Here is a 57671-nt window from a genome sequence, read left to right on the forward strand (position 1 = left end):
CAGTTCACTCCATTCCTGAGGGGCTCCAGCCTTTCGCAACAATCCAGGAAGAAGAAGGCATCACCGTTGTCGTCGCTGAAGACGATGCGCGCGAAGCTGGCCTGCCGATGGACGAACGCTATGCTCTGATCACGTTGGGCGTGCATTCCGCACTGGATTCAGTGGGCATGACCGCCACCATCACCCAGACACTCGCATCGCGATCCATCAGCTGCAACGTGATCGCCGGCTACTACCACGACCACCTTTTTGTTCACGTGGATCGAGCAACGGAAGCGGCATCCATCCTCGACAATCTGGCACGTCAGGCACGAGGCTGGCTGCCACCAGCCCAGGCCTAGTACCGCGCGGTGCCACGCAGATACGGATCTGGCCACGCCATCTCGGAGCGAAGACGCACCGCCCATACGTGCGGCAGCATCGGATCAGTCAGAAGCGGGCGCCCCACTTCGATCATGTCGGCGCGACCGTCCACCAAAATCTGTTCCGCCTGTTCAGCTCCCGTAATAAGGCCCGCGGCTGACACCGGCACATCGGTAATTCCTGCATCATGCAGGCCTGTGCGGACAGCCTCCGCGGCGAACACCTGATATCCCACGCCACCGTGGATACGGGCATCCGGCACGTTCCCTCCGGTCGACATATTGATCATGTCGACACCGCGAGCGCCTTCGTGAGCACTGAACTCAGTGCCGGGGCGTGCCAGTTCACGGGCAAGACGTACTGTTTCTTCCAGTGTCCAGCCGTCGCGACCATCCTCGGGGTATTCCTTCGTCCAGTCAGTGCCCGACAGGCGCACGCCCAGGACGACCTCGTCGCCAATACGTGAACGGATTTCCTGTGCTATGCGGCGCAGGAAACGCGTGCGGCCCTCGAAGTCACCGCCCCACTTGTCAGTGCGTGTGTTGGAAAATGGTGAGAGAAACTCGTGAATCAGGTAGCCGTGAGCGCCGTGGATCTGCACGCCGTCGAAACCTGCGCGCATGGCCCGCTCTGCCGCGTCACCAAACGCGCGGATCAGGCCGTCAATTTCCTCACCTGTTAACTCACGAGGCGTCCCCAACCGCTCATTGAACGCCACGGCCGACGGGGCAACGGTTTGCCACTCAAGTTCATGGTCGCGTTGATCCGAGATCGGAAGGTCACGCCCTGCCTGGCGTGCCCAGCGGCGAGAATGTTCCACCGCCCAATCCACCGGATCTGACGCCTTACGTCCGGCGTGGCTGAGTTGGATCAGGGCAGTCGAACCGCCAGCGTGGATCGCGTCAGCTACGCGCGCAAAGGCCGGGATTTGCTCGTCAGAATGCAGGCTCAGGCAGTACGGGGAGATACGCCCCTCTGGCACGACCCCGGTCGCCTCGACAATGACGGCTGCTGCACCGCCGAGCGCCCTCGCACCATAATGCACCACATGCCAGTCGGTCGGCTGCCCCATTGTGGGGCCTGACGGGAGGGCGGAGTATTGACACATCGGAGGCATCCACACGCGGTGTGCAATGCGGCGCGCTCCCACTTCAATCGGTTCAAACAAACGCACACGAGCCATGCGTCCACCCTACCGATGTTCGGCGTCCTCACGATAGCCCGACAGCAGTGCACCACTGAATTCACTGAGCGCATACATAGAATCGGGGGAGCTGCCGCCACGAAGCGGCGTCTGCCTCGTTACCCCTGATGAGAGGGCGAACATACGCCGCAAGAGAACAGGAAATTGCTGCCGAGCCTGTGCCGGGCCCGTCAGATGAGGGCGAGTGCGACTACGCTAGGAGGTATGGCGAAGGAGCAAGAGACCCACGACCGGGCCATTGTGCGGCTAGCTGATGGCACCGTCAAACAGACGAACCTGCTGTCCGGCACTGAAGTGTGGACCGTTCCCGGCCGGGGACACCGCCCTTTATCCGTGCCAGTTGAGACGCCCGAGCAGCTCGACCCAGATCAGCACGGCAAATACTGCGCCTTCTGTGAGCAGCGCTATCTGGAGACTCCACCCGAAAAGGCTCGTCTGATTCGCGACGAGGACGGCAACTGGAAACAGCTCGAAGCACTGCCAGCCGATGAGCTGACGTCGACTGTCGCTGAGTTCCGCCGCATCCCAAACCTCTTCGAAATCGTGTCCTACAACTACTGGCACCTCAACCACGGTCACGTTCCATCTGAAGCTGAGCACCGTCGAATGGCTGAATACCTGGCTTCCTCGACTGGCTATGACCACGTGATGCGGGTTGTGCGCGCGCGGATGATGGCGGGCGGCATGTCCGAGGAGGACTTCGATGCTCTGTCCGATTCAGAAAAGCTCCAACAGGCGAACGGGTTTTTCTCCGGTGGTCACGACGTGATCGTTGCGCGCCGACACTATGTTGATGGCGCGACGGATAATACGCAGCTGGCGGGGTCTGGCACCCTCACCCCGGAGGAGCACTATCAGTACACGGCATTCACTACCCGCGCGATGGCTGACCTGTACGGGTTGGATCCTGCTGTCAAGTACGTGGCAGCGTTCCAGAACTGGCTTAAACCGGCCGGCGCGAGTTTCGATCACCTGCATAAACAGCTGGTCGCAATTGACTCTCACGCGGTTCAGACTGAGGCAGAGCTTTCCCGCCTGCGAGCGCAGCCGGATCTATACGACGACATTTTCTCGGTCGGTGTCACGCGACGCCTGCTGATTGCGCAGAATGAGCACGCCATTGCGCTGGCCGGTTTTGGTCACCGCTACCCCACCATTGCGATCTGGCCGCTGGGCGAGCCGGTCAACCCATGGCACGCCTCCGATGAGCAGGTTCGCGGAGTTTCTGACTTGCTGCATGCTGCGCACGTGGCCACCGGGGTCGACGTGCCATGTAACGAGGAGTGGTATCACCGACCGCCCGGGGTGTCGACGCCGATGCGGTGGAGGATTTTGCTCAAGTGGAGAATCTCCACATTGGCCGGGTTCGAGGGCGGCACTCGCATCTACCTCAACACGATCGACCCGTGGACTGTGCGCGAACGCGTTGTGAAGCGCCTGCTCGAAGAGCGCGGAAAGGGCACGATTGCACCGATGAAGATCGGTGATGAATGTTCGGCTGATCCGAGCCTGCTGCACGGCGAGGGGTGACGTTCTGTCCGCGCGACGCGGTCCGACCTTCCACTCCACAATTCCTGGGCAGCAGAGCACAGCGCCGTGCGCCTCACCCTCGAGCAGTGTGCCGCTGGTGTCTCGCAATTTGGGCATATTCCCCCATTAATCTGAGAATTACCTGAAAACTCTTGAGTATGGATTTGATGCCAGCTACTGTGTGGAGAACGTTATTCCGATCAGGGGTGATCCGGTAATCATCCCACCGAAGGAGATGAAACATCATGGCTTCACGTTCACAGATCGCACGAATCGGAGCTGTTTTGGCCATTGCAGGTCTTGCAGTCGCGGGCTGCTCAGGTGGCGGTGCGTCAGACGGCGGCGACATGTCAGTGCCGGGCCAGTCAGAGGTAACTACGGACACCACGACCCAGAGCTGACCCCATCGCTCTGCGAGTGATCAGCGACTGAGCTATTCGTAACCCCGGTGCCCCTGCTGTTTTTCGAAGCAGCAGGGGCACCTTCTGTCACTATCACCCCATCTCTCGTATCTCCTCCACCCGCTCACGTCCCCTCCCCCACTCACGTTCCCTCTCGCACTCACGATCCGCAAACTGACCGCACCACGCCATCTGCTCGCCTCGCGCCCCCGTTTCGGTTTTCCCGCGCAAGACACTCTCTCAGATCTGTCGACTCGCTCGCCTCGCGCCCCCATTTTCAGCTCTCCGGCAGGCAGTGCTTCCTGGTATCTGCGTGCCTGCGCGCACGATGCCCTGGATTTACCCCTCGCGAGTGCACATTCCCCTAGATCTAACCTCCACGGGTGCACATTCCCCTAGATTCTCACTCCTTTTTGCACAATCCCCTAGATCTAACGCCCGCACATTTCACCGCGTTTGTGAACATGCAGGTCACAGGGCATCCTATTTTTCGAGGGTGGCCCCGCCCGCTGTTGATCTAGGGGCTTGTGCATCTCAGCGCCTTAGATCTAGGGGCTTGTGCACCACAGCGCTTTAGATCTAGGGGTTTGTGCACGATGGAGCCTAAGATTTAGGGGTTTGTGCAGCACACAGGCCATGATCCGATCACTGCTCGACCCCGTGACAGGACCACGACGCAACCGGCCAAGCAAGAATAACCGACTGAGGCAAGAATCAACCGGCCGCGACAAGCGCCGACCGATTGACGACATAACGCATTTCGGGGCGGATCGGCACCGTGGCCGCGCACCGCACCGATATTGCAATGCCGGGAAAGCCGCCAAGCGCTGAAAGCTACAGGGAACCGAAAGCCCCCGAGCTGGAGCCGTCAGGAATCAAAAGCACCCGCCCATTTTGGTTGGAGGGTTGATGAGGCTGACCACTGCTCCTCACTCAGTTCCAACGCGCTATCTACGGGAGCTGCCACCCAACTCAATACGCTGTCGCTTGCCAGAGCGGCCGCCTGGTCACCCGGCCATGCGGCCGGCCAGGCAACAGCGTCAAGCGCCATAATGCGCTGTGCCATTGCGCCTTGCACGAAGTCGATCCACGCCTGCGCCCCGGCAGTAGGCAGGGAGCTGGCGGTGGGAACGGTGTCCGCAGTAGCTTGAGCCCCGGTCGTAGCTTCGTCACCCGGCCAGGACGCGACGAACACGGAGCGCTTCACGCAAGTCCCACCGATCAGCGCACCATATGATTCAACGCCGGTGTTGAGCAGCAGCGGCGCATGCGCCAAGTCAGAGGCGGCGACCACGGAATAGTAGGACGGCGCTGCTGTCGACGAGGCTGCTTGGTTGCTTCGCGACGAGGCTGCTGGGTTGCTTTGAGACGAGGCCGGTTGCTCACCTTGAGACCCGGCCGCCTGGCCGCGCGCGCTTTGAGTTCCCGCCGAGCTGTCTTCCGCCGCACCATCGCCCGTGGCGCTGTCTCCAGTTGCGCGCTGGCCACTCGCCCCCTGGGTGTCCGCGCTCACAGGTGCCCCGTGGTCAAGCGCGCTCCACGAGGAGGTTGCGCCGCTCCCCTTGTCGATTCTCACGCCACGCTTTGCGGCGTCCTTCCACCAGGTCGGAGCTTTGTCACCCTTCACGCTCGCCGTTGCCAGCATGAATGCTCTGCCGGCAGCAGAGGTCACCGGGCCGGGAACAGTAAACAGCACGGCATGCGCGTCATCAATCAGCTCATCAAAGGAGGCGGCAGCTTTCCCGCGATTAGCCTCAATAAACAGTCGGTCGACCGCGGCGCACACATCATCACGGCCATAGACCGTTGCATCTTTCAGTCCCAGATCGGCCAGGTCGGCCGGATCCAGTCCCATCAGCACGTCGGGGGTCCCCTCGTCAATAGCGGACAACAGGCTGCCAGCTTCACCACTGCGGCTGATGGGGAGAATTTCGGCCTTGAAGCCGCTGCGTTCGGTGAATTCCTCAAGTAGACGCGGGGGCAGCGAAACCTTGCTATCTGCCACCACGCCGATGCGCACGGTTCCCGTTCCGCGCGTGACGGCAGGGCCTTCGTCAGGTCCAGGGGCACCCTCGGGCCACGACTGGCGCAGCGAATCAGCGGACTGGCTGGTATCGCCTGCTGCGCCCGACATTGACGAGGGGGACGCGCCATCGGCCAACCCGACTGACTGGCTCGACGCGAACGGGTCGGTCACCGCGGTTGGATCGACTGAGGCGGTGCAAGCGCTCAGTGCAAGGGCGACACTCACGCACGCTGCCGCGCCTAGATACATGGGTCGGCGCGCGGATGGGTGTCGGCGCGCTGTGCTGAAGCGTCCTTGTGGCGCAGTGTTCATCGCGGCAGCCTCCCTTGTCGTTTCTGGTTCCATTGTCGCCTGTGCGCGGGCGGTTGCGGCGCATCCAGAGCGTATTTTGCGAACGCGATATTCTTTTTATCACGCGCCGCGCACGCAAATGGGGCATGATTACATCAGAGCCACGCCGCCACGCGTTGAGCTGGCGCTGCGTTGTTCGCCTTTTTGACAACACGTTGAGGAAACGGAGAACACTATGGATATCGGGTGGAAGATTGCAAGCGCCGGGTCAATGGCTCTGTCGGCAATGGTGGCGAACAAGCTGGTCGAAGGCGGTTGGAAGCTTGTCACCGGCAAGCCGATTCCACGCGAAGACGATGACAATGTCCAGATTGTGCAGCTTCTGGCGTTCGCAGCCCTGTCAGCGGTGTGCGTGTCGGTCATTCAGCGTTACGCCATCAAGGGTGCGAAGAAGTGGTACGGACCTGGTCAGATTGACGACTGATCACCACGACGATGTGTGGGCACGACGAATGGTGAATAATGCGTAGTCCCGCATGGTGATCGGAGTTTTCAGTGAGTGAGTTTCATGAGGGGTCGCCGTGCGTTCACTACGGCACTCCGGTTGTCTCTGGTGTGGCGTGGGCGCCCTCGGCGTGGGCCAGGCGCCCGACGCTGCCCGCGCAGGACGAGGCGGAGCTGACGCCTGATCAGCGGCCAGGCGCAATCGACGCGTACATGACGGCAACTGACGTGGTGGCGCAGCGCCTGTTTGAGCGTGCCGAGCACTCTGAAGGCAGCGCGGCCGAGGTTCTTGCCGTCACCGCGTCAATGGCGACCGACAAATCATGGCGCAAGGAGACGGTCAGGTACATCGAGGCAGGCGTTCCCGCTGTTCAGGCAGTGGTACGTGCTACCGCGAAACTGATTGATTCCTTTGAACGCGCCGGTGGCATTATGGGCGAACGCACTACCGACTTGCGCGATGTGCGTGACCGCGTCATCGCTGAGCTGCGCGGGGAGCCGGAGCCGGGTATTCCGCGCACTGATCACCCGGTAGTGTTACTGGCTGATGATCTCTCTCCTGCTGATACCGCAGGGCTTGACCCCTCGATGTATTCCGCGATCGTCACAGAGTTCGGCGGCCCGACCTCGCACACGTCGATCATTGCTCGCCAGCTCGGCATCCCGTGCATCGTGGCGGCCCGCACCATTGGGCAAATTGCCGAGGGTGTCCATGTCCTTGTCGATGCGCATACCGGAACAATTACGACGGGCGCCCGTCACTGTGACGCTCACGACGCAGTTGCTCATGAAGCTGAACGCCTGGCGGCGATCCGTGCCTGGCACGGGCCGGGACGCACGCGCGACGATGTGCGTGTTGAACTGTTGGCAAATGTGCAGGACGATGTGACGACGAGGTTGGCGGCACACTCTGGCGATGCGGAAGGTATCGGCCTGTTCCGCACAGAGTTGTACTTCCTCAACACTCAGGTCGAACCCAGCGTGGACGATCAGGCTGTGCTGTACGGGAAGGTGATGCAGGAGTTCCCTGAATCAAAGGTTGTGGTGCGCACGTTGGATTCCGGCTCCGATAAGCCTGTCCCATTCGCCCCGCTGCTGGAGGAAGCAAACCCGGCTCTGGGTGTGCGCGGTATCCGCACCACTGGCCACAACCAGGAATTTCTGCCCCGCCAACTCGACGCGATTAGATTGGCAGCTTCTTCTGTTGGGCATGAGCATGTGCTCGTGATGGCACCGATGATTTCCACAGTTGCGGAAACCCAGTGGTTTGCCGGCCTTGTCCATGATCGCGGCCTGAAAGCCGGCATCATGGTGGAGGTTCCCTCCGTTGCCATCATGATTGACAAGTTTGCGCCACTGGTGGATTTCGTGTCGATCGGGACGAATGATCTGACGCAGTATGTGATGGCTGCTGACAGAATGTCGCCCCACCTGGCCGAGTACACCGACCCGTGGCAGCCGTCGGTGCTGCGCCTCATTGCCCACACTGCGAAGGTGTGCCGCGAGACCGGCACAGATGTATGCGTGTGTGGTGAGGCTGCTGCTGACCCCTTGCTTGCGTGTGTCTTGGTCGGCATGGGTGTGCAGTCGCTGTCGATGGCATGCCCGGCTATCCCACCGGTGGGTGCTCGTCTGGCGTCAGTGACACTCGAGCAGTGCCAGGCAGCTTCCGTAGCCATCCGTGAGGCAACCAGCCCAGGAGAGGCGCGTCATTTTGCCCGTACCCAACTCCCCCCGCTCGCATCAGCTCACTGAGCGCGCCCAGGAAATGAACTCGTCGGCCGAGTAGACGGGTTTGCCCCACTTTGCGGCGTTCCTGGCTTTGCCGGACATGCTGGTCACGTCCGCAGCGATCAGAACGTCGCATCGCGTCTTTGACACATTGGGCGCGACAGCCAGGCCGCAGGTGTGTGCGAGGTTTTCCATCTGCTCGCGCGACCACACCTCACCGTCACACACAGCCGTGCCGGTGAAGCACACACGCACGGGTATAGCCGCATCACCGCTGTGTTCCTCAATGAACTGCGCCCACGTGGTCTGCTCGCCCCGAGTGCGGTAGTTGATCGCCACTGCGTACCGCCTGCAAAAATCGTCAATGAGCTGCGCGGCGCTGTCACCGAGCGTAAGCCCAGCGACACGTTCTTCGATCAGTGCGGCCACTTTCACCGGATCCCCGTAGGGCACGATTTGTCGCGGTGAGCGCGGCAGGAGCCATGCGGCTCGAGGCTCGTCGACCGGCGTGTATGCCGGTGCGCGTTCGGGCAGACTCGCATCTGCTGCATGTGCTGCGTCGCGCAGCTTTTCGGCCCGTGTGAGCGCGCTTGCTGTGCTTTGTGGCACCTGAACAGTGAGCACTGATTCGAGGGGTGCGACGATGCCGGTACGTTTGAGCTCATCATCCCAGATTCGCAGCATGTCGTCGTGTGCCTGTGCGACGAGGGTGTGGCCGGAAATGCGTTCTTCAACGGCTGGCCATATATCAGCCAGGCGCGGCGCTACCTGCAGGTCAGCGGCACGAATGTCATAGGTCGCTGCGGCATCTCCGATGTCACGCGTCGGGTTGATCAGTGAGGTGAGTGGGGCACCCTCGTCAAATGTGAAGGCGATTTCGAGGGGGCGTATGAACCCGTCGCCGTGACCGCAGGTGAGCGCGCCGCAGTATGCGCGACGGCCAGTGGGCAGGCCGGTTGTGTCAGCCAGGAATGAGCGGATGCGGTGATCGATTTTCACGTCGCGCGGGTAGATGGGGCGTGTCAGCACGAGGCCGTCGAGGCTGCGGCACCGTGACAGCGCTACGTAGAGTTGGCCGGCGGCGAATGTGCCTCCCGACAGGTCGATGACGGCACGGTCGAGGGTTTGGCCCTGAGATTTGTGGATCGTGATGGCCCACGCCAGTTTGAACGGCATCTGCGTGAAGGAGCCGACGACGCTGTGGCGCAGGACTCCACCTTCGACGGTGGGGTGGGTGATCTCCCATGCGTGTGGTTCAACGCTGACTGTCGAGCCGTCGCGCAGTTCAACGAGCACTTCGATGTCGTCATCGACACTGCATTCGATCGAGTCAGTCGCGGCGGTCGCGGCGGTGGGGTCGAAAGTGGGAACGCGGCCGGGCACCGTAGGGGCAGTATCGGGCACGGTACCTGCAGTGATGGGGTCGGACGCGGCCTGGTCGATCCCGTCGGCTCCTCCGATCCCGTCGATCCCGACGACGCGCCCGAGCGAGCCGTTCACCCACCTGTCAGCCGGGTCGTTGGTCAGCATCATGACCTGGGCGCCAACTTTGAATGACAGCACGGGGTCAGTCGGCGGCTCGAACTTGTCGAGGTTGCCTGATTGCGCTCCGTGGCACTGGATGAGCGGTGTCGGCAAATCATCAAGGTGTCGCCGGTTGCGCGCACCGACGATCCGGTTTGTCGTGGCGAGCGTGAGCCAAAACTCGTCCTCTGGTGGCGTGAAATCGTGGTTGACCTTGCTGTTCAGGACGCTGGTGATCGAGCGTGTCATGCGCCCCGACCTGATCGCGTTGAGCATCTGCGTCATCTGAGAATCACCGAGCTGGCGAAAAACCTTCGTCAGGTTGACGGTCGGGAACCGCTCGGCACTGTACGCGCTGGCAGAGAAGAAATACGGGGTGCCAAAAGCGGACGCGAAGTAGTCTTCTTCTCCCGTGTTGACCACGGGCGGCAGCTGGTAGAGGTCTCCGACCAGGACCAGTTGGACTCCTCCAAGAGGCTCCCCAGGGTGTGGCCCGTATTTTTCGAGGGCGAGGCACACCTTGTCTAACAGGTCGGCTCGCACCATCGACGCTTCATCAATGATGAGTGTGTCGATTGAGGCCAGCGTGCGCGAGAACCGCGAAGGCTTATACGTGCCGTTTCGCACGTCGTCGATCGTGGTATGCGGGGTGAATGAGAACAGGCGGTGCAGGGTGTAGCCGTCGACGTTGAGCGCTGCCACTCCGGTGGGCGCGGCGACCACGACTTTACGCTCAGTTGAGGCCATGAAGTAGCGGATCAGGGTGGATTTGCCCGTGCCGGCGTTGCCGGTCAGGAACAGGGACCTGCCGGCTTCCAGCATGTCGAGTGCCCGACGGAATTCGTCGGTGATCTCGATGGGTGGGGTGCTCACAGGGTCATGGTCTCACAGCCCACCGGCATCTGCGGACTGCGAGTGTACGGCAAGGTCGCGGCCATCGAACAGCGGCAACAGCGCGGCGAGATCTGTTCGCTGGCCGGATGCCTGGATCAGGCCGGCGGCGTCCCCCTCGTCCCACGACAGGTCGCCGGTTGCGAGGCGCAGCCACGTGGGCATCGACATTTCGACAACGGCAGGTGGGGTACCTCGACGGTGAGTGGTACCTTTCAGAATCTGGACGGCTCCGGCAGGAGGGACGCGCACTTCGACCGCGCGACCGGGGTGACGCTGCTCGAGCTCCTCCAGACAGAAACGCACTGCCGTCATCTGCTGACGGCGCGGGGTGTCATCGCCCTGTTCGCGCCACGTGCGCAGTGCATCCATGCCGGCATCGAAGTCGATTTTTCGTCGAGGCGTCATGGCGACCATTCTAGGCGCTGATATACAGCTCAGGCCGTGTCATCAGGTATGCGTTGAAGTATGCGAGCTGTGAGCGCAGGTCTTTTTGTGCCATCGCTGTGCCGTAGGGCGATTCTCTGGCTCCGGCAATGATGGTGGGCTTGTTCCCCAGGGGTTTGATCCGTAGAGTCGCGACATCCAGTCGAGGGCGTTCCTGAGAGCTCCGGGAATGGATCGGTTGTACTCCGGGGTCACGATCAGTACGGCGTCTGCTCTCTCAACATAGGACTTTCTACCTAGACGGCGCTAAAATGAACCTGCACAGCGAGTTTCACAGTTGAGACGCAGGGGCATGAAAGCAAGGATGCATACCTGATTGCACCGTCGCCTCGTCGCTGAGCTGAAAACAACCAGAAAGGTATCAACATGGACGGAACAATGCGCGCCCAGCGCTTCTACGCCGACAGCAAGACCATGAAGGTTGAAGACATCCCGATCCCCTCCCCCGGACCAGGCGAGGTCCTCATTAAAGTTGCCTACTGCGGCATCTGCCACTCTGACCTGTCACTGATCGACGGAAACTTTCCACCACAAGTTGACGTGGTGACGCAGGGCCATGAATGCTCGGGTGAAATCGCAGAGCTGGGCGAAGGTGTCACCGGGTGGAAAGTGGGCGACAAAGTTATTCCCGTGTCCGGCAGGTCGTGCGGCGAGTGCCGTGAATGTCGCCGCGGCAACGAAGGAGCCTGCCAGAATCTTGAGCTGATGGCGTTCGCCTATGACGGCGCCTGGGCGCAGTACACCATCACTCCCGCTGCTGGCCTCACGCGAGTTCCCGAGGGTGTCCCGATGGATCAGGCAGCGATCCTGGCTGACGCTGTTGCTACACCTTTTAGCGCGGTCAAGCGCACAGGGCGGGTGTCGATCGGCAATGCGGTTGCGGTGTGGGGCCTGGGCGGCGTGGGAACGCATATCGTTCAACTCGCCAAGCTCGCCGGCGCTATCCCGGTCATCGGGATTGACATTAACGACGCGGTCTTGGAACGTGCGAAGGAGTTGGGTGCTGACTATACGTTCCGGTCAGATGATCCGGACTTGATGGAGAAGATTACGGAAGCGACGGGCGGGCGAAAAATCGATGTCGCGTTCGACGCCGTTGGTTTGCAGTCCACGTTCAAGCAGGCCATTGCCTCGTTGGATTTCAATGGGCGAGCTGTCCTCGTTGGCCTGTCAGGTCAGGAAATTGACGCTGGCCCCATCTTGTCTTTCGGTTTGCAGCGCAAGCAGGCGTTCGGCCACCTGGGCTACAAACCTGTCGACATTTACCTGTTGGCAGAGCTGTTGAAGGACGGGCGTCTTGACCTGTCGCAATCGATCTCTGGTGTGGTCCCATTGTCTGAGATCGAACGCGGTATTGAAATGATGGAATCGAAGGAGGGCAACCCGATTCGAATCCTCGTCGATCCGTGGAAATAGTTCCCCAATGATCCCGCCTCGGCGGCATGCTGTGTGAAGGAACGCATCGCTGAGAAGTTAGGCCGTCACATCACGAACGCCCAAACGTAGTGAGTCGCTGGAACTGCTTAACCTCGGGTGGGCGTCAGTTCTACGAACTGACGCCCACATTTGGGATCAGTAAGCGCGAGTTGTATGCGCTGATCGCCCTGCTCCTTCACAATAGATAGCGGGGGAATTCGAGATGGATGACGTGGATTTTCAACAAGCAAAGGCGATGTACATAGCCGCTCGCAAGAATGAGCGTGCACGTATCCGAAGCGCTCTGCAGGTTGCGGGATTCCAAGTCAAATCAGGGAACAACGCCGGGCAAGGATTAAGATCCTACACAAGCGGCGGCCGTCTTTTGCCACCTTTTGACCTTTCAAATTGGATGTGGATTGAAGCACAGCGTGATGGCGTGTGCAAGACGCCGGTTCAGCGAATCATCGGAAACAGAACCGATAATCGTCGCCACTGGCAACATCATGAGAGATATTCTTTCATCTGCCGCCAATACCAACCAGCAATGCACGAACGTTCGCACCCGCAGTTATGCGCGAAATTGATCGTCGATACCTGTTCTTGTCGTGCCTACTCGCAGTCCTTTTCACTCGCCAATGCTCAGTCTCTCCATGCCCTTGAATCAAAAGACATTTCGTCCTAAAAACCTCAGCACGAAAGCAACTATAGCCCTATAGAACGGTTCGCACCTCGACAGTTTCACGTTGAAATGTCACTCAACAGCAAGCGTAGCGCTCGTTCAACGCTGTCCTATCGTCGATCGAGCCAATGGGGAGAGTAGCAGTGGGACCCCTAGAACACGTTCAATATCGAGCAGCTCCCTTAGTATCTCCAACTTCGAGATTACTCGCAAAATAACAGCGATGTGACGCCACTTAAATAGTAACAACATCAATCTCAGCGAAAGAATATTGGAACTGTACTCAACAGAACAAAACAAGAGTCGCCAAGACCCCGGTCCCTTTAAGAAGAAACTCTCTCTATACCGCGTATCTCGAACGTCCATTTTCACTAGACGAAAACAAATAGAGGAACCTGACGCACGTTATAAGATAATTGGAAAATCCGGATGGCTGCTCAACTTCAACTCAATCTTATTCTTGAAGTTGAGCAGCCAAAGGAACTTCCATTCAAACCGCCGCAAACACCAAACATCTACCGTGGGCGCCGTTGCTCTTTTTCAGGCAAGACCCAATCGTCGCCGCTTGGATCAGTTTGGTACCAAAAGGCAACGGTAGTGACATCATCACGACGCTCAAAAAGATAATCACCACGATCCCCGATTTGTTGGAGAGTAACTTTAAGCCTTCGAGAAAATCTCACAGGATCCAAAAGATGCCATCTATACATCCCATGTCCTGGTGGCAGATCTTTGGCATAAGGTGAAACTCGGCTGTTATCACGACTAATCTGCTGATGATACCCCAAGTACAGAGAACAATAAGCCACTGGTTTTGGATCTTCATACCCATCCCACTGGTCACGAAAACCCCAAGCGCCACCGACATAGTCTTCCAAGCCAGTTCCGACAATTGTGGCAAAATCTTGGTCATCATCAATATAAAACTTGAGCTCTCCTTCGCCGTACCAAAATCTCTCTAGTTGGCTCAGAAAAATGAAGCTACCAACGTAAGCTCCCGATCCCTGCGTGTCGAGAACGACATGATCTTGTCCGAGCTGGTTAGTGCCATTAGTGCGTCGCCATTGTGAGTGCAAATAACACAGATCATCGGGAAATGATTCCTCAAGCGAATAATCAACCTGATAGAAGAATCCTTCGACCACTTCAGAGTGGTCACTAACTATTTCAACTACAGCTCTTTCTCTAAATGGCATTTGGAGATAGCAGTTAAGCCCCCCAGTTGGCGCTGCGACCATAACTGAGGAAGAATAGTTAACCACCTCGCCGAATCCACATCCAAAGAAGTCTCCAATTGGAACGTCTATAGCTGGGTTTTCCGCCGAATCCCACGTTATTCTTATCCGGATATTTCTCAGAACGAATGGCTCAGACTTAGTTCTCGCTGGCATAGTGAACCACAGGTGACGAATCTGACCGGGTCCCTTAATATCCACAATCTTGACTGTTTCTCCTGGAGGGATAGATATGCAAGGCCTACCCTTCCTGCCAACTCCTAGCTTCGAGGAGGATCTTCCTCCGTTTCCAGGCGAACCGCACGGGTTTTCTGCCGTTATAGAACGTGAAAGGACGGGGAGATTCCTCGCATAATCAGGGAAATTCATATTAGTTTTCAAGTGACTAATCCTTTTCACTTAACTGCTCCAGCAGTGACGCCCCTCGTCAACGTTCTCTGGAAGAACGCGAAGAAAATGAGCGTGGGTAACAACGTGAGCAGAGATGCGGCCGCCATTTGGGTCACGTCAAGCGTGTTCTGTCCCTTTAGATTTGCCAGAGCAATTGGTAAAGTCTGAGAATCCGGTCCAACCAGCATGATCATCGGAATCAGGAATTCATTCCACGTCCAGACGAAGAAAAACACCAGCAAAACAGAGAGCGAAGGACGCATAATCGGGTAAACAATGCTAATTAGGACCCTGAAACGACCAGCACCATCCACCTGGGCCGCCTCAAGCATTTCTCTCGGAAATGTAGACATTACGGAGGACAACAGATAAGTCCCCATCGCTGCCTGCAGAACAGAGAAAATAATAACAACCGACCAGATCGAGTTATGGAGGCCTATTGCTTGAACACCGTAAAATAGAGGATACAAGAGTGCCTCTTGTGGCAACATCGTTGCGATCAAGAGGACAAAAATAACTCCAGTACGCCCCTTGATTCGACCAATACCAAGTGCGTAAGCAGCCAGAAGTGACAAACACGTGCCGACTAGAGAAGTTACACCTGCTGTAACTATGGAATTAAACAGAAGTCTCGGAAAATTAACCGTTTCCAAGTAACGCTGAAACGCACTCACAGTCCACTGCTCTGGTAGAGCTACCGGGCCATTGATGGAATATTCAGCTGGACTCTTGAACGAGTTAATCACCACCAAATACAGGGGAGCAAGCATCAATACGGCTACAAGGGCGGCAATTACTAAGACGCCATATTTAGTCAAAATAAAAGAAAGCGGTTTCCTCGCCTTATAGGCATCGCGAGCATACTGAGATGTTTTTTGCATCGAACTCTTACTCCTCCTCAATTGCCTTCGACTGCCAATAGACAAGCCCACCAGCTATGACGCAGATCGTTACCGCCAAGACAGTCGCAGATGCCGCTCCATAGCCAACCTTCGATAGCTCAAAGAAGTTCCTGTACGAGAAGAAAGAAGGGACGTACGTCGAGAATTCAGGTCCTCCACGGGTCAGCACCATCACAGGCGCGAACAACTTTATCGCGCCGATAGTTGCTGTCAGAACAACAACGAAAATGTCGGCACGGATGTTCGGAATGGTAATATGCCTGAATCGCTTCCACCAGCCCGCTCCATCTAACTGAGCTGCCTCATACAGAGACGGATCAACTCTCTGCAAACCTGACATGAATATCACAACCGGATATCCGATCTGCAGCCATATCATCATCAACATGATTGAGTACAGCGCTAAGTCCGTGTTCCCCAGCCAGTCAGGCGCGAGTCCTGTACCTACACCACGGAGTATCTCATTTAGTGCTCCATCTCTAGTGTTTAAAATCCAACTCCATAAGACGCCCGCCACGGCGACAGGCAAAATCTGCGGAATGTAATATGTGGCCCTCAAAAATGACGCTATCGCACTATTAAAATGCCTGCCGATAAAGTCAAACAGGGTAGCCGCCAGGATCAAACCAATCACAGTCGGTATAATCGCTATCGCGAAAATCATGTATATAGTGTTCACAAAAGATGACCAAAATAGTTTATCATGCATTAGATCTACATAGTTTGACACTCCAACCCATTTCATCTCAGCCTTACCACCCTTCCAGCTATAGAAGCTCAAAAGTGTGTTCACGATGAGAGGAAGTAGGACCACTACACAAAAACCGATAGCCAATGGTGATAAATAGGCCCAATAACTACGTCGCTCTTTATCTCTCCATCTCATAGGTCGCTTCTTTCGATAGAGCATTAACTTATTTAAGTTCACTTGTTACTCTCGTAGTAGTCTTTCATTCCTGCGAGGAATTCTTCGCCACTCTGCGATCCAGACACAAGTCCCTGCAGCCCAGCCATCTGATAATCAAGAAGTCCGGGAACTGGATAGTCAGGGTAGAAAGACAGGCGATCTTCAGATTTTAACAACTGGAACGTCTCATTCATTTCTTTCATGCGTTCATCTTCAATAGTCGACGGATCCACCACGACCGGAATTCCACCAATTCTTGCAATCTCACCTTGAACCGATTCACTCAGAGTCTTTTCTATCCACGCTTTCGCGCATTCCTTGTTCTTAGCGTCGCTCGGAATCGCCCACAAATGTCCCGAGGTTCCCGCCGTTAACTTCGCTTCGGGAAATTCCAACAATCCCCATTCAAACGGAGCCTCTTCGTTGATTCGAGTAAAGGACCAAGTGCCACTTGCCATAAAAGGCATTTCGCCAGCAATAAAGGCTCGCTCCATATCATCACCTTTCAGTCCAGCAAGCTGATGACCCAAGTACCCCTTGCTAATCCACTCTTCGAGGTGCTTCGTCCCCTCTGCAAACGCACCGCCCGTAATGTCTGCGGGGCCGGCGAGCAGAATGAAGTTGTCGACTTCTTCTCGCGAAGCATCTTGCGAGATCAGCTGCCACCATGTCTGCAATACAGCATGCTCGCCCGCATTCGAGGAAATTGGCGTGACCCCAGCCTTTAGCAAATCATCGAACACTGTTTCTAGCTCGGCCATTGAGCTTGGCATTTCAGTGATGCCATGCTCAGCTAACAAGTCTTTATTGTAGTAAAATGTATAGTAACTTGCAGTCGACGGCACGCCATACCATTCACCAGCTCCCGCATTACCATTATCATCGTATTTTGCTAGGGCTGATACAGCCCCATTCAGCTCCTTATCCCAGCCATTCTCCTCCACAAGGTCCGTCAATGGATCAAGAAGTCCCTGGGATGCTAACTGGCCCGCATCCGCATTACCCGTGTTAACGAGCACAACATCAGGCACGTTTCCTCCCGAAAGCAGAACCTTCGCGTTCGAGCGGAAAGACTCAAAATTGGTCGACGACCACTCCACATCAAGTGAGGGATTCTCTTCTTGAAACTCTGCCAGCCCTTTTTGCCACCCCTTGTACTGCGCAGTAGCTGTTGTCTCATACTGTAGAATTGTACATTTCCCTTCCAGCTCCCCGGACGCTTTCGCCTCACCAGACGTTGCATTAGATGACTCACCACCTGCGCTTCCACAAGCAGAAAGCATGATGCTCAGAGCCATAATCCCAGTGCATGCAGTTCGAATTCTCGACATCATCGTCCCTTTCTAAGAATCAATATTACGGAAGCCCATCCGCAGAGGTAACGTTACCTCGCATCGTTGCTATACGCAAATCACGAAAGACTACGCGAAACCTCTGCCCAAGTAAAAGCAGCCTTATTTTTGCTGAGGCCTCTCGGGCTTTCGACCCTCCACCACTCCTCGAGACGAGCCTTCGAAAGCCTTTAATGTTGAGCAAATAGACCATGCTACGATTGAAGAACGATGATTACGATAAAGGATGTTGCCAAAGCCGCAGGGGTTAGTCCAATGACGGTGTCAAGGGTCGTAAATCGAACTGATAACGTTAACTCTACTATGCGGAAGCGTGTACTTCGCGCGGTTGAGCAGCTCGGATACGTGCCGAACCTGTCAGCATCTAAGCTGAGGGGGAAAAAGAGCACCCATTGGACAATTGGGCTAATTCTAAGAGACGTCGCGAACCCATTTTCTGCAGAGCTTCATCGCTCAATCGAAAAATCTCTTCGCGACTCTGGATCTCTAACTCTTACGGCGAGTAATGATGACGATCGGGATTACGCCCGCGAGCTCGTCATGACAATGCGCGCACACCAAATCGATGGTTTGATTATCGCACCTCCACCAGGAAACCAATCGTATCTGGGTGCAGCGGCAGAAACCGGTTTACCGATCGTTATCGTCGACCGTCCATCCGACTTCGAGCAGATTCCCTCCGTTATCTCGGACAACTATGACGGAATGCGACAAGCCACGCGTCACTTGATTTCGTATGGACACCGACGTATAGCGTATTTAGGAGACGAAGCCTCGGTTCCGATGACCGCTCGTCGCGATGGATTCCTAGCAGGGCTTCAGGAGGCAACAATAGACACCACTGAGGCTATTATTCGCCTCGACCAATTTGACCCAATACAGGCGAGAGAGACAGCTGTATCGCTTTTGGAATCCAATAATCCACCCACCGCGTTCATTGGCTCCAGAAACCGAATTAATGTGGCCATTATTCAAGCGCTTCGAGCGACCAAGCGTAGCGAAGAAATAGCAATGGTTGGATTCGACGATATAGAACTTGCCGCAGAACTGGATCCAGGTATGACTGCAGTTGCGCAGAATCCAATTTTGATCGGACAAATTGCTACCGCCATCCTAATGGATATGCTTGAGAACAATCGGGTTCAGGATCAGTCGGTTGTGGTATCGACGCGGCTGATCAAGCGCGGCTCAGGAGAGATTTCACGTACACAACCACTTAACTGAAGCGGGATTCCTTTCACGCTGATACACAAGCAGCTATCTAATTTGAAAGCTACTATCCCTTGCCACAAGCTACGCGATTCTGCTTCAAACACATGCAATCACCTGGCATTTATTCGCTGACACGCACAGAAGCTAGTTTTCGCGAATTGGTCTACAATGCCACTAGGCATCCGCTTGCTCTCGTATGAGGCTTTGTAATCCTGACAACGGTTTCAAACACTACTGTCTCGAAGCCAGTATCACGATCTCTTCCCAGCCATTTTGCGTATGGACTTTTGTAGGGTGCCAGAATTTTTACCGCTAAATTTTAGCCCTTTCACCATGGGCCTAATCTTGGCGGCGGCTGCATGTCTGGGCGTATATCCACCTAGTCCGAATGCGGGCTGAAAGATAAGCGACACACAGGTAGGTGACTACTCTAGGTTTCGCAAGTGTGGTTTCTTTTGATAGTCGCTGTCCAATCTGTTGCATAAGCTGCCTCGACCATAGAAAGGAGGTTTTGAGCGCAGCAGACTCTGTCTTCTCAACAGTGGCTCATCACGCGCATCGGGCGCACTTGACGCAGCATTGGTCACATGTGACCCCGCATGAGGGTGTGCCCGCTCCCCTGCCTCAGCCCGGGAGCAAACCTACAGTGTTACTTCACATCACTGCGCTTGCGGCGCGTTGTCAACGCAACATCTCCCAGCAAGAGCACTCCAGCAAGAACATCCGTGTTGAGCGTGTACACGTGGCTTCCGTGAGACCTAGACACGTCGGTTTTGCACACGAAATTTATTAAAACTGGCGTGAGCTGCATGAAGATTCACGGAGGTGCTAACCTGCGGTGTGCCCGACCGACGCCACAGGGAAAAACCCGCCGTACTGCAATAAGATGACCCTGATGCAAGAAACACACTTGTCCGCCAGGACATGCCAGGAACTGCGATCTCACATCGACCAGCATCTGAAGCCCGGTGACCGTCTTCCCTCGGAAAAAGACCTCGCCACACTGCTGTCGGTGTCGCGTACCACTGTGCGCGCAGCCCTCGAACAGCTCTGGCTTGAAGGCAAAGTGGAACGCCGCTGGGGTGCCGGTACATTCGTGCGCAAATCCGCCGAGCTCCCTCAGCACATTGACCAGGTCTTCGTCGACGTCCAGTCAATCGACACCGTGTTCGGCACATTCGTCCAGCGCGGCCACCAGGTTTCCTACCTGGATACCGCGTGCGAAAAAGTCACGCCACCCACGATTGTGCGCGCGCTTCTGCCACCCACCTCTGAGAAGGAATGCTGGCGCATCACGCGCGTCATCGGTGTGGATGGGGCTCCCGCAATGCTGGTCTACGATCACATTCCGCTCAGCATTGACGGCGTTGACCTGGATCCGAGCCCGATGATCGAGTCAGTGACCACGCTGACCAAACTCACCGACGAATGGGGTATCCGCATCGAACGCAACGACGCGACTGTGGAAGCCATATGCGCTCCGCTGGCAGTTGCCGAAACGCTCGGCATCAAATTGCGCACCCCCATCCTGCGATCCACTCAAACCGCCGAAGTGCGCGACGGCCTGGCCGTTGCCGTCACGCTGATCTATCAGAACCCGGCAGTGATGAGCGCACGCGTCGTCCGCGCGCAGCGATCCAACTGACGCCCGACGATTCGATCAACACACGGCGTCGCCCTCGCCAATTCTCCAAAAAGAGTTATTGACGAGGGCGCCCGACCGCCGCGAACCGGCGACCTAGAAACGCGAACGCAGCGCGCTTTCCTGCATGTCGCGAAGCTCGGTGATGTCAGCCATCCAGCCGTTGCCGTTGCCTGAATCAGTCAGTACGTCACCGCCGGTGATCACCACCATGTCGCCACCGGTCGTGCCGATGCGCGCCGCCTGCACGCCCTCAGCCTCTGCAGCTGCGTACACCGCCGGCAAGGATTCTTCGGCCACGGCCACCATCGCTCGGCCCTGCGACTCAGACAGCAACATGACGAAGTCATCCACGCCTGCGATGCCAGCTGCCTGCGCGATGTCGAAACTGCCGCCGATGCCGAAACGAAGCGCCGAATCCACCAGCGACTGGATCAGACCACCATTCGACAGATCATGTGCCGCGCGGATCAAAGGCTGTCCATCAGGGCCGTCAGCCGCAGACAGTGCTTCCAGGACTCGGCCCAATGCCATCTCGGCTTCCAGATCAACCTTCGGGGGCAGGCCACCGAGGTGATCATGCACGATGCGTGCCCACGCCGACCCGTCCAGCTCATCGCGGGTGGAGCCGAGCAGCACCACAGCCAGCCCTTCAGCGGTCCAGCCAGACGGATTTGCGCGACGCACGTCATCCATCACGCCCAGCAAGCCGACCACCGGGGTGGGGTTGATCGAGGAATCAAACTGACCTTTTTCCGTTCCCGAGGAGTTGTACAGGGAGACGTTTCCGCCGGTCACCGGCACACCCATCTCCACGCAACCGTCAGCCAGGCCTTCCATCGCGGTGACCAGCTGCCACATCGCGTCCGTATCCTCCGGATTACCGAAGTTCAGGCAGTTCGTGATTGCCACGGGGCGAGCACCCACCGTCGCGACATTGCGGTAGGCTTCCGCGAGCGCCTGGCGGGCACCCTCGTACGGGTCAAGTTTGGTGAACCAGCCGTTCGCGTCCGTTGACAGCGCCACGCCCGCACCGGTTTCTTCGTCGACGCGCACCACGCCGGCATCATCGGGCTGCGCGAGCGCCGTGTTGCCCTGCACGTAACGGTCGTACTGATCTGTCACCCACGCTTTCGACCCCTGGTTGACGTCCGACAGCACCGTGCGCAGCGCCTCATCCAACTCGGCGGCAGTCTGCGGGCGCGCCAAGCCGGCTGCCTCCACAGTGTTGTCCTGCAGCTCGTCCTGCCATGCGGGACGCGCGTACGGGCGGTCATAGACCGGTCCTTCATTCGCCACGGTCTTGGGATCCACATCCACGATGCGCTGGCCGAAGTGGTCGATCGTCAGGCGGCCATCACCGGTGACCGTGCCGATCACGGCGGCTTCCACGTCCCACTTGTCGATGATTTCGAAGAAGCGCTCACGATCTTCAGGGGTCACGATCGCCATCATGCGTTCCTGCGATTCGGACATGAGGATCTCACCGGCTGTCAGGGTCGGGTCACGCAGCAGCACGTTCTCAAGATCCACATGCATACCGGAATCGCCGTTGGCAGCCAGTTCCGAGGTGGCGCACGAGATTCCCGCCGCGCCCAGGTCCTGAATGGCCTGCACCACGCCTGCGTCGAACAGCTCGAGGCAGCATTCGATCAGCACTTTTTCCATGAAGGGGTCACCGACCTGCACCGAGGGGCGCTTAGTGGGCATGCCGTCGTCGAAGGTTTCCGACGCCAGAATCGAGGCGCCGCCGATGCCGTCGCCACCGGTGCGTGCACCGAACAGCACCACCAGGTTGCCTTCACCGGACGCGTTCGCCAGGTGGATATCGTCGTGACGCAGCACGCCCAGGCACAGGGCGTTGACCAGCGGGTTGCCCTGGTAGGACGGGTCGAACTCGGTTTCGCCGCCGATGTTCGGCAGGCCCAGGCAGTTGCCGTATCCGCCGACACCGGCCACCACGCCGTGCACGACACGGGCGGTGTCCGGGTGGTCGAGTGCGCCGAAACGCAGCTGGTCCATCACGGCTACCGGGCGTGCACCCATCGACATGATGTCGCGGACGATGCCGCCCACACCCGTGGCAGCACCTTGATAGGGTTCCACGAATGAGGGGTGGTTGTGCGATTCGACTTTGAATGTCACAGCCCAGCCGTTGCCGACGTCGACGACGCCGGCGTTCTGTCCCATGCCGACCAGCAGGTGTTCGCGCATGTCGTCAGTGGTTTTCTTGCCGAACTGTTCGCCCAGGTGTTTCTTCGAGGACTTGTATGAGCAGTGCTCGGACCACATCACCGAGTACATGGCCAGTTCCGCGTTGGTGGGGCGGCGTCCCAGGATCTCGCAGATGCGCTGGTATTCGTCGTCTTTCAGGCCGAGTTCGCGGTAGGGCATCGCTGTGTCGGGCGTGCGCGCGGCGTCCTCAACGGTGTCGGGGGTTTCGACCGGGATAGGCGCGCCTGCCGCGCCGCGGTCAGCGTCATGTGTGGGGGTCATGTCAAGCTCCAGATTCTCAGTTGTCCACAGGCTGTGTCCACATGCTTGTGGACGGTGGCGCCGTCGCGCCTGCTTCCCTGTGGATCAAATTGTGTATGGGTTGTGGATAGCGGGGTCATGGACGAGGGCGAACGCCGCTGCGTCGTCATGCCTCACTTACCCCACCAATGTGGCCAGTGCGGAAGCGAACAGTGTCAGGCCGTCGGTGCCGCCATGTCCGGAAACCTCAACGGAGCCGTCCCCGCCGAATGATTTCGAGCGCTGCGCGCGACGAACCGGTCCGAAACCGCTTTCCACGGCGTGCTCGGGGTGCGGCATGAGGCCAACAACGTTGCCCTGCTTATTCGTGATGCCGGCAATGTCGTGAGCCGACCCGTTCGGATTGACATCCACGTAGCGGAACACGACGCGACCCTCATCCTCAAGCCGCTTGATCGTGTCGGCGTCAGCCTGGAAGCAGCCTTCGCCATTCTTGAGTGGGACTGTGATCGTCTGTCCCTGCGTCAGGCTCGAGGTCCACGCGGTGTCCGCGTTCTCCACACGCAGCGTCTGATCGCGGCAAATGAACTTCTGGTGCGTGTTGCGGATCAGTGCGCCTTCCAGCAGGTGTGACTCACACAGAACCTGGAAACCGTTGCAGATGCCCAGCACCGGCATGCCTGTGCGGGCCGCGTCAACGATCGGCCCCATAATGGCGGACACCGCTGCAATGGCGCCGCACCGCAGGTAGTCACCGTAGGAAAAGCCACCGGGCAGAATTACTGCGCCCACGCCCTGCAGGTCCGTGTCCTTGTGCCACAGGCGCACCGGCTCACCTCCGGCCAGACGCACAGCGCGAGCCGCATCCTGGTCATCGAGCGTGCCCGGGAAAGTCACGACTCCGATTTTCACCTTCGGACTCATTGCGCATCACCGTGAGCGCCCTCGTCAACGAGAAGTTCTTCGACGCGCACGACGTCCTCAATAATCGGGTTTGACAGGACTTCTTCAGCGGCGCGGCGTGCCTGGGCGAGGTGCTCATCCGTGACGGCGCCCTCCACATCCAGGTGGAAGCACTTGCCCTGACGCACAGATGTGAAACTGGAAATTCCCAGTCGCGGCAGTGCGGATCCGACTGCTTTTCCTTGCGGGTCAAGGATTTCTGGTTTCGGCATCACTTCAACAATGATTCGGCCCACTGGGTCCTCCTGGTTTCTTAAGGTGTCGGCGGTTAATGTGGTAGCTCTGTCAAACGGTTCACTGACGTGGCTGGTTGCCCGGTTCCGGTGCCTGACCGGTGAGCAGCGTGTACGCATCGACGTAGCGTTGACGTGTCGCCTCAACGATCCGGTCAGGCAGGCGCGGCGGCTGCTCGCCACTGGCGCGATCCCACCCGGATTCTGCGGAGGTCAGCCAGTCGCGCACATACTGTTTGTCGAAGCTGGGGGTCACCTGGCCTTCAACCCACTGGTCGGCGGGCCAAAAACGCGACGAGTCCGGCGTGAGTGCCTCATCAGCCAGGACCAGCTCGCCACTGTCAGGATCCACACCGAACTCGAACTTGGTGTCAGCGATGATGACGCCGCGCTCGCGAGCGATGCGCGCCGCCTCCGAATACAGCTTGATGGACGTGTCGCGCAGCGCTGCCGCCACGTCGCGCCCCACCATGTCGGCTGCACGCTCGAAGGAGATGTTTTCGTCGTGTTCACCCAGTTCAGCCTTGGCTGCGGGGGTGAAGATCGGTTCAGGCAGTTTCGAAGCTTCGGTCAGGCCTTCCGGCAGGCGGATCTCGCACACTGTGCCGGACTGCTTGTATTCCGCCAGACCGGAGCCGGTCAGGTATCCACGCACCACGCATTCGATGGGATACATGGTGAGCTTCTTGCACACTACTGCGCGCCCTGCGACCTGGGCGGGCACCGGCTCATCAAGCAGGTGGTTCCCCACAATCGAATCGAGCTTGTTCATCCACCACGTCGACAGTCCTGTCAGCACCAGGCCCTTGCCGGGGATTTCGGTGGGCAGAATATAGTCGTAGGCGCTGATACGGTCCGACGTGACCATCAGGAGTACGCGCCCGTCCTCACTTTGGTACAGGTCACGCACCTTGCCAGAATTAACGTGTGTCCACCCGTCCAGTTCGACTGCCTCACTCATTTTCTTCTCCCTCACTCCTTGCGCTGAACTGCTGATATGCGTGCGCCTAGGCGCTGAGTCCGTCTGGCCATTGCGCGATGTCGCGCCGGAATTGACATTCAGGAAAGTCAATGCGCCCGATTGCCTCGTACGCTGCGCGCCGCGCCTCGTCAATGGTTGCTGCACGCGCCACGACGTCCAGTACGCGTCCCCCATCAGCGACGAGGGTGGCGTGCGCTTCACTGTCCTGCGCTGCGCCGACACTTTTCGTGCCGGCGTGGATGAGGTGGACTCCGGGGAGTTCCTCTGCGGCTTCGGCTCCGCGGATCGTTTGGCCGGTGCGCGCACGAACGGGGTATCCAGGTGAGGCCAGGACGACGGTGACTGCCGCATCGTCACTCCAGGTCGGGGCCGCGACTTGGTCAAGGGTACCGCGCGATGCTGCGTCGAGCAGGTCAAGCAGTGGGGATTCGAGGCGCTCCAGGACGACCTGTGTTTCCGGGTCACCGAAGCGGACGTTGAATTCGACGACACGCACTCCGTTCGAGGACATCGCCAGCCCGCAGTACAGCAGACCGGTGAACGGCGTACCGCGCTGCGCCATGCGGCGCACCGTTGGTTCTGCGATGGTGCGAACAACCTCGTCGGCAAGTCCGTCGTGGAGCCACGGCAGCGGCGAGTAGGCACCCATTCCACCGGTGTTCGGCCCTTCATTGGCGTCCTGAAGGCGTTTGAAGTCCTGTGCCGGAACCAGTGGGACGACGTGTGTACCGTCGCTGATGCAGAACAGGGAGACTTCCGGCCCATCGAGGTAGTCCTCGATGACAACGGCACCGTCGGGACGATCCAGACAGTGGCGCGCATGTTCGCGTGCAGCGTCAGAGTCAGCGGTAACCAGCACACCTTTGCCTGCGGCCAGTTGATCGTCTTTGACAACGTGAGGGGTGGTGCATGTGCGGAGCGCCTGGTCGACCTCATCCATTGTTTGACAGGTGAAGGAGCGGGCAGTGGCGACGCCGGCCTCGTCCATGACAGTTTTGGCAAAAGATTTTGATGCTTCGAGGCGGGCGGCTTCCTTGCCTGGGCCGAAGCATGCGATGCCCTGCGCGCGAACCGCGTCAGCCAGTCCGGCGACGAGGGGGGCTTCCGGTCCGATGATGACCAGGTCAGCGTTCAGGTCGCGTGCGCGCTGCGCGATGGCGTCCGAGCTGTTCGGGTCAGCGGGGTTGGCATCACCGAAGTCCACGGGCGTGGCGATGCGGTCGATTCCGGGGTTTCCGGCTTGAGCGAACAGTTCAAGCGGTGTGCCGCGTTCAGCCAGAACACGGGAGTGTGCGCCAGTACGGATCAGTGCGCGCGCGATGGCATGTTCGCGCCCACCATTGCCAATGAGCAGAACCTTCACACCTTCAGCCTACCGAACTGTCAGGCCGTAAACGACGCCTCAGTCCCCTACTTTCGGTTAGACCAGTCACCCCCACAGGCTTTGTCATGTCCTATGTCGAGTACATATGACCGGACAAATACGGCGGAGCCTGTACGCGATCTCTGTCTAAGCCGGTCGCGTCACCACTTGCCATTCGGCCTGGTGTCGCGGCTGCCATCCAACGGGTCGACGTCACTGTTGGTTTCCTTCGAGCGCCGGTTGAGTTCCTCGCGGCGATCCTTCTCCTCCTGGGTTTCATCCGCGTACGGATCTTCGCGCTTTTCTGGAGCAGGCGTGGAGTTCGGATCATTGCCTTGATCGGGCTTCGGCTGGGGCTGACGGGTGCCGCCACCCTGGCCATCAGAATCGTCCTGTTCCCCGTCCTTTCGATCCTTCTGACCGTCAGGCAGCTGGTCATTCGCACGATCGCGCTTAGGTGAAATGCGGTCATTTGTCTGATCCGCCGGCGAGGACTGCTGATCGGACTGCGAATCAGAACCGGAATCAGAGTCGGAATCTGAATCTGAGCCGGAGTCCGAATCCGATCCGCCACCGCTTTGCGACTGGTCGCTGCTTTGCGACTGGTCACTGCTCTGGGACTGATCACCGCTTTGGGAATTATCGCCACTTTGTGACTGATCGCTTTGCGGCTCGTCACCACTTTGAGACTGGTCACCACTTTGCGGCTGACTGGTATCATCGGGCGCCCGGCAGATCTGAATCAGTTCGAGCGCCTCGTCGTAGGTATCACGCGCGCCCAGATGATCACCCTGAGCTTCCAGCCCGTCAGCCATGATCTCTTTTCCAACGGCCAGGTTATTCCTGACCATGCATTCATAGGAGTAAGGCTCGATCGTGCCGTCCTCGTTCTTGACGGCCTTGGGCACCAGCTCGAACGCAGTCGACAACTGAGAAACACCGCCGTCAACCTCGCCTTCAGCCAGGAAAGTCGTGCCCTTGTTGTAGAACGCAAGCCACCGCTCCGGTCCGCGCTGAGTGACCGTCATCTGACCGTCGTAGCCGCCCATCGCTTTGTCGTAATTTCCGGAGCGGTATGCCACCCCAGATGCGTGCGACCACAGTGTCAATCCGATCAGGAATGCCGCTGCCAGCAAGACGATCAGCATGAGCGGCAACGTCCACCACAATAATGCGAGCGACCCGCGGGCACGGGTCTTCGACGCAGCTTTACCGACAGAGCGCCCACCGTGCGACGACGCACCTGCACGCGAAGGATGCGCGCTGGCATCGTCATGTGGAGCCTGCGCACTGGCGCCGCCCGCAGAGGATTGCGGACGAGCAGAGTCGTACGGTGGCTGATCAGATGACATGAGCCCTCCTCATCTTGCGCATGCGGGCCACGATTGCCGAGGCTTCCCATGCCAGCAACACGGCAAACACCAATGCGAACGGCCAGACGTAGTAGCGGTACACCTCAACTGTGTCACGTGACTCCGATATCAGCTTGCCCTCAGAGTTGAACTGAGCAGCATGGTCAATAATCGACCCGTTATCGGGCGAATGGACATAGTCAGCACCGAGCTGACTGGCGACCTCACGCAAGGCACCTTCATCCGCAGATGAGATCCCGTCCCTGGAAGGGTCCTGTGGGTCGGGGATGTAGCCGGACTGGGATTGATCGAGTGAACGCGCCTTCATCCGGCCCCCCTCGGCAGTTCCATACCCGATGACCAGCGCACCGTCACATGCCTCTGCCACTGAACGCCAGTCCCCAACTCCCTGCGAGGCATCCTCGGTGTTCTCCCCATCGCCCATGACGACGACATAGCGCGAGTTTCCGCCGCGCGATTCCTGAGCCTTGGTGAGGTAGCTGCGCAGGTCACTCACAGGGCGCGCCAATGATGAGCCCTGGGACGAGGAGGACAGTTCCTGGCCCATGCTCTGCATGTACGAGTCGATCGCGCCGATGTCGCTGGTGACGGGCAAAACCCGCTCAATGTCACGATCCCACGTGAAGATTGAGAACCTGGCGGCAGGCATGTGGTCAACGATCGTGGCAATATCCGCTTTGACGCCGTCGAGGCGCGGCAAACGGTCAGGACCATAATCTTCGGCCGCCATCGATCCGGTGCGGTCGATAACGAACCACAGTTCAACATCCGAGGTGGTGCTGTGCGACTCCTGCTTGATGGACGGGCCGGCAAGCATGAATGTCATGAGTGAGACGATCAGAAGGCGGCGAACCAGATTCACGCGCGAACTCATCGCACGTCTGCGAGCGCCCCAGACGCACAGTGCCACGCATGCAATAAAGAAGATGGCGAGGACCCACAGGGAGACAATGGGGCGGAAAATCACGCGTCTATCTCCTTCGCCTCAGCTCGGTTGCCTGGTGCGCCGACCCGTTCCCACAAGTGGAAACCTCCTGCGAAGAATGCTCCCCGTGAAGATCGCTTCCGCCACAGGGGACTTCTCGCGCAGAAACTCAGGTCTGCAAGTACCACAGTAGCGGAAATCTGAGAATTGGAACATCCATCACGACCCATGATGCTCAAGTCGTTTTCCATCCGTTACGCTCGTGTCATCACATGTGCCTCACCCTTGCGCGAGTACATTGGGGCGACCCACAAAGAAGCGCCCGACCAGTTTCGACTTACATGCCCCACGTACTGCGAATAGCCTGGGCAAGCATGCGGGTTTCGGTGACCAGGTCCGTGCCGAACACGGTGGCCTTGTCTTTGTCGTGGCACGCTCGGGCCGCCAGCCACTGCACCTGCAGCCCGTCAGAAAGAGCTACCAGACAGCGCGCGAGAGATCGAGACGGCGCATCCGGTCTTACAGTTCCCGCTTTCTTCCCCTCATCAAAAGCGCGGGTCAACATTTCAATCGTTGTGGCGAGGTGACCGGTAAACCATTCATGAGCCGGATGCTCATCGCTCACGGCAGCGCCACTCATCACCGAGTAGAGCGCCACCCCGGTGGGATCCTGCACATTCCGTTCAATCAGGTGCACCCACTGGTCAAGGAGCTTCCACGGGTCGTCGGTCGAATCGAGGAGGAATTCCTCGTGAGTTTTCTGGTCACGCTGGGTCAGAACGGCCGCGAAAAGCGCATCCTTGGACGGGAAGTAATGCAGCAACCCGGCTTTGGAGATCTCCGCTGCCCGCGCGATCTCCGCCAGAGATGTTCCCGCATATCCCTGATGAGCGAAAAGCTCGACCGCCTCGTGCAGGACTCGGGCGCGCTTGTCTTCACTGCCGGCGGGAGGACGTCCCGGCTGACGGCGCTTTCGTGGTTCTTCGCGTGTGGCCATAGTGTGATTGTTCCCCGAGGATGGCTCATTTTCAATCACCATGCGCAGCTCACCGGTTTTCGACATGCTGTCACGCTACAAAACAGCAACAAAGCGACCATATTGCGGGCGCCAATGCCTCCTCACGCTTCGCGCAGCCACCGACCGGTCCTCTGCGTTTCCTCGCCCCACGGTGCCGCTCACCCTGGGAGCAGCCCATCGACGCCACGCGCCCCGGCGCCACTGCGCAGAGGCACGCGCTCCTTGATGTCACCACCATCCCTGAACCGTCAATCGCCGGCGATGACACGCTTCTGGTCAACGTTTTTACGCCTCATCCCGGCCGCACCGATGCGCGCGCACCCGTCATGGTGTGGATCCACGGCGGTGGATACGTCGCAGGGTCTCCCTCGTCCCCCTGGTACGACGGGAACGCCTTCAACCGCGACGGCATCGTGACGGTCAGCGTGTCGTATCGCCTTGGCTTCGACGGTTTCGGCTGGGTCGACGGCTCCGATGCGCCCACGAACAGAGCGCTGCTCGATCTGATCATGGCGCTGACCTGGGTGCGAGACAATATCGCGAGCTTTGGCGGTGACCCCGATAACGTCACCGTGGCAGGTCACAGCGCGGGAGCAGCCTGCATCCACGCACTCATGGCATCCGGGCAAGCCGAGGGGCTATTCCACGCCGCCATCTGTCAGTCTCCCCTGCCCATCACGCTGACCGTTGACGACTCTCACGTCACGGCCGTACACATGGCCCTCGCAGCGGGTATCCCCGCCACCCTCGACGGTTGGTGTTCCCTGAGCGAGGAAACCATCTACTCCGCTCAACAGCACCTCATCATCGCGCTGGGCGAGACGGCACAGATGCAGGGTGACGCTGACGGTTGCAATCCACTCACCATCGAATGCCCGCAACGCTCCCCCTTCGGCCCCGTCATCGGAGACTCAGTCCTGCCTGATCATCCGGCCGCAATTGCGCGTACGCCCGGCCACACCTCGGTGCCACTGTTGATCGGTTCGACGGCGCACGAGTTCGCAGGTGAAAACGACACAGGCACTAACCCGGCCACCACCGAGCAGGCCGCAGCCATTGCCTCCGCGCTGCAGACGTGCGGCTGGACCGCGGACGATGCCCGGCGATTCGTCGCACGCTGGAGCGCCTTGCGCGACCCTCGCCAGATCCTGAACCAAGCGATCAGCACCGAGCCGCTCGTCCACGCCCCGCTTCGTCGCTGCCTGCAGTCCAGGGACGAGGGTGGCGCTGCTACCTGGCGCTACTGTTTTCAATGGCCGTGGCCGCGTCAACTCTCCCAGCACTGCTTCGATCTGCCGTTCTCATTCGATGTGCACCACAATCCAGAAGCCCAGACCGCGCTGGTACGCATCCCCACTGACATCGAGCCGCCGCAATCCGCGCTCACCACGCTGCGCAACAGTTTCGACGCGCCGGTTTACGACGGGGAACTGGACGAGGACAGTCTCTCCATGCATGAGGACTGGGTGTATTTCATTCGCCACCACAGTGCGCCGTGGCCGCAGTGGGATCCGCATTCCGCGCAGGTGCGCCTGTACTTCTAGCGACCGGCAGCGTCCGCCTTTCCAGCGCCATCTGCGCCCGCACTCTCAGCAACCACACGTGACAGTGGCGCCGCGGTCCCCTCGTCAATGACCCTGACGAGCGGTAGTGGTGCTAGATGCGCATCCATGCCGCCAATGCAAGCAGGCCGAGCAGGCACCAGCCGCCGAACGACAAAGCACCTTCAGGCCGGTCCGTTTCCACAACCTCACCCGTTGACAGTTCGGCGGTCTGCTCATCCTCGATCTCCTGCACCACCGAATCTGTCAGGCTCGGATCACCCAGCGTGTACATCTGCCCGCCGGTGCGTTCGACCTGCTCCTGCATCTCTTCTGCTTCACCGAAGCTCAGGGACAGGTCCGGGTACAGGCCCGTGACAGTCACGCCGTACTCGATCGCCAGGTCAGTGGCCTCCTGCAGGGTATACAAAGGCGTGCCCTGAATCATGTTGTCGGTGGCGAACAGGACCGTGCGTGAGCGCTCCTTGTCTGTGTGGTCGAAGCCGTACACACAGGACGCCAGGCCGTCACCCGACTGCGAGGAGACGATGTCGGAGGTGTCCGGATCAGGGTCGTTGGGGTCAATATCCCAGATCTTCGGGTCATTGATGTGGCGGAATAAACGCTCCACCTCCGGTGTCATGACCCAGAAACTGTCCGGCATGTTGAAGTTGCCGGAATCGATCGTGTCAATAATCTCGGCAAAGACTTCATGCACCATGTCGTAGTCATCGGTCAGAGGAAACACAATCCAGGAACGGCCCGACCACAGCTGCAGGGAGACACGCTCGCCGGCAAATCCCGACACAATCGAATCGAAGGTTTCAATGATCTGCATGTCGTATGGCAGCATCGACCCTGACGCATCCAGGCACATGATCATGTCACGAGACTGCACGCTCTGGTTATCCACTCGCCGATCAACCGGCGATGCCGCCACCACGGCAGTGCTCAACGTCAAACCCAGCAGCAGCATCACCACACCCAGCAACGCCAGGCGCGAAAGGTTTTGCAGCTGGCGGTACTTCGGCAACGTCCGCACGAACCCACTGTTGGCAACCCACGCTTCATGGCGGTGGGCGCGCGACCGGTCACGGAAGAAGATCCAGCTGGTCAGCGCCCCTAAAACGACAATGCCGATGACGACGGCAATAAACAGTGGGAATTTCATGAGTCCACCACCCGCCGTGCCTGAGCAATCACGGCACGCGTGTCAGCCTGGTTCTCCTCCTGGAACGAGGGGTCTTCGCACGCGTTCAGCACGTCAGCCAGCTCTGTCCACGTGGGCACCAGCTGGCGGATCTCTTCAACGGTGGCCACTTCCAGGTCACGCCCCGTTCGCTGAGTTCCCAGCGCACGCATCAAACCGGCAACGGCCAGGTGCACGCCGCGTGTGTCCAGGTCGCCCTCGTCCTGCCGGGCGGCAATCTGCGTGAGAAGTTCGTTGTAGCGTTTCTTTTCGGCCTGTGAAATCGTCATCAGTTCGGGGTGGTCCGCTTCGCGCGCATTGCGCCACCTCCACAGGCAGATCGACAGCCATGCAATGACCAGCAGGATCAGGACGCAGCCGGTGATCCACATCCAATGCGGGTAGGTCAGCGTATCCTGCAGCGAATCAGTGGGCACGACCGCTCCTTTCAAGCGCTGTGACAAGGGCACCAGGCACCGCCGCAACCGAATCCATCGACACCTGAGTGACCCCCACTCGCGCCAGCATCTCCGACACTGCCTGCTTGCGTTGATGCGCCACGATCGCGGCCTGCTCCGCCAGTTTCTTGTCACCGATGACGAATTCAGGCAGCTGACCGGCGTTGACGTCGATCACTTCGGTCCCTTTCGGCAAGGATGCCGCCAGCATGTCTCCCACCTGCATGACGATCACGCGGTGACGCACCGTGAGGCGTTTCAGAGCCTGCTCATCGGACAACTGCGGGCGCGTCTCATCTGTCACGATGACGATCAGGGATCGGCGGCGGGTTGCGGCGAACGCCCTCGTCAATAGCCTGTGCATGTCCGAGGGAGGCGCTGTCAGGTCGATGTTCGCCTTGAGCTGGCGCAAAATCATCTCCGCATGCTGGTTGCCGGAGCGAGCGGGCACGTGCCGCAAACGACGTGAATCGCCCGCAACCATACCTACCTGGTCGCCGCGCATGGAAGCCAGCCACGCGACAATGCGGCACGCTTCCAGGGCTACTTCGTTCTTTGACTCCCCCGAAGGTGCGAGGGCGCCCATGGATCGCCCGGCGTCGACCACCAGCATCATCTGCACGTTGGCGGTTGCTTCACGACGCTTGACGATGGGTTCCCCGGCTCGGGCGGTCGCTTTCCAGTCAATGTCCTTGACATCGTCGCCGCGCTGGTAGACCGCCATGTCACGAAACTCCATGCCCCGCCCGGTTCGTTCGGACGAGTGCCGACCTTCCATCACCGACAGGAGACGCCGCATGACAGGCAATTCGACGCGAGTGCCGATTGCCTGGAGCGTGCCGCGAGACGTGCCTGATGCCATGATGCAGATCCTTCTGGGTGTTTACGGCACCGGGACGGCGTTGAAGACAGAATCGATCAGGCGATCCACGTCCACACCGTCAGCGATCGCATCATAGGTGCGGATCATGCGGTGACGCAGCACTGCATGGCGCATCGCTTTGATTTCCTCAGGGGTGACGTAGTTGCGACCTGACATCAAGGCGAGGGCCTGAGAGACGCGCATCAGGGCGATACCGCCACGCGGGGAGGCTCCTACGCGCAGCAGTTTGCTCACTGGCTCGACGTAGCGAGGACCCTGGCCGCGCGTGGTGTTGATGATGTCAACGATGTAGGCCTTCAGGGTGTGGTGAATGAAGACGCGGTTCGTCATCTTCTGCAGCGTTGTCAGATCCTCGAGGCTGATCGGTTCTTCCTGGATCTGCGCATCCATCGTGCCCGCATCGATGCGTTCGAGGACTTCGAGTTCTTCACGAGGCTGAGGGTAGGTGATGATCTGCTTCATCAGGAAGCGGTCCATCTGAGCTTCGGGCAGAACGTAGGTGCCTTCTTCTTCGATGGGGTTTTGCGTAGCCATGACCATGAAGGGTTTGGGCAATGGGTAGTTCACGCCGCCGATCGTTGTCTGAGCTTCCTGCATGGCCTCGAGCATGGCTGACTGGGTTTTCGCTGAGGAACGGTTGATTTCGTCTAGGAGCACGAGGTTGGCGTGAACAGGTCCGAGCTGCGTGACCATTTCGCCTGTCGCCTGGTTATAGACCTGCGCGCCGATAATGTCATTGGGCATGAGGTCAGGTGTGCATTGGATACGCCTGAAGGATCCGGATACTGCTGAAGCCAGGGTCTGGGCTGCTGTTGTCTTGGCCAGGCCAGGGACAGATTCAAGCAGGATGTGCCCGCGTGCCAGCAGTGACGCGATCAGTGCACGCCGCAGGTCATCCTGTCCCACCACACGGGAAGCGAAAATGCGTTCCACCCGAGACAGCAGGTCTCTGGCGTGGGAGAGTTCCTCGTCAGTCAGATAGTTCGGGCTCTGGCTCATGAACAGTATCTTTCTTCTTCAACTGTGCGATCGACGCACTCATTGTCTCACTTTGATTGATGCGATGCTGAGACTAGTCTACGTTCGAGAAGATCACGATGGCTAGATAAAGACGAAGGGGGCCCGTCCGGTTTCCCAGACGAGCCCCTGAACGTTCAGGCTGCGAGTCTCACTGGGAGACTACGCACCACCGATCTGCGGGTTCTGCAGATCGCATCGTCACTTGGCAGCTGCAATGCGATCGCGGAACTTCTTGAGCTGCTCGGTAATTTCTGCCGGCAGATGATCACCGAACTGTTCGAAGTACTTCTCGGTATCATCCATTTCGGCTTCCCACGCCTCAGGATCGATGAAGAACAGCTTGTCCCAAGCCTCCTTGTCAAGATCGAGTCCTTCAAGGTTGAAGTCCTCGAACTTCGGGTACAGGCCGGTGACGCCTTCGACGGCTTCGACCTCGCCGGCTGCGCGGCGAACGATCCAGTCGAGAACGCGGGAGTTGTCGCCGTATCCCGGCCACATGAACTTGCCGTCCTCGTCCTTACGGAACCAGTTGACCTGGTAGACCTTCGGGAACCTGTCGCCCAGTTCCTTCTGCATCTCCAGCCAGTGGCCCCAGTAGTCAGCCATGTTGTATCCGCAGAAGGGCAGCATGGCGAATGGGTCGTGGCGCAGGGAGCCGACTGAACCTTCAGCAGCAGCGGTCTGCTCGGATGCAACGGATGCACCAATGAACACACCGTGTGCAGGCTCGTACTGCTCAGCAACCAACGGAACGTTGGAAGCGCGGCGGCCGCCGAACAGGATTGCGGTGACCGGCACGCCTTCTGGTGCTTCCCAGTCGGGGCAGATGATCGGGCACTGCGATGCTGGAACCGTGAAACGTGAGTTCGGGTGTGCTGCCGGTGCATCGGACTCCGGCGTCCAGTCCTTGCCGTGCCAGTCGATCAGGTGCTCAGGCACGTCGCCGTCGATGCCTTCCCACCACACGTCGCCATCGTCAGTCAGTGCAACGTTGGTGAAGATGGAGTTGGCCTTGGCGGTTTCCATTGCCATCGGGTTGGTCTTGTAGGACGTTCCGGGGGCAACACCGAAGAAGCCGGCTTCCGGGTTGATGGCGCGCAGGGTGCCATCGGGACCGGGGCGCATCCATGCGATATCGTCACCGACGGTCTCAACCTTGTAGCCGTCAATGGTCGGCTGCAGCATAGCGAGGTTGGTCTTGCCACATGCTGACGGGAAGGCAGCGGTGATGTGGTACTGCTCGCCGGTCTTCTCAGAGGTCAGGCGCAGGATGAGCATGTGCTCCGCCATCCAGCCGTCGCGGCGAGCCATCGTCGATGCAATACGCAGCGCGAAGCACTTCTTGCCCAGCAGAGCGTTGCCGCCGTAACCGGAGCCGTAAGACCAGATCTCGTTGGTCTCAGGGAAGTGCGTGATGTACTTTTCGTCGTTGCACGGCCACTCGGTATCAGTCTCGCCCTCGGCAAGCGGCTTGCCGACGGAGTGAACTGCAGGAACCCACGGCTTGCCCTCGTTGATGAGGTCCATAGCCTTGGCACCCATACGGGTCATGATGCGCATGTTGCACACAACGTACGGTGAGTCGGTGATCTCAATGCCGAGCTGAGAAATCGGGCCACCCAGCGGTCCCATGGAGAACGGCACCACGTACATGGTGCGTCCCTTCATCGCGCCGGTGAACTTCTCCTTCAGAGTTGCCTTCATCTCCTTGGGATCTGCCCAGTGATTCGTCGGGCCGGCGTCTTCTTCCTTCTCGCAGCAGATGAATGTGCGGGATTCGACACGGGCGACGTCAGACGGCAGAGAACGAGCCAGGAAGGAGTTGGGGCGCTTCTCTTCGTTCAGACGCGTGAACATGCCTGAGTCAACCATCTGCTCAGTCAGACGATCCCATTCTTCCTGGGAGCCATCAGAGAACTCGATGGCATCAGGTGTGGTCAGAGCAGCAATCTCGGCCACCCAACTCACGACGTCTTCGGGAGCATTTGATGGCGCTGCGGAGCGGACATCTTGTTCGGTCACGGACATACTTTTGCCTCCTGAGGCACTCGGTACTCCAGGGCGCGGTCACGCCCTCGATCTACGATCCCATCATCTCGCACCATAGGGGTTTTCGCTAGGGCGAATAGTCCCACCGCTGGTGTGTCCGACTCCACATTCACCGCCGGTTTGGCGCACGATTCCGCGCCAGCCTTAGAATAAACGCGTGCGAAAATCCTTATTTAGCTCGCCAGCACACCTGCACGTATGCGCGAGGATTTCGCGAAATTAACTGCTTGTGTGAAACTTGCAGCGATTTGCCCTAATGTTAACTATGTCTGACAGACATGTGAATACTGGGAGTCCGTATGCCTTTACGTAAGTCCGATGGGCCGTCGTTTTTCGATCTACTCACTAAGCAAGCAGCACTTTTAGTATCAGCTGTCGATCTTCTGGGATCCATGCTCGGCTCACTGCCCCTGGAGCGAGTCGCCCTCCGCGACAAACTTCACGAAATTGAACACGAGGCAGATGAGCTTAACCATGCGTTAACGAAAAAGCTCAATATGTCGTTCGTGACCCCGTTCGACCGTGAAGACCTCGGCTTCCTTGCCGGTCGGCTCGACGACTGCATGGACTACATGGACGAGGCTGGCGACCTGATCGTGCTGTACGGCCTCGACGACATTCCCGAGGACGTTGCCACGCTCCTCGCAGCACAGATCAACGTTCTGGTGCGCTGCGCAGATCAGACCGCGACCGCTCTGCCCGGCCTGAAGTCTCCACTTGACCTGCGTGACTACTGGGTGGAGATCAACCGCCTCGAAAACGAGGGTGACAAGGCCTACCGTCACACTCTGACAGCACTGTTCGACTCCTCTCTGGATCCAGTCACCATCATCAAACTCAAAGACGTCGTGCAGGTTCTTGAGCGAGGAACCGACGCATTTGAGGACCTCGCCAACGGTATTGAAGCCATTGCCGTGAAGGAGTCCTGAAGCGGTGGATCTCAATCTGATCCTTGTCGTAATGGTGATCGTCATCGCCCTGATTTTCGACTTCACCAACGGATTCCACGATGCTGCCAACGCAATCGCGACGTCCGTGTCGACCCGCGCGCTGACCCCCCGCGTCGCCTTGATCATGGCCGCCGTCATGAACATCTTCGGCGCGCTCATGGGCACGGAAGTAGCCAAGACTATCGGTGAAGGCATCATCGACATCTCTCACTACTCTCTGTCAACGGATACGGGTCTGCAACGCGAGGGCCTCGTCATTGTTCTGGCAGCCCTGGTGGGGGCCTGCACGTGGAACCTGATTACGTGGTGGTTTGGGTTGCCGTCCTCGTCATCGCATGCGTTGATCGGCGGTCTGGTCGGTGCCGGGCTTGCGTCCGCGACTGCCGTGAAGTGGACCGGCATCGTGCAGCACGTCATCGTCCCCATGTTTGCCTCCCCCGTCATTGGCTTCCTGCTGGGTTTCATCCTCATGAAGATTGTGCTGTGGCTGTTCGCAAACTTCCCGTATCACCGAACGATGCGTAACTTCCGTCTGGCGCAGACACTGTCAGCTGCAGCAATGGCATTGGGTCATGGTCTGCAGGATGCTCAAAAGACGATGGGTGTCATCGTCATGGCCCTCATTGCGGGCGGCTACGGTGAGACCCACCAGGTGTTCGACCCTGCCACCGGCGACATGCAGATTCCTCTGTGGGTCAAGCTCGCCGCTGCAGGCGCAATCTCGCTGGGCACATACTCGGGCGGCTGGCGCATCATGCGCACCCTGGGCCGCAAAATCATCGACCTGGATCCTGCACGCGGTTTCGTTGCGGAGACCATTTCTGCCGCCGTGCTCTACCTGTCGGCGTTCGTCTTCCACGCACCGATTTCGACGACGCACACCATCACCTCGGCAATTCTGGGCGTGGGTTCAACCCGGCGATTCTCAGCGGTGCGCTGGGGCGTGGCTGGAAACATCGTGATCGCATGGTTCCTCACACTGCCCGCTGCGGCGGCAGTGGCGGCAGTGATGTTCTTCGCCATCCACGGTCTGGTTGGCATCGTCTAGAAGCACGTACGCTCGCTGCGCAGCCCCCGCCGAATCACACGTGCTCGCGCTGAGCGTCCGCGCTGCGTTTTTCGACGAGTTCGCGCCGGTTTTCGTCGAAAATTCTCTATCTTTTTCATGCCCCGTTCGATACCATGAAAGTGTCCTGACAACTCAGCTGTCGCCTCCGTTGCAGGTGGCGTTTTCCTCTCATCCACTCATTTACGAGGGCGACTGCGCGACGCTAAGTGAGAACGATATGCTGAACTTTCAAGACCTTTCTTCTTCGCATCGCCCGACATCACGAACCGTGTGTGCAGCATTGAGTGCATGCGGGTTCGCAGTGGCGGCATCCATGCTGGCCGGGTGTTCGTTCCTCGGATCGGGTAACGACACGTCAGCTTTTGACCTGAAGGTTGGCCAGTGTATCGAGGCCCCGCCTGAAGATGAGATCGTGGAATCCCTGCCCGTGGTTGAATGCTCGGAACCCCATGTCGGCGAAGTCATGTACGACTATGAGATTGACGCCCCGGAGTACTCTGAGTCGCTGTCGGATGAGGCCACCGTTGAGTGCGCGAAGCACTTCGAAGAATATGTCGGTGTCCCTTTGGAAGCCTCGCAGTTGGACGTGGCGCCGTTGAGCCCATCTGAAGATTCATGGAAAGAAGGCGACCGCGTGGTTTCCTGCCTCATTTTCCACGAGACTGGCCAGACACTGAATCAGTCAGTTAGGGATTCCAAGATGTAATGCTCCGCGTAAAGGTTGAAAACGCGATAATCGTGGGGCGCCCTCGCCAGTGATTGACGTGGGCGCCCCACGGCATACAAAACCCGGCGGGCAACCCCTCACCCTATGTCTGACAGTAGGCCGCGAGGCCTCATAAGTGGTGAGAAGCTGCCCGCCGGAAGCATTGCCGGGCCAGGAAGCCCGCGATCTTATCCGAAGCGTCCGGAGATGTAGTCCTCGGTCGCCTGCTTGGACGGATTCGAGAAGATCGTCTCGGTGTCGTCGAATTCGACGAGCTCGCCGGAGCCGCCCGTTTCCTTCAGGTTGAAGAAACCGGTCTTGTCCGACACACGCGATGCCTGCTGCATGTTGTGCGTGACGATAACGATCGTGTACTCCGACTTCAGCTCGTTCATCAGGTCCTCAATGGCGAGCGTGGAGATCGGGTCGAGAGCCGAACACGGCTCGTCCATCAGAAGGACCTCGGGGCGCACCGCGATGGCGCGTGCAATACACAGACGCTGCTGCTGGCCACCAGACAGTGAAGATCCCGGGATGTCCAGCCTGTCTTTAACTTCGTTCCACAGGTTCGCACCGCGAAGTGACTTTTCAACGATCTCGTCCTGCATCGCCTTGTTCATACGTCGCGCGTTGAGCTTCATGCCAGCGAGCACGTTCTCACGAATCGACATCGTGGGGAACGGGTTGGCGCGCTGGAACACCATGCCGACATGGCGACGCACCTGGACGGGGTCGATCTTCTTGTCGTAGATGTCGACGCCTTCCAGCTCAACTTTGCCTTCCACATGCGCACCGGGGATCACCTCGTGCATGCGGTTCAGGGAACGCAGGAATGTCGACTTGCCACATCCTGATGGGCCAATCAACGCGGTGATCGCGTGGCGTGGAATTTCCACCGTCACATCTTTCACGGCAAGAAAATCGCCGTAGTAGATCTGTTCATCGGTGATATTGAAACACGTCGTCATCGTTTTAACTCCGTCTTTTTTCACTGTCAGATTTGAAGGCGACGCGTCACGTGGCTCATCGTGAGCGCGTTCCGTCTGCGTTGCCACGGCTGTCTGTGTGCCCTGCCCCGCGGGATTATCCATTGTGCTCATCGTTTAGCGTCCTCCCTTGGGAGCAAAAATCTTGGCGATCACTCGGGCAATCAGGTTCAGAACCATCACCAACAGGATGAGGACGAGGGCGGCCGCCCACGCGCGTTCATAGTTGATGGTGGGTACGCAGTTAGCGACACCTTCTCGACAGGTGGCCAGGCCCTGCGAGTACTGTCGGTAGATGTACACCGGCAGTGTCGCCATGCGGCCGTCCATCACATTGACGTTCATGCGTCCAATGAAGCCTGCGGTGATCAGCAGCGGGGCTGTTTCACCGATGACGCGGGCGATAGCCAGCATGACGGAGGTAGTCAGGCCTGCTGCAGCGGTACGCAGTACGACTTTCACCACGACACGCCACTTTGGCACGCCCAGAGCGTAGGCAGCTTCACGCAGTTCGTTAGGAACCAGGCGCAGCATTTCCTCACTGGAACGCACCACTGTCGGGATCATCAACACCGACAAGGCGATCGCGCCGATGATGCCTGCTCGATAGGAGGGGTCGTACAACATGAAGATCGAGGCGGCGAACAGACCAGCAACGATCGAGGGGATGCCGGTCATGACGTCGACGAAAAATGTCGTGGCCTTCGACAGGAGCCCGTTGTTACCGTATTCGACCAGGTAGATTGCCGTGAAGATACCGATCGGCGCAGAAATCAGTGTCGCCCACAGTGTCACGAGTGTGGTTCCGACCAGTGCGTGGGCGATACCGCCGCCCACTTTACCGCCGAACATGCCGACCATATCGCTGACGAGGAAGTCCCACGTGGTGCGCAGGTAGCCATTACTGATCACCGTGACCAACACCGTGACCAGCGGAATCATGGCAAGAGCGAATGCGACAGTCACCAGAACTGTCACGAAGCCATTGGTGAGTTTTCTTCCGATTGGCAGCGACTCATGGATCGGGCTCTGATGGCCGCGATTGTTGTCTGAATCGGAAACGTCCTTCGGCGAAGTGTTCGTACCAAGTGTTGCTGTGCTCATCAGTTCGCTCCTGAGAATGCGGCTCGACGCGAGACGATCCAGCGCGCAATCGAGTTGACGATGAGGGTGATCGCGAACAGAGCAAGACCCGTTGCGATCAGAGCCGACGAGTTGATGCCCGTTGATTCGGGGAACTGCAAGGCAATGTTGGCCGCAATCGTGGAGTGCTGACCTGCCTCGAGGATGTGCCATGAAATATTGCTGCCGACTGACAGCACCATGACGACAGCCATTGTTTCACCAAGAGCTCGGCCAAGGCCCAGCATGGACGCTGACACGATACCGGAGCGTCCGAACGGCAGAACGGCCATCTTGATCATTTCCCACTTCGTGGCACCAAGGGCCAAAGCAGCCTCTTCGTGCAGGCGCGGGGTCTGCAGGAAGACCTCTCGCGACACGGAAGTAATGATGGGCAAAATCATGACAGCAAGGATCACCACCGCGGAGGCGAGTACACGGCCCGTTGGGGACACTGTGCCGGCGAAGAGTGGGAACCAGTCGAAGTACTTACCCAGGAAGTCATAGAGCGGCATGAGGATCGGGATCAACCAGATCGCACCCCAGAGGCCGTAAATAACGGACGGAACTGCCGCAAGCAGGTCAACGAGGTATCCAAGAACCTGGCTGATACGCGGAGGTGCGTAATGGGAAATAAAGAGGGCGACACCGACTGCAACAGGAACGGACAGGAGCAGTGCCAGCACTGCTGCCAGGATCGTGCCGAATATCTGCGGCGCCGTGAACTTCCAAATCGTGACTTCCTCAGCCGACCCCATCATCTTGAAACGCAGGGAAGGGTCGGAAATCGCGGGCCACGCCCGCAGCAGTAGGAAGATCGCTACTGCTGCGAGCGTGCACAAGATTAACGAAGCAGCGGCGGTTGAGAGGCCAGCGAAAACCTTGTTACCGATTCTCCCTGGCGTTCTCTCCCAGCTCTTATTCTTCGTTGTTGTAGGTGTCGTAACCAACGCGAACCTGTACCTTACTTGATCTGGTCCAGAACGCCGTTGATTTCACTGCGCATTGCTTCGGAGATGGGAGCCGCACCAGCGTTGTCGGCTGCCATCTGCTGGCCTTCCTCGGAAGCCTGGTATCCGATGAATGCCTTGATCAGTTCGGCCTCGTTCGCATCCTCGTAGGTGGAGCACACGATTGAGTAGGAGATCAGAATCAGCGGGTAGGAGTCGTTCGTCTCGGGCACGCGGTTCACGGACAGTGCGATGTCGTTGGCATCGCGATCCGCAACGCGCTCAGCCGTTTCAGCGGCCTTGGCTGCTGTCTCAGCAGAGAAGGAGACGTAGGTTCCGTCGGCTGCTGCCAGTGCGACAGTTCCGAGGTTGCCGACCTGAGAAGCATCGGCGTAGCCGATGGTGCCGTTACCGGCCTGGACGGCCTGGACAAGTCCAGAGGTCTTGTCACCGGATTCGCCACCGGAGACTGGCCATTCCTTGCCTGGATCCGTCGGCCATGCCTCGGGAGCAGCTGAGTGCAGGTAGTCGGTGAAGTTCTCGGTCGTACCTGACTTGTCGGAACGGTGAACAGGGGTGATGGCGAGATCTGGGAGCTTCGCATCCGGGTTTGCCTTGGCAATTGCCGGATCGTTCCAGTTGGTGATTTCGCCGGCGAAGATCTTGGCGATGGTTGCGGCATCCATGTTCAGGGAGTCGACACCCTCAAGGTTGAAGATAACGGCAACCGGGGAGATGTACACCGGAAGGTCCCATGCAGGTCCACCACAGCGTGCTTCGGCTGCTGCGATCTCGTCGCCTTCAAGCGGGGCGTCCGATCCGGCCCATGCGACCTGCTTGCTGGTGAACTGTGTGATACCGGTACCTGAGCCAACTGCCTCGTAGGAAACAGTCACATCAGGGTTAAGTTCGTTGAAGCCTGCCTTCCAAGCTTCCATCGCGGCTTCCTGGGAGGACGCACCCGAACCGGCAACCGAACCTGAGAGGTCAGTCGCAGGTGCAACTTCATCCTGAGCTGACTGAGAGTCGCCGGATGCTCCGTTGTCCGCGCCTGTGCTTTCCGCTTTGTCTCCGCCGCCGCAAGCAGCCAGAGCGAGCGTCATGGTGGTGGCACCTGCCAGAGTGGCGAGAAGCTTTGTACGAGCATGCACTGTCATTGATCATCTTCCGTTCTGCCGCCACTGTGGCGGCGCGTTGACGATAGACCCGGAATGTCCCGGATATTGCTCACGCTAAGAGGGGGAAGTGACAGCAAAGCCGGTTAAAGATGAACAAATGGTGAACTTGCACGTGAGGGTGCCCACACAGTTATAAAGTTGTAACCTTTGCCCGGTTTTTAGGGCCTGAAATTCATTCAAACGTGACAATTCCGGACGCGATTTGCGCCCATCAGAGCGTCGCCAGCTTGGTGAGAGGGCGATACGTTTCCACGGCAACAACGCACGGGCCGCCCTCGTGCATGACGATATGAGCCAGGAGCATCTGAGCAGTCTTGAGCCACGGCGACTCCGCTGGGAACGCGGCGTGCAACGATGAGGGCGAGTACGAGCGTATCGGCTCAAACAGGGCAGGCAGCGTGGGCCTGTGCGCGCAGATAATCGTCGGCGCGGACCCGGGGTTTTCAATTGCTTCATTGACGAGGGCGGAGCCTGCGGCCGGGTTGTCTGTCATCGCGCTTTCATCCAGCTCGTCGAACAGCTCCATGCCGATGCCGGTCAGTGACGCGTACGGTCCGACGGTGGACGCACAGCGTCGCCACGACGAGGACAGGACCTTCGTGATGCCAAATGCTGACATGAGATCGATCAAGTCGATGCTCTGGCGAACGCCGATACGCGCTAGGGGGCGATCCGCATCCGACCCTTCCCAACGCCCGCGCTTCACGGCCTTTGAGTGGCGCACAATGGCCAGCGTGGAGCTGACAAGTCCACCGCTTTCAGCCAGAGCTACGAGCTCATCCAGCAGACGACGATCGCCTCGGCGGGTCAACGTGCGGCGTGCAAGTGACGGGCTCACCCAGCGCGTATTGTCGATCTCGCGGCGGGAGGCCTGATGGACAGGCGGGCGGCTGAGCAGTGCTGGAGAATCGGGCTGGCAGGCCTGTCCGACCCAGTAGTGGACCTCCTTGATGTGGCCCGCGCCAAGTCGGTAGCGCTGAATGGTCAGTGGCGCTCCCAGCGTGACCGGCAGGCCGGTTTCTTCTTCCACTTCTCGCACGGCGGCCACCGGCAGCGGCTCGTTGAGTTCAGTCTTACCTTTGGGCCACGACCAGTCGTTGTAGCGCGGCCGATGGACCAGCAGGACCTCTATGTCATCGGGATCAATGACGTCACCGAGGGTGGCGTCGCGGTCAGACTGCGTAAATCTCCACACCAATGCACCGGCGGCTCTGACTAGCCGGCTCGGTATCGGTGACGGATGGGAACGGGACACGTCATAAGCGTATCTGACCCAGTGCCATGATGCCGACGATGGGCAAAAATACGATCGACTCCACGCGGTGGGCGGGCCGCCGAGGCTGCGCGCTGTGGCGCAAACCCCGTCCGCGTGTCCCTTAGCTGCGGCCGACGACGCGGGCAGATGCCTCCGCCATCAGTGTTTCCTGCAGATCCTCCAGACGGTTGCCCTCGTCATCGCGGTTGTGCCGCTTCCACGTGCCGTCAGCTTGCAGATGCCATGAAGAGGTTGTCGACGCCACGCCTCGACGCACCAGGTCAGCAAGATAACTAACCTGCGACGGATCCACGATACGCACCAGAGCCTCCACGCGGCGATCCAGATTGCGGTGCATCAGGTCAGCCGACCCGATCCACACTTCCTCTTCGCCTTCCGGGCCAAACGCGTAGATACGCGAATGCTCCAGGAAGCGACCCAGGATGGAGCGAACCCGAATATTCTCCGATAAGCCGGGCACTCCGGCCTGAATTGCGCAGATACCTCGAACCAGCACATCCACCTGAACACCGGCCTGGCTGGCGCGATACAGAGCATCGATCACTGCTTCGTCAACAACCGAATTCACCTTGAAACCGATCCAGGCAGGCTGACCGTTCCGCGCGCGCTCAATCTGCTGGTAAATCCGCTCGATCAAACCGGGTCGGATTTCCAGCGGTGCGACCAGCAGGCGGTGGAACGTGGAGCGTGGCGCGTAGCCGGACAGCTGGTTGAACAGTCGCGTCAGATCCTGACCCACATCGCGGTTATAGGTCAGCAACCCCAGATCCTCGTAGCCGCGCGCCGTCTTCGGATGGTAGTTACCGGTTCCCACGTGGCAATAGCGTCGCAGCTGATCGCCCTCCTGACGCACCACCAGTGACAGTTTGCAGTGCGTCTTCAGACCCACCATGCCGTAGACGACGTGCACTCCGGCGCGTTCAAGCTTGCGCGCCCACTCGATGTTGGCTTCCTCGTCGAAACGGGCCTTGATCTCCACGATCGCGACCACCTGCTTGCCGTTCTCGGCCGCTTCGATCAGCGCCGACACAATCGGAGAATCGCCCGAGGTGCGGTACAGCGTCTGCTTCATGGCCAGCACATTGGGATCACGCGCAGCCTGCGTGATGAAGTTCTGGATGGAGGTGGCGAAAGAATCATACGGGTGGTGCAGCAGCACGTCGTGCGACCGGATCGCGCCGAAAATATCCGTCGGGCGCGCCGATTCAACCTCTGCCAGTCCGGCAGGAGTCACCGGCACATACGGTTCATACTTCAGGCGCGGAATATCGAGTGCCTGCAGCTCATTGCACAGCGTCAGGTCAAGCGGTGCCGGCACCATAATCACGTCAGCGGGTGTGATTTCCAGCTTGCTGATCAGAAAGTCCAGTACGAAGCGTGAGATCGTATCCTCAACTTCGAGGCGAACCACCGGCCCAAACTTTCGGCGCAGCAGTTCTTCTTCCATCGCGGTCAGCAGGTTTTCCGCATCATCCTCTTCTACTTCGAGGTCCTCGTTACGGGTCAGTCTGAACGAGTGTGCCTCGACAATCTCAACACCTGGGAACAGGTGGTCCAGGTGCGCGGCAATGACTGATTCGAGGGTGATGAACGTGGCGCCCTCATCAGTGTCGACATAACTTTCCGCGTTCCCCTCGCCCATTGCGGAGTCGATGTTGATCAGGCGCGGCATCGACGGCGGCACCTTGATGCGCGCGAAGTGCAGCTTCGAGGTAATCGGGTTGCGCACCACGACCGCGAGGTTCAGTGACAGCCCCGAAATGTATGGGAAGGGGTGCGACGGGTCCACGGCAAGTGGCGTGATGACGGGGAAAATCTGCCTGCGGAAGTAGGTCGTCATCTTGGAGCGCTGGTCATCTGTGAGCTGATCCCACCCGCGCAGATGAATCCCTTGCTCGTCCAGCTTGGGCAAGATGTCGTTCTGGAACTCGCGTGCCTGACGCTCGCTGAGTTCGCGCGTGCGCATCTGGATACCGTCCAGGACCTGACGCGGCGACAGACCAGCGGCAGACGGTTTGGCGATGCCGGCGTTGATGCGGCGCTTCAGTCCGGCCACACGCACCATGTAAAACTCATCAAGATTGGAGGAGAAAATCGCGGAGAACCATCCGCGTTCCAGCAGCGGCAAATCCTCATCTTCACTTTGCTCCAGGACGCGTTCATTGAACGCCATCCACGACAGTTCACGGTCTGCGAAGCGTTTGTCCGGCAGCTCGCCGAAATCTTCAACGGTCGAGGCTGGTGCGGCGCTGGCCTGGGCATCTTCAGCGCGCTCCTCATAGGAGTTCGCGTCGGCGCCCACCGTGATGTGCTCACCATCCTGGATGCCGTCGGTAGCTTCGTCTTCCTCGTCGTATTCGGAGTCTTCGTGTTCGACACCGACGAGCTGTTCATTGTCGGCAGGGATCACCAATTCGCTCGCCAGGGCAGCTTCAACCGCGCTGCCACTGGTGACGTGAGCGCTGTGAGCGTCACCCTCGCCGTTGGTGTCGTCTGCTGGCCAGTGTTCATCTGGCGCCGAGAATGGTTGGTCCGAATTGCCTGCATGTTCCGGGTTCGTCATCATTCTTCCTCACACTGGCGACTAGTTGAGCGCACCGATGTGCGCTTCTTCAGCTGATCGGTCAAGTTCATCTGCGGTCTGAATCAGCGCGCGGGCGCGCGTGGTGACGGGGTATGCCAACGGGTCCCGCGGGTCGACGATCCATTTGCCGCCCTCGGCGTCTCCAGCTGCAACGATCCGCATCGCCCGTGACGTTGCAGTAATGATGTCAGCCAGGTCGTCGTCGTGGCGGCGCCCTTCGAGCAATTGGTCAACCTCGTGTACCACGTGCTCCAGATCGGGAATGTCAACGGGATGTTCAAGGCCGGGGATGATGTCCGCATGGCTTCCGCGCACAAAACGGTCGCGCACCAACGCAGTGTCGCGGTGGTACCAGCGCGACCACAGGTAGAGTCGCCACAAGGCTCCGGGCAATGTGAATTCCGGGCTGCGTGACCACATGTCGGCCAGCACGTCCACGCCTTCCGTGCGCACGGTGGTGCGCAGGCGTTCGATTTCGTCAGGCCCGAAGTCGTCGTCACTGACTCCCATCAAAGCCCATGCTGACGAGTGCGCAATCGCAGACATTTCCGCAGGGTCGGAGTCGCCGACGATTTGTTCGGCGTCGGCTGGGTCCAGCATTGCTGGCCGACGAGGGCGACGCTGTTGGCTGTTCATCTGTGACTCCTTCTCGGTGATATGACGAGCCTACCGCCTGAAGGTGAACGGCGTTGATCAAGTAGTTGAACGGAGTGGGCACCCTCGTCAATCCTGATCCGAGGAGGATCGTGGTTTTTCCCACGTCACGTTGATTAGTGCAACGTGGGACTGATGCATTACCATGCTCTCATGGGCCTATAGCTCAATTGGCAGAGCAACGGACTTTTAATCCGTGGGTTGGGGGTTCGATTCCCCCTGGGCCTACCATTATGATGTGTCGGGGCATCGTTGACAATCAGTTAGCGGTGTCCCGGTCTTTCACTATATGGCCGACCTTGCCGCGTATGCTCTAACCGCAGGTCACTCGGTGGAATGCGACTGCGGTCCGGCCACAACACACCAGAACGCGCACAATCCCCTAGATTTAAGCCCTCCGCGTGCACATACCCCTAGTTCTAACCTCGCCTCGTGCACATACCCCTAGTTCTAGCCCCGCCTCGTGCACATACCCCTAGATTTAAGCCCTCCTCGTGCACATACCCCTAAAAAGTCTTGTAAAAATGCACAATCCCCTAGATTTAACGCGTGAGGCTCGAGGCCGCCGGAAGCTACTGGCGGCTGACCTGCGGAAATAGGTTTTGTCCTTTTGGGGTGCCGACTTTAGCTAGGGGAATGTGCACCAAAGCAGGGAAGATCTAGGGGAATGTGCGCGGTCACGCCTAAGATCTAGGGGAATGTGCACAAATGCGCGTCTATTTGAGGGGATGTACACCGAGCTGTTTAAAGCGGAGAAAAGAGTACAACCTGCGCGCAGTGCTCCAAGACGGAGACGGCATCAATCCGAGACAGAGCCAGGCATCAATCCGAGATGCGGCCGAACGGACGCAGACGCCAAGGCCACACGCAGGTACAAAGCTTCGGAAGGTACGGCGATGCAAACACTCATACAGAAGCTCGCCAAACGAGCTTAATCGTCAGGCGAGCTGAAGCGCCATGCAGACGCCACGCGGGCTTAAGCATCGAACAGACGACAAGCAGGCTTAATCGCCAAGCGACCTCAAGCGGCGAGCAGACATAAAGAAAGGCCCGGCCATTTCTGACCGAGCCTTTCCACAGTCTGCGGATCCGCTAACGTTACTTCGTCAGGGAGTTCGACTTGCCCTGAATTGCGAGGAAGACACCGATAAGCAGGAATGCCACGACTGCGCCGATGATCCAGCGAAGCACTGTGCCCACTCCAAGCGCACCAGCGATCCATCCGGCGATACCGTAACCGGCAGCACCCAAGATAATAGTCCAGATGATGCCCATACCCTCGTCGCCCTTCATGAAGACGCGAGCGATTGCACCGATAACGGCGCCGGCAATAATCATCCACAAGATGTCCAACATGATCGTTCTCTCATTCTGTTGATCAGCAGAGACATCTTCATGATCTCATACGTTTTGCGTCAATGCGAGACCGAATACGGCCAGTTCTGGTCTAGCGGACATCTCGCCCGCATCTGCCCCGTCAAGTCGGCGTTGACGCAAGCTGCTCGCGCTGCAAGGTCACAGCAAGGCAGTCGACCTGGAACAGCTCAGGCAGGTAGTAGCGGCGCTAGCGTCACCCTCGTCGATGAAGCGGCTGAGGCGGGTAGGAGGCGAGCCCGACAGCAACTGAAATCAACACAAGACCCACCAGAGACCAGGCACTGGGCAGTTGCCGCAATGTCACCGCACCGATCAGCGCCGACGTTGCCGGCAACAGGGAGTTGAACAGGGCAAACATGGCGGCACTGAGGCGGCCCATGGCGAGCGCCTCCAACGAGTACGGGATCACCGTTGACAAGACTCCGACACCGACCGCCACGACGACCAGTTTCGGTGAATTCAACGCGCTGACCGCTCCGACCGAAAAGAACGGGGCGAACACAAGTGCGGCAGTGCCACAGCCCAGCGCCAGATTCGTGATGCCTGAGCGGCGCGACGCGATCGACTGCCCCATCACGATGTACCCCGCCCATAGGGCTGCAGCCCCGAGCACCCAGGCCGCACCAACGAGCTGCTTGGTGTCGCTCAGATCCAGTCCGAGGCCACCGATGCAGGCCACTCTGGCAAAAGCCAGCGCTCCTGCGATACGTCCGGACCAGCCCCCGGAGGTCACCACCGCAACCGTGACCGGGCCGAGGAACTCTAAGGAGACCGCCACGCCCAGCGGCAGAATGTGGATCGCCTCGTAAAAGCAGATATTCATGCCGCCCAGCACGATGCCGAACAGGGCCGACGCAGCCAGGTCACGCGGATTGAAGCGCCATATACGAGGGCGGCGCCACGCCAGCAGCACAACCGCACCCGTTGCGATGCGGACCCATGCTACTTCAGCGGGTGTCATGACGGCGAACAGGGTCACTGCCAGCGCTGCACCGAGGTACTGCGTGAGCCCCGATCCGACCAGAAAGAAAGGCGCGGGAATCGCGATTGAAGCAGCTCGCAGAGCGGAGCCTTTACCTCGGGATGCAGGTCGGGGTGCCGGTAATGGTTCCGGTCCCGGCATCAGCGCTCTTCAAAGTCGAGGCTGACAGAGTTCATGCAGTAACGCAGCCCTGTTGGCTGACGGGGAGCATCGTCAAAGACATGACCCAGGTGAGAATCGCAGCGAGCGCACCGCACCTCCGTGCGCACCATGCCGTGTGAACGGTCCTCACTGGTGGTCACAGCTGCATCTTCTGGCTGATAGAAGCTCGGCCAGCCGCACAGAGAATCGAACTTGGTGGTTGAGCGGAACAGTTCCGCGCCGCACGCTTTACAGCGGTAGATACCCTCGCGATCCTCGTGGAGCAGTGCACCGGTGTGCGCCATCTCAGTGCCGCCCTCGCGCAGGACGTGGTATTCCATGGGGTCGAGTATGCGGCGCCATTCTTCCTCGCTGCGCACTACCTTGCCGTTAGTGTCGGTAACCGCTTTGCCGTTACTGTCAGCAACCGCTTCGTCGGCGTTGCCATTAACCGCCCCGCCGTCGTTGTCACCGCTCTCCCGCAGGTCGCGGGCGCCTTGATCATTCTGCGTTTCACTCACGGCTCGATCCTCCCAGTAGTCCTGAGCCCTTTTCCTGGCGGATCTGCGACTCACGTTTTCTTTCTTCCAGTACTTCCGGGTCAGGGCCCGAAAATGCGGCACTGCGCTCTTCCGCGTCGGGCGAGCCGGAAAAGACCCGCTCCCCCGTCGTGGTTGTCTCATCGTCCGAGTTTGCTCGACCAGTCGCGTCTGCCACTGCACCGTCGGGGTCGCTGCCGACCTGGTTCGCACTGGCCAGATCCACACTCGTATTGTCCGCACGTGCAGGGCTCGCATCGCCAGCCTGTGCACCGCTGGTGGGCGCACTACTGCCCGCTTCCGCGCCATCGTCATCGGCCTGCTTCTTGGGCTTGCCATCTGCTCCAATGGCCGGCATCACGGCAGTTTCCGCTACGCCTGACGCAGAACGAGCTATCTGAGCCGCTCCCTCTGCAGACGCTGCTTCCGACGCCTGGTTAGCCTGACCAGGAGCCCCGCTGCCAGCATCGGACTTGACACGCAGATGCCCCTGCGCCTGCGCAATGATCTTGTCAACCTCTTCTGGCGTGAACACGTGGGTCGTGCCCGTGCCGTTCGTCTGAGTAGCATCCGCTGCAGCGTTCGCTCCCCCGCGGCCAGTCCGTTTCACAGCTGCTGTTGGTCCGTCCTCCGCTCCAGACCCGGCGTTCTCTGCTCTTTCGAGGCGGTCGCGGTTGCGCTGCGACATGGCCCGTCGACGCGCCATCTTCGCGCGTTGGCGCGCCGCCAGCATACGAGCAGCGTGCACAGGGTCGAACGGGTCTCGCTTGTCACCATCATGCGTAGCAGCATCGCCGTGGTCACCCTCGTCAGTCTTGGTGTCCGAGGGGGACCCACCGGATGTATCTGAACCTGCAATACCGGATAGTTCAGTGGCCAGGCGCGCGATCAGTTCCTGGGACTCATCCTTCGTCACTTCCTTGACCTCGCGCGGCTGAATGATGCGGGCGGAACGCGCCCACGGGTATTCCTTCGAGATCCACGCGATGAGCTGCTCGCGCATGAAGCAGCGCAGATCCCACAAGTTGCCCGAATTCGACGCTGACAGGGAGACCCTGACGGTGACGGTCTGATCAGTCGAATCAGTCACCTGCACGGCCCAGGAGCGGCGATCCCACAGATCCGTGCTGTTCAGGAGCTGCTCAACTTTTTGACGCACCACCGCCACCGGCACTGCCCAGTCGGTGTAGATCTCAACCGTGCCGAGGAGCTTGGTGGCTTTGCGGGTCCAGTTTTCAAAAGCAGACGACGTGAACTTCGAGGACGGCACAATCAGGCGGCGATCATCCCAGATATGCAGGACAACGTACGTCAGAGTGATCTCCTCGACCACACCCATCGTTCCCTTGTCCCCCACGACGACAATGTCATCAACGCGGATGGCGTCCGTGAAAGCCAGCTGCAGGCCGGCGAACACGTTGCCGAGCGTGGACTGGGCAGCAAGACCGGCGATCACGGAGACAATGCCGGCCGAAGCAAGCACCGTCGTCAACGCCTGCTGAGCCCCGGGGAATGTAAACAGGACTGCGGCACACCCGAGGATCCAGACCACGACCTGCAGGACGCGGCGCAGAACCTGAGCCTGAGTCTTGAATCTGCGCGAGCGTCCGTGATCGGAGCGGTTGCGCACGTGCGCGGCGTCTTCGATCACCCACACGGCGGCGGCAATGACCCATGTCGTTGCCAGGAGTGCGAGGATCAACAACCCGTGGTCGAGATATTTCACCCACGTGGGCTGATTGCTGACATCGGTGCTTCCCAGCGCAACAGCGCATCCGGCAAGCGCGCCCCACGCCATGAGTGCCCAGTACGAAGGCGCGTGGATGCGGCGCTGCAAGGCTTTCAGCAATCGAAGTTTGCGGAGCGCAAATCGGCTGACGCGCGCAAGAATGAATGCGACCACAATTCCGACGAGGATGCCGACAACAATTCCGAGGAATACGCCAGCCACGTCGAATGCGGTTTCAACAGCTTCGGCAGGTGCAGAGGGGTCCCCGATCGGCATAATTGTGCCGAAAACGAGGCTTGACTGCGCGCGGCAGCCCGTGAGAACGGCGGAGAAATCAGGTCCGAAAACTGTCATACCCCTAGCCTAGAAGCTTCCAGGCTCATTTGCGTTCGGTGAGAGGCTTCACATGGATCCGTTTTGCACTCGGAGGTCATTCCTGCTTATTATTCTACTCGTCGCCGAACGACAAGTTCGTGGACAAGGCCCCCATCGTCTAGAGGCCTAGGACACCGCCCTTTCACGGCGGCGACACGGGTTCAAATCCCGTTGGGGGTACGATCCGTGTCAGCCCTGCTGGGACGGGTTCAACAAGTGAATAAGGTAGACTTTTCAGGTCTCACTTTTTCGAGGCCCCGTAGCGCAGTTGGTTAGCGCGCCGCCCTGTCACGGCGGAGGTCGCGGGTTCAAGTCCCGTCGGGGTCGCTGACCCACCTTTTGGTGGGGTTTTGGCTCTGTAGCTCAGTTGGTAGAGCGTTCGACTGAAAATCGAAAGGTCACCGGATCGACGCCGGTCGGAGCCACCGCTGCTTCAGCTCGCGAGATTTACGCGAGTTTCTTTCTGATAATCAAGCGCCATTTCACGTCAGTCTTCATCGTCTTGCGCTTCCTCGTCGTCAATGATTTCTTCACGAGGTCCCTCAACTCTGAGCATGGAACGCAAACTTTCGACGGAAGTCAGTTGCTGTGCGAGCTCCACATCGTGTTGATGAACGAATCCCTGCTCCGCCCCTTCGATCAGTCGCTGGCGTTCGTCTTCGACAAATTCCTGCACCTCTGCAATATCAACACCTGAAGCTTTCTCCAGCGCTTCTTCAATGATGATCAGCAGTCTCAGCAGTTCGAATGTGACATCCGGGCTGTGGGAACAGAACCTTCGGATGGGAACGACAAAATCTTTCAAGAAATCTCGCACAGTCGGGGTCGGCACAGATGCAACGGGCTGCCCCTTATCGTTCAGATTCACCTCATGATTCGGAGGTGAGACAACCAGGCCTCGCAGCACCGGTGTTGCTCTGGTGATCACGTGTCGTCCAGTTGACGGATCGTTGGTTCCAGGGGACAAAGCTCGCACGGCGATGTCTGCCAACTGGTGAAAAGACAGGCGCAAATCCTGATCGGACACGCGTTCAGCTTCAACAGACACCGCTGAGTCGGCCAGTTTGCGAAGCTCGTCACCACTGAGCTCACTGTCTAAGGAGTCAGCAGCAGATGTTCCACGTCGTTCGGCCCACGCCCACGCGTAGGTATGTCCGGCACTGACTGCATCGCCGGGTGCGACGGTGAACACGACGCGCTGTCCGTGTTTGCGAGCCCACCTTGCCGCCGCTTCCACATCAATGGAACGCACATATCCCGAGAAGTGCCCACGAACGTCATGCGCGTGCGGTGGGATCTCGGGGATCTGGCAGGCGACGTCCCATTTCTCTCGGTGCGCATCCAGGAGACGTTCGGCACGCGTGGCTACCTGCTCGATGATTGCGTCGACCCGTACCATTCGCACCACCGCGCTGACATACCAGACGAAGGTCGCGATAGCCAGAAATACCAGCAGCATTGCGATCGCCATTGCGAGCTGCGGAGGGGTCTCGCGCGACTCGGCTGATACCGAGCGTTGCAGAACAACTACGTAAACGAATACGCCGATGAATACGCCAAAGATTCCCTTCACAGCCCGGGACTGGATGTAGTCACGCAGCAGCTGGTGCGAAAACTGACCAGAAGCCACCTGCAACACGATCAGTGTCATGGAAACCGTGGTCGTCAGCACCGTCAGCATGGAGGAGGCGATGAAGCCCAACAGAGAGGATGCTGCCGAAATATCTCCGGGCCAGAAGATTCGAGAAATGAGCCATTGAGTGGGCCATGAGATCGGTGCCAGGACTCCCGCCGCTATCGTGGCAAGGAGGGCGGCTACGAGCGGGGGCACCCACAGCTGATTCGATACCAGATACTTGATGCGGCGAAAAAAGGTCATAGCGCAATAGTAGTTAGAGACCGGATTGCGCCGACTTACATTGACCGAGCTTCGCTCAGACCACTCTGGAGGACGGCACATGAGCGAATAACTGCATGCTCGATATCCTGATGACGTCGAGTAACAGCTGCAACGTCAACACACAGCGTAGGCGATCACGTTGCCACAGATAGTACTGCGGCGGCACAGCCCCGGCACAACGCCGTGAGCCATACCGCCGCAGCAAACAATTCCCACGTCCACAGTTCAGTGAGCCAGACTTCCACTGCCAAGTGGACCTAGACTGCTCATGGACAAATCGTTACTGCTCCACGCGGAACAGATCCATCACGTCCGGATTATCCTCAAGCCACGCCTGAGTATCCCCGACCAGGTTCTTGCCTTCTTTCTCGTTCAGGACATAGTTTTCCAGCGAGTACAGCTGTTCGTCCGTCAACGTCAGGTCACGGATCATATCCGCGATTTCGGGGAACTCGTCGGAGAATCCGTCACGGGAGAAGGAGTGAACCTCCTCTGCACCGCCCAGCGCCTCATTCGGGTCCTCAAGATCACGGATGTCGAACGCGTCGTATGCCCAGTGAGGCGACCACAAGGTGACGACAATATCGTCTCCGGAATCCATTGCCCCCTTAAGGGCACCGAGCATGGTGGCGGTCGAAGAAATCTTGAAGTCCATTCCCTCTAGGCCGTACTGTGGGATGACCTCATCCTCAGTGACCTGAGTCAGGCCGGCACCGGCATCAATTCCGATGATCTCATTGTTGAAGACATCAGCATTGTCAGCCAGCTCCTCAAGTGACTGGATCGGAGCATCTGAGTTGACCGCGATGGTGAGCTTGGCGTTGTCGTACCACACGCCCATGTCTTCAATTCGGTCACCATACTTTTCGACATAGTCGGCGTGTGTGATTGGCAGCCAGCCATCCATCAGCAGATCGAAATCGCCCTCGGCCAGCCCCGTGAAGATGACGCCGACTTCCGCGTCCTGCAGCTCGACGTTATAGCCCTGTTCTTCGAGGGCGACCTTAGCGAGGTTCGACATGACGATTCCTTCATCCCAGCCGGACGGAACGCCGATGCGGATGGTGTCACGTGCCGTCGCCGATGAGCCACCGGCAACGGTACCAACGATTGTCCACCCGAATGCGAGGACGAGGGAGGCGATCAGCGCTATCGGCTTCACCAGACGATCAGTCAGGCTTCTGGGCGCCGCATCTGACTGTGCGTGCCGCCCGCTACGCGACCCCGTGACCCTGTCAAGGAACATGGCTAGAATGACGACCGACAGGCCTGCTTCAGCGCCGAGAGACATGTTCACTCGGTTCAGCGCGGTCACCACGTCAGCACCGAGGCCGCCCGCACCGACCATGCCGGCGATGACCACCATGGACAGTGACAACATGATGACCTGGTTGATGCCACCCATGATCGTTTGCTTAGCCAGGGGCAGTTGTACCTGGAACAGCACACGTCGTGGAGTCGCGCCAAAGGCGTAGGCCGACTCGACAACTTCCTTGTCGACCTGTTTGATGCCTAGTTCTGTGAAGCGGACTGCCGGCGCGATTGCAAACAGGATCGTCGCCACGATCGCTGGCACGACGCCCACCGAGAAGAGAACCACGAAAGGAATCAGGTACACGAACGCAGGCATTGTCTGCAGGAAGTCCAAGATGGGTCGCAGCGTATAGGAGGCCCGTTTCGATCGAGCCGCCCAAATACCCAGTGGAATGCCGATCAGAACGGCGATCGCTGATGCCAACAGCACCAGTGACAGCGATTGCATGGCATTGGTCCATTGATCAATACCCCACACAATGCTGAAGCCAATGAAAGTGCCAAGGGCCAGCTTCCAGCCTTTGGCCCACCATCCGAGCAGCGTGAAGACCAGGAGCCAGACCCAGAACGGCGGGGTGAGCAGAATCGTCTGGAGAAGTTCGTTAATCGACTGGAAGATCCACGAAACAACGCTGAAGAATGCACTCCAGTTCGCGATCATCCAATCAACGGCGTCAGCAACCCAGCGTCCAAGCGGGATGCGGATCGATTCGAAAA

General features: G+C 58.9%; 47 protein-coding genes, 4 tRNA genes and 2 pseudogenes (2 of these 53 only partly in view). 18 read left to right on the forward strand and 35 right to left on the reverse strand.

Annotation, left to right across the window (positions count from 1 at the left end):
• On the forward strand, positions 1-341 hold the 3' portion of the coding sequence (locus tag BLT69_RS08860; protein ID WP_070727963.1) for an ACT domain-containing protein. It extends 76 nt beyond the left edge of the window; only the last 341 of its 417 coding nucleotides appear in the window; the start codon falls outside the window, past its left edge; the stop codon is at positions 339-341.
• Here BLT69_RS08860 and BLT69_RS08865 read toward each other — a convergent pair.
• Entirely contained in the window at positions 338-1546 is a 1209-nt protein-coding gene (locus tag BLT69_RS08865) for an oxidoreductase (protein ID WP_070727724.1), read from the reverse strand. The two genes, BLT69_RS08860 and BLT69_RS08865, sit on opposite strands and share 4 nt — an antisense overlap.
• Positions 1547-1771: 225 nt before the next feature.
• On the opposite strand from BLT69_RS08865, the gene BLT69_RS08870 reads away from it, so the two are divergent.
• On the forward strand, positions 1772-3097 hold the full coding sequence (locus tag BLT69_RS08870) for a DUF4921 family protein (protein WP_070727727.1): 1326 nt from the start codon (positions 1772-1774) through the stop codon (positions 3095-3097).
• Positions 3098-3342: 245 nt separating this feature from the next.
• Positions 3343-3498, forward strand: a complete 156-nt coding sequence (locus tag BLT69_RS10850; protein ID WP_157843524.1) for a hypothetical protein — start codon at positions 3343-3345, stop codon at positions 3496-3498.
• A gap of 868 nt (positions 3499-4366) precedes the next feature.
• Here BLT69_RS10850 and BLT69_RS08875 read toward each other — a convergent pair.
• Positions 4367-5836 (reverse strand): type 2 periplasmic-binding domain-containing protein, encoded by a 1470-nt coding sequence (locus tag BLT69_RS08875; protein ID WP_092648842.1) that lies wholly within the window; start codon positions 5834-5836, stop codon positions 4367-4369.
• A gap of 214 nt (positions 5837-6050) precedes the next feature.
• Between BLT69_RS08875 and BLT69_RS08880 the strand changes: the two genes are divergently transcribed.
• Positions 6051-6299 carry a DUF4235 domain-containing protein gene (locus BLT69_RS08880; protein WP_070727732.1) on the forward strand — a complete coding sequence of 83 codons (249 nt, stop codon included), beginning with the start codon at positions 6051-6053 and terminating at the stop codon, positions 6297-6299.
• A gap of 71 nt (positions 6300-6370) precedes the next feature.
• Entirely contained in the window at positions 6371-8074 is a 1704-nt protein-coding gene (locus tag BLT69_RS08885) for a phosphoenolpyruvate--protein phosphotransferase (RefSeq protein ID WP_092648843.1), read from the forward strand.
• On the opposite strand, the gene BLT69_RS11200 is transcribed toward BLT69_RS08885, so the two are convergent.
• From BLT69_RS11200 to BLT69_RS11260, 3 genes and pseudogenes are all read right to left on the reverse strand, one after another.
• Positions 8063-10447 (reverse strand): AAA family ATPase, encoded by a 2385-nt coding sequence (locus BLT69_RS11200; protein WP_070727740.1) that lies wholly within the window; start codon positions 10445-10447, stop codon positions 8063-8065. The genes BLT69_RS08885 and BLT69_RS11200 overlap by 12 nt on opposite strands.
• A 12-nt stretch (positions 10448-10459) precedes the next feature.
• Positions 10460-10873, reverse strand: coding sequence for a sterol carrier family protein (locus tag BLT69_RS08895; protein ID WP_070727965.1), 414 nt, complete (start codon positions 10871-10873; stop codon positions 10460-10462).
• Positions 10874-10915: 42 nt separating this feature from the next.
• A pseudogene (locus BLT69_RS11260) lies at positions 10916-11122 on the reverse strand (NAD(P)H-dependent oxidoreductase); the annotation flags it as partial.
• A gap of 156 nt (positions 11123-11278) precedes the next feature.
• Here BLT69_RS11260 and BLT69_RS08905 point away from each other — a divergent pair.
• Both BLT69_RS08905 and BLT69_RS10855 read left to right on the forward strand, forming a co-directional pair.
• Entirely contained in the window at positions 11279-12328 is a 1050-nt protein-coding gene (locus tag BLT69_RS08905) for a zinc-binding dehydrogenase (protein ID WP_092648844.1), read from the forward strand.
• 223 nt (positions 12329-12551) lie between these two features.
• Positions 12552-13013 carry a hypothetical protein gene (locus BLT69_RS10855; RefSeq protein WP_141757415.1) on the forward strand — a complete coding sequence of 154 codons (462 nt, stop codon included), beginning with the start codon at positions 12552-12554 and terminating at the stop codon, positions 13011-13013.
• A gap of 512 nt (positions 13014-13525) precedes the next feature.
• On the opposite strand, the gene BLT69_RS08910 is transcribed toward BLT69_RS10855, so the two are convergent.
• The 4 genes from BLT69_RS08910 to BLT69_RS08925 all read right to left on the reverse strand — a co-directional run bounded on the left by BLT69_RS08910 (position 13526) and on the right by BLT69_RS08925 (position 17742).
• Entirely contained in the window at positions 13526-14614 is a 1089-nt protein-coding gene (locus tag BLT69_RS08910; protein WP_083314545.1) for a glycoside hydrolase family 172 protein, read from the reverse strand.
• A 26-nt stretch (positions 14615-14640) separates the two neighbouring features.
• Positions 14641-15516 carry a carbohydrate ABC transporter permease gene (locus tag BLT69_RS08915; RefSeq protein WP_092648846.1) on the reverse strand — a complete coding sequence of 292 codons (876 nt, stop codon included), beginning with the start codon at positions 15514-15516 and terminating at the stop codon, positions 14641-14643.
• 7 nt (positions 15517-15523) lie between these two features.
• Entirely contained in the window at positions 15524-16330 is an 807-nt protein-coding gene (locus BLT69_RS08920) for a carbohydrate ABC transporter permease (protein ID WP_257590312.1), read from the reverse strand.
• Positions 16331-16461: 131 nt separating this feature from the next.
• The gene (locus BLT69_RS08925; RefSeq protein ID WP_157886393.1) at positions 16462-17742 is read right to left on the reverse strand and encodes an ABC transporter substrate-binding protein; all 1281 of its coding nucleotides are present in this window, start codon (positions 17740-17742) and stop codon (positions 16462-16464) included.
• A gap of 264 nt (positions 17743-18006) precedes the next feature.
• On the opposite strand from BLT69_RS08925, the pseudogene BLT69_RS11265 reads away from it, so the two are divergent.
• The 3 genes and pseudogenes from BLT69_RS11265 to BLT69_RS08935 form a co-directional block, all read left to right on the forward strand.
• Positions 18007-18138, forward strand: a pseudogene (locus BLT69_RS11265) (LacI family DNA-binding transcriptional regulator); the annotation flags it as partial.
• 3 nt (positions 18139-18141) lie between these two features.
• Positions 18142-19020, forward strand: coding sequence for a LacI family DNA-binding transcriptional regulator (locus BLT69_RS08930; RefSeq protein ID WP_257590313.1), 879 nt, complete (start codon positions 18142-18144; stop codon positions 19018-19020).
• An 883-nt stretch (positions 19021-19903) separates the two neighbouring features.
• Positions 19904-20653: a GntR family transcriptional regulator gene (locus BLT69_RS08935; RefSeq protein ID WP_058237314.1), complete on the forward strand. Its 750-nt coding sequence runs from the start codon at positions 19904-19906 to the stop codon at positions 20651-20653.
• A gap of 93 nt (positions 20654-20746) precedes the next feature.
• On the opposite strand, the gene purL is transcribed toward BLT69_RS08935, so the two are convergent.
• The 8 genes from purL to BLT69_RS08975 all read right to left on the reverse strand — a co-directional run bounded on the left by purL (position 20747) and on the right by BLT69_RS08975 (position 29961).
• Complete coding sequence (purL, locus tag BLT69_RS08940; protein ID WP_058237315.1) at positions 20747-23146, reverse strand: phosphoribosylformylglycinamidine synthase subunit PurL; 2400 nt, start codon at positions 23144-23146, stop codon at positions 20747-20749.
• Positions 23147-23302: 156 nt separating this feature from the next.
• A complete protein-coding gene (gene purQ / locus BLT69_RS08945) occupies positions 23303-24037 on the reverse strand; it encodes a phosphoribosylformylglycinamidine synthase subunit PurQ (protein WP_257525574.1) in 735 nt (244 codons plus the stop codon).
• A gap of 8 nt (positions 24038-24045) precedes the next feature.
• A complete protein-coding gene (locus tag BLT69_RS08950) occupies positions 24046-24324 on the reverse strand; it encodes a phosphoribosylformylglycinamidine synthase subunit PurS (protein WP_058237317.1) in 279 nt (92 codons plus the stop codon).
• 58 nt (positions 24325-24382) lie between these two features.
• Positions 24383-25282: a phosphoribosylaminoimidazolesuccinocarboxamide synthase gene (locus BLT69_RS08955; protein WP_058237318.1), complete on the reverse strand. Its 900-nt coding sequence runs from the start codon at positions 25280-25282 to the stop codon at positions 24383-24385.
• Positions 25283-25328: 46 nt separating this feature from the next.
• Positions 25329-26666 carry a phosphoribosylamine--glycine ligase gene (gene purD / locus BLT69_RS08960; RefSeq protein WP_058237319.1) on the reverse strand — a complete coding sequence of 446 codons (1338 nt, stop codon included), beginning with the start codon at positions 26664-26666 and terminating at the stop codon, positions 25329-25331.
• Positions 26667-26827: 161 nt separating this feature from the next.
• Positions 26828-28018 carry a hypothetical protein gene (locus tag BLT69_RS08965; protein WP_092648848.1) on the reverse strand — a complete coding sequence of 397 codons (1191 nt, stop codon included), beginning with the start codon at positions 28016-28018 and terminating at the stop codon, positions 26828-26830.
• On the reverse strand, positions 28008-29006 hold the full coding sequence (locus BLT69_RS08970) for a VWA domain-containing protein (protein WP_092648849.1): 999 nt from the start codon (positions 29004-29006) through the stop codon (positions 28008-28010). Before BLT69_RS08970 ends, BLT69_RS08965 begins: the two co-directional genes overlap by 11 nt.
• A gap of 295 nt (positions 29007-29301) precedes the next feature.
• Positions 29302-29961, reverse strand: a complete 660-nt coding sequence (locus tag BLT69_RS08975; RefSeq protein ID WP_157886394.1) for a TetR/AcrR family transcriptional regulator — start codon at positions 29959-29961, stop codon at positions 29302-29304.
• Positions 29962-29981: 20 nt separating this feature from the next.
• On the opposite strand from BLT69_RS08975, the gene BLT69_RS08980 reads away from it, so the two are divergent.
• Positions 29982-31526 (forward strand): carboxylesterase family protein, encoded by a 1545-nt coding sequence (locus BLT69_RS08980; protein WP_092648850.1) that lies wholly within the window; start codon positions 29982-29984, stop codon positions 31524-31526.
• Between the two features lie 112 nt (positions 31527-31638).
• Here BLT69_RS08980 and BLT69_RS08985 read toward each other — a convergent pair whose 3' ends face one another.
• The 5 genes from BLT69_RS08985 to BLT69_RS09005 all read right to left on the reverse strand — a co-directional run bounded on the left by BLT69_RS08985 (position 31639) and on the right by BLT69_RS09005 (position 37101).
• Positions 31639-32694, reverse strand: coding sequence for a vWA domain-containing protein (locus BLT69_RS08985; protein WP_058237324.1), 1056 nt, complete (start codon positions 32692-32694; stop codon positions 31639-31641).
• Positions 32691-33149: a hypothetical protein gene (locus BLT69_RS08990; RefSeq protein ID WP_058237325.1), complete on the reverse strand. Its 459-nt coding sequence runs from the start codon at positions 33147-33149 to the stop codon at positions 32691-32693. The genes BLT69_RS08985 and BLT69_RS08990 overlap by 4 nt, the downstream gene beginning before the upstream one ends.
• Positions 33139-34032 carry a DUF58 domain-containing protein gene (locus tag BLT69_RS08995; protein ID WP_070727780.1) on the reverse strand — a complete coding sequence of 298 codons (894 nt, stop codon included), beginning with the start codon at positions 34030-34032 and terminating at the stop codon, positions 33139-33141. The genes BLT69_RS08990 and BLT69_RS08995 overlap by 11 nt, the downstream gene beginning before the upstream one ends.
• A gap of 21 nt (positions 34033-34053) precedes the next feature.
• Positions 34054-35052 (reverse strand): AAA family ATPase, encoded by a 999-nt coding sequence (locus BLT69_RS09000; RefSeq protein WP_058237327.1) that lies wholly within the window; start codon positions 35050-35052, stop codon positions 34054-34056.
• A 219-nt stretch (positions 35053-35271) separates the two neighbouring features.
• A complete protein-coding gene (locus BLT69_RS09005; protein WP_070727785.1) occupies positions 35272-37101 on the reverse strand; it encodes a phosphoenolpyruvate carboxykinase (GTP) in 1830 nt (609 codons plus the stop codon).
• 320 nt (positions 37102-37421) lie between these two features.
• Here BLT69_RS09005 and BLT69_RS09010 point away from each other — a divergent pair, with 320 nt between their 5' ends.
• The 3 genes from BLT69_RS09010 to BLT69_RS09020 all read left to right on the forward strand — a co-directional run bounded on the left by BLT69_RS09010 (position 37422) and on the right by BLT69_RS09020 (position 39847).
• Positions 37422-38051, forward strand: a complete 630-nt coding sequence (locus BLT69_RS09010; protein ID WP_058237329.1) for a DUF47 domain-containing protein — start codon at positions 37422-37424, stop codon at positions 38049-38051.
• A gap of 4 nt (positions 38052-38055) precedes the next feature.
• Positions 38056-39120, forward strand: a complete 1065-nt coding sequence (locus BLT69_RS09015; protein ID WP_070727788.1) for an inorganic phosphate transporter — start codon at positions 38056-38058, stop codon at positions 39118-39120.
• A 238-nt stretch (positions 39121-39358) separates the two neighbouring features.
• Positions 39359-39847, forward strand: a complete 489-nt coding sequence (locus BLT69_RS09020; protein WP_058237331.1) for a septum formation family protein — start codon at positions 39359-39361, stop codon at positions 39845-39847.
• A 188-nt stretch (positions 39848-40035) separates the two neighbouring features.
• Here BLT69_RS09020 and pstB read toward each other — a convergent pair whose 3' ends face one another.
• The 7 genes from pstB to BLT69_RS09055 all read right to left on the reverse strand — a co-directional run bounded on the left by pstB (position 40036) and on the right by BLT69_RS09055 (position 48579).
• The gene (pstB, locus tag BLT69_RS09025; protein WP_058237898.1) at positions 40036-40815 is read right to left on the reverse strand and encodes a phosphate ABC transporter ATP-binding protein PstB; all 780 of its coding nucleotides are present in this window, start codon (positions 40813-40815) and stop codon (positions 40036-40038) included.
• A 135-nt stretch (positions 40816-40950) separates the two neighbouring features.
• A complete protein-coding gene (gene pstA, locus BLT69_RS09030) occupies positions 40951-41937 on the reverse strand; it encodes a phosphate ABC transporter permease PstA (RefSeq protein WP_092648851.1) in 987 nt (328 codons plus the stop codon).
• Positions 41937-42905 (reverse strand): phosphate ABC transporter permease subunit PstC, encoded by a 969-nt coding sequence (gene pstC, locus BLT69_RS09035; RefSeq protein WP_058237332.1) that lies wholly within the window; start codon positions 42903-42905, stop codon positions 41937-41939. Before pstC ends, pstA begins: the two co-directional genes overlap by 1 nt.
• Before the next feature lie 14 nt (positions 42906-42919).
• Positions 42920-44062 (reverse strand): phosphate ABC transporter substrate-binding protein PstS, encoded by a 1143-nt coding sequence (gene pstS / locus BLT69_RS09040; RefSeq protein WP_092648852.1) that lies wholly within the window; start codon positions 44060-44062, stop codon positions 42920-42922.
• 232 nt (positions 44063-44294) lie between these two features.
• Positions 44295-45338 carry an NUDIX hydrolase gene (locus BLT69_RS09045; protein ID WP_058237334.1) on the reverse strand — a complete coding sequence of 348 codons (1044 nt, stop codon included), beginning with the start codon at positions 45336-45338 and terminating at the stop codon, positions 44295-44297.
• 121 nt (positions 45339-45459) lie between these two features.
• Complete coding sequence (locus BLT69_RS09050) at positions 45460-47922, reverse strand: RNA degradosome polyphosphate kinase (RefSeq protein WP_092648853.1); 2463 nt, start codon at positions 47920-47922, stop codon at positions 45460-45462.
• A 21-nt stretch (positions 47923-47943) separates the two neighbouring features.
• Positions 47944-48579 (reverse strand): hypothetical protein, encoded by a 636-nt coding sequence (locus BLT69_RS09055; RefSeq protein WP_092648854.1) that lies wholly within the window; start codon positions 48577-48579, stop codon positions 47944-47946.
• Positions 48580-48752: 173 nt separating this feature from the next.
• Between BLT69_RS09055 and BLT69_RS09060 the strand changes: the two genes are divergently transcribed.
• Positions 48753-48828 (forward strand) — tRNA-Lys (locus tag BLT69_RS09060).
• Between the two features lie 867 nt (positions 48829-49695).
• Here the strand turns inward: BLT69_RS09060 and BLT69_RS09065 are convergent.
• The 4 genes from BLT69_RS09065 to BLT69_RS09080 form a co-directional block, all read right to left on the reverse strand.
• The gene (locus BLT69_RS09065; RefSeq protein ID WP_058237337.1) at positions 49696-49953 is read right to left on the reverse strand and encodes a GlsB/YeaQ/YmgE family stress response membrane protein; all 258 of its coding nucleotides are present in this window, start codon (positions 49951-49953) and stop codon (positions 49696-49698) included.
• 214 nt (positions 49954-50167) lie between these two features.
• Complete coding sequence (locus tag BLT69_RS09070) at positions 50168-51097, reverse strand: EamA family transporter (RefSeq protein ID WP_092648855.1); 930 nt, start codon at positions 51095-51097, stop codon at positions 50168-50170.
• A complete protein-coding gene (gene msrB / locus BLT69_RS11135; RefSeq protein ID WP_070727990.1) occupies positions 51097-51477 on the reverse strand; it encodes a peptide-methionine (R)-S-oxide reductase MsrB in 381 nt (126 codons plus the stop codon). Before msrB ends, BLT69_RS09070 begins: the two co-directional genes overlap by 1 nt.
• Before the next feature lie 133 nt (positions 51478-51610).
• Positions 51611-53719: a mechanosensitive ion channel family protein gene (locus tag BLT69_RS09080; protein WP_058237338.1), complete on the reverse strand. Its 2109-nt coding sequence runs from the start codon at positions 53717-53719 to the stop codon at positions 51611-51613.
• Positions 53720-53847: 128 nt separating this feature from the next.
• On the opposite strand from BLT69_RS09080, the gene BLT69_RS09085 reads away from it, so the two are divergent.
• The 3 genes from BLT69_RS09085 to BLT69_RS09095 all read left to right on the forward strand — a co-directional run bounded on the left by BLT69_RS09085 (position 53848) and on the right by BLT69_RS09095 (position 54165).
• A tRNA-Glu gene (locus BLT69_RS09085) sits at positions 53848-53920 on the forward strand.
• A 73-nt stretch (positions 53921-53993) separates the two neighbouring features.
• Positions 53994-54067, forward strand: a tRNA-Asp gene (locus BLT69_RS09090).
• A gap of 25 nt (positions 54068-54092) precedes the next feature.
• Positions 54093-54165: transfer RNA gene (locus tag BLT69_RS09095), tRNA-Phe, on the forward strand.
• 62 nt (positions 54166-54227) lie between these two features.
• On the opposite strand, the gene BLT69_RS09100 is transcribed toward BLT69_RS09095, so the two are convergent.
• On the reverse strand, positions 54228-55619 hold the full coding sequence (locus BLT69_RS09100) for a DUF2254 domain-containing protein (RefSeq protein WP_157886395.1): 1392 nt from the start codon (positions 55617-55619) through the stop codon (positions 54228-54230).
• A gap of 301 nt (positions 55620-55920) precedes the next feature.
• Positions 55921-57671: the 3' portion of an ABC transporter permease/substrate binding protein gene (locus BLT69_RS09105; protein ID WP_092648857.1), read on the reverse strand. The gene runs 10 nt beyond the window's last position; the window shows 1751 of its 1761 coding nt (coding positions 11-1761); the start codon falls outside the window, past its right edge; the stop codon is at positions 55921-55923.

The sequence above is a fragment of the Schaalia radingae genome (assembly GCF_900106055.1).
Lineage (GTDB): Bacteria > Actinomycetota > Actinomycetes > Actinomycetales > Actinomycetaceae > Pauljensenia > Pauljensenia radingae_A.

Bases quoted from the DNA above. Each gene is read 5' to 3' on its own strand.
- BLT69_RS08865 (WP_070727724.1), bottom strand. From the start codon at position 1,546: ATGGCTCGTGTGCGTTTGTTTGAACCGATTGAAGTGGGAGCGCGCCGC.
- BLT69_RS08875 (WP_092648842.1), bottom strand. From the start codon at position 5,836: ATGAACACTGCGCCACAAGGACGCTTCAGCACAGCGCGCCGACACCCA.
- BLT69_RS09010 (WP_058237329.1), top strand. From the start codon at position 37,422: ATGCCTTTACGTAAGTCCGATGGGCCGTCGTTTTTCGATCTACTCACT.
- BLT69_RS09005 (WP_070727785.1), bottom strand. From the start codon at position 37,101: ATGTCCGTGACCGAACAAGATGTCCGCTCCGCAGCGCCATCAAATGCT.
- BLT69_RS08880 (WP_070727732.1), top strand. From the start codon at position 6,051: ATGGATATCGGGTGGAAGATTGCAAGCGCCGGGTCAATGGCTCTGTCG.
- BLT69_RS08965 (WP_092648848.1), bottom strand. From the start codon at position 28,018: ATGTCATCTGATCAGCCACCGTACGACTCTGCTCGTCCGCAATCCTCT.
- BLT69_RS08975 (WP_157886394.1), bottom strand. From the start codon at position 29,961: ATGGCCACACGCGAAGAACCACGAAAGCGCCGTCAGCCGGGACGTCCT.
- BLT69_RS08870 (WP_070727727.1), top strand. From the start codon at position 1,772: ATGGCGAAGGAGCAAGAGACCCACGACCGGGCCATTGTGCGGCTAGCT.
- BLT69_RS10855 (WP_141757415.1), top strand. From the start codon at position 12,552: ATGGATGACGTGGATTTTCAACAAGCAAAGGCGATGTACATAGCCGCT.
- BLT69_RS09000 (WP_058237327.1), bottom strand. From the start codon at position 35,052: ATGAGCCAGAGCCCGAACTATCTGACTGACGAGGAACTCTCCCACGCC.
- BLT69_RS09100 (WP_157886395.1), bottom strand. From the start codon at position 55,619: ATGACCTTTTTTCGCCGCATCAAGTATCTGGTATCGAATCAGCTGTGG.
- BLT69_RS08905 (WP_092648844.1), top strand. From the start codon at position 11,279: ATGGACGGAACAATGCGCGCCCAGCGCTTCTACGCCGACAGCAAGACC.
- BLT69_RS08980 (WP_092648850.1), top strand. From the start codon at position 29,982: ATGGCTCATTTTCAATCACCATGCGCAGCTCACCGGTTTTCGACATGC.
- BLT69_RS08915 (WP_092648846.1), bottom strand. From the start codon at position 15,516: ATGCAAAAAACATCTCAGTATGCTCGCGATGCCTATAAGGCGAGGAAA.
- BLT69_RS08895 (WP_070727965.1), bottom strand. From the start codon at position 10,873: ATGACGCCTCGACGAAAAATCGACTTCGATGCCGGCATGGATGCACTG.
- BLT69_RS08910 (WP_083314545.1), bottom strand. From the start codon at position 14,614: ATGAATTTCCCTGATTATGCGAGGAATCTCCCCGTCCTTTCACGTTCT.
- BLT69_RS08985 (WP_058237324.1), bottom strand. From the start codon at position 32,694: ATGAAATTCCCACTGTTTATTGCCGTCGTCATCGGCATTGTCGTTTTA.
- BLT69_RS08955 (WP_058237318.1), bottom strand. From the start codon at position 25,282: ATGAGTGAGGCAGTCGAACTGGACGGGTGGACACACGTTAATTCTGGC.
- BLT69_RS09050 (WP_092648853.1), bottom strand. From the start codon at position 47,922: ATGACGAACCCGGAACATGCAGGCAATTCGGACCAACCATTCTCGGCG.
- BLT69_RS10850 (WP_157843524.1), top strand. From the start codon at position 3,343: ATGGCTTCACGTTCACAGATCGCACGAATCGGAGCTGTTTTGGCCATT.
- BLT69_RS09020 (WP_058237331.1), top strand. From the start codon at position 39,359: ATGCTGAACTTTCAAGACCTTTCTTCTTCGCATCGCCCGACATCACGA.
- BLT69_RS08995 (WP_070727780.1), bottom strand. From the start codon at position 34,032: ATGGCATCAGGCACGTCTCGCGGCACGCTCCAGGCAATCGGCACTCGC.
- BLT69_RS09070 (WP_092648855.1), bottom strand. From the start codon at position 51,097: ATGCCGGGACCGGAACCATTACCGGCACCCCGACCTGCATCCCGAGGT.
- BLT69_RS09080 (WP_058237338.1), bottom strand. From the start codon at position 53,719: ATGACAGTTTTCGGACCTGATTTCTCCGCCGTTCTCACGGGCTGCCGC.
- BLT69_RS08935 (WP_058237314.1), top strand. From the start codon at position 19,904: ATGCAAGAAACACACTTGTCCGCCAGGACATGCCAGGAACTGCGATCT.
- pstS (WP_092648852.1), bottom strand. From the start codon at position 44,062: ATGACAGTGCATGCTCGTACAAAGCTTCTCGCCACTCTGGCAGGTGCC.
- BLT69_RS09065 (WP_058237337.1), bottom strand. From the start codon at position 49,953: ATGTTGGACATCTTGTGGATGATTATTGCCGGCGCCGTTATCGGTGCA.
- pstA (WP_092648851.1), bottom strand. From the start codon at position 41,937: ATGAGCACAGCAACACTTGGTACGAACACTTCGCCGAAGGACGTTTCC.
- BLT69_RS08925 (WP_157886393.1), bottom strand. From the start codon at position 17,742: ATGGCTCTGAGCATCATGCTTTCTGCTTGTGGAAGCGCAGGTGGTGAG.
- pstB (WP_058237898.1), bottom strand. From the start codon at position 40,815: ATGACGACGTGTTTCAATATCACCGATGAACAGATCTACTACGGCGAT.
- purL (WP_058237315.1), bottom strand. From the start codon at position 23,146: ATGACCCCCACACATGACGCTGACCGCGGCGCGGCAGGCGCGCCTATC.
- BLT69_RS09055 (WP_092648854.1), bottom strand. From the start codon at position 48,579: ATGAACAGCCAACAGCGTCGCCCTCGTCGGCCAGCAATGCTGGACCCA.